At 50.1% G+C, this 57,671-nt stretch carries 60 protein-coding genes and 1 riboswitch (2 of these 61 only partly in view); of the genes, 10 read left to right on the top strand and 50 right to left on the bottom strand.

Translation table 11 applies throughout. From position 1 onward, the window contains the following. The 3 genes in view from ACE419_RS00320 to mnmA are tightly spaced (at most 20 nt apart) and all read right to left on the bottom strand, a layout consistent with a single transcriptional unit that may run on beyond the window. Positions 1-389 carry the 5' portion of a DUF3783 domain-containing protein gene (locus tag ACE419_RS00320; RefSeq protein WP_432646585.1) on the bottom strand. It extends 106 nt beyond the left edge of the window, so the window shows 389 of its 495 coding nt (coding positions 1-389); it begins with the start codon at positions 387-389; its stop codon lies off the left edge, out of view. Between the two features lie 20 nt (positions 390-409). Continuing rightward, the gene (locus tag ACE419_RS00325) at positions 410-1,423 is read right to left on the bottom strand and encodes an NYN domain-containing protein (RefSeq protein ID WP_432646584.1); all 1,014 of its coding nucleotides are present in this window, start codon (positions 1,421-1,423) and stop codon (positions 410-412) included. After that, entirely contained in the window at positions 1,420-2,535 is a 1,116-nt protein-coding gene (mnmA, locus tag ACE419_RS00330; RefSeq protein ID WP_432646583.1) for a tRNA 2-thiouridine(34) synthase MnmA, read from the bottom strand. The genes ACE419_RS00325 and mnmA overlap by 4 nt, the downstream gene beginning before the upstream one ends. Positions 2,536-3,288: 753 nt before the next feature. Between mnmA and ACE419_RS00335 the strand changes: the two genes are divergently transcribed. Together ACE419_RS00335 and ACE419_RS00340 are read left to right on the top strand one after the other, a co-directional pair. Next, on the top strand, positions 3,289-4,566 hold the full coding sequence (locus ACE419_RS00335) for a tRNA(Met) cytidine acetate ligase (RefSeq protein ID WP_432646582.1): 1,278 nt from the start codon (positions 3,289-3,291) through the stop codon (positions 4,564-4,566). A gap of 71 nt (positions 4,567-4,637) precedes the next feature. Further along, entirely contained in the window at positions 4,638-5,885 is a 1,248-nt protein-coding gene (locus ACE419_RS00340; RefSeq protein ID WP_435720639.1) for an ATP-binding protein, read from the top strand. 444 nt (positions 5,886-6,329) lie between these two features. Here ACE419_RS00340 and ACE419_RS00345 read toward each other — a convergent pair whose 3' ends face one another. From ACE419_RS00345 to ACE419_RS00490, 30 genes are all read right to left on the bottom strand, one after another. Next, entirely contained in the window at positions 6,330-7,208 is an 879-nt protein-coding gene (locus ACE419_RS00345) for a diacylglycerol/lipid kinase family protein (RefSeq protein ID WP_432646580.1), read from the bottom strand. 66 nt (positions 7,209-7,274) lie between these two features. Continuing rightward, positions 7,275-8,870, bottom strand: a complete 1,596-nt coding sequence (locus ACE419_RS00350; RefSeq protein ID WP_435720962.1) for a putative polysaccharide biosynthesis protein — start codon at positions 8,868-8,870, stop codon at positions 7,275-7,277. Between the two features lie 350 nt (positions 8,871-9,220). Then, positions 9,221-10,846 carry a peptide chain release factor 3 gene (locus ACE419_RS00355; RefSeq protein WP_435720640.1) on the bottom strand — a complete coding sequence of 542 codons (1,626 nt, stop codon included), beginning with the start codon at positions 10,844-10,846 and terminating at the stop codon, positions 9,221-9,223. Between the two features lie 124 nt (positions 10,847-10,970). After that, a complete protein-coding gene (crcB, locus tag ACE419_RS00360; protein ID WP_432646578.1) occupies positions 10,971-11,369 on the bottom strand; it encodes a fluoride efflux transporter CrcB in 399 nt (132 codons plus the stop codon). 73 nt (positions 11,370-11,442) lie between these two features. After that, positions 11,443-11,516: riboswitch (Fluoride riboswitch) on the bottom strand. Positions 11,517-11,523: 7 nt separating this feature from the next. Then, positions 11,524-12,027 carry an NUDIX hydrolase gene (locus ACE419_RS00365; protein WP_435720641.1) on the bottom strand — a complete coding sequence of 168 codons (504 nt, stop codon included), beginning with the start codon at positions 12,025-12,027 and terminating at the stop codon, positions 11,524-11,526. Next, on the bottom strand, positions 12,024-12,779 hold the full coding sequence (locus ACE419_RS00370) for an exodeoxyribonuclease III (RefSeq protein WP_435720642.1): 756 nt from the start codon (positions 12,777-12,779) through the stop codon (positions 12,024-12,026). Before ACE419_RS00370 ends, ACE419_RS00365 begins: the two co-directional genes overlap by 4 nt. A 15-nt stretch (positions 12,780-12,794) precedes the next feature. Next, complete coding sequence (gene lepB / locus ACE419_RS00375) at positions 12,795-13,316, bottom strand: signal peptidase I (protein WP_432646575.1); 522 nt, start codon at positions 13,314-13,316, stop codon at positions 12,795-12,797. 85 nt (positions 13,317-13,401) lie between these two features. Continuing rightward, entirely contained in the window at positions 13,402-13,743 is a 342-nt protein-coding gene (rplS, locus tag ACE419_RS00380; protein WP_295712137.1) for a 50S ribosomal protein L19, read from the bottom strand. A 148-nt stretch (positions 13,744-13,891) separates the two neighbouring features. Next, positions 13,892-14,980 (bottom strand): 3-dehydroquinate synthase, encoded by a 1,089-nt coding sequence (gene aroB, locus ACE419_RS00385; protein ID WP_432646574.1) that lies wholly within the window; start codon positions 14,978-14,980, stop codon positions 13,892-13,894. Then, positions 14,973-15,503, bottom strand: a complete 531-nt coding sequence (locus ACE419_RS00390) for a shikimate kinase (protein WP_432646573.1) — start codon at positions 15,501-15,503, stop codon at positions 14,973-14,975. The genes aroB and ACE419_RS00390 overlap by 8 nt, the downstream gene beginning before the upstream one ends. A gap of 4 nt (positions 15,504-15,507) precedes the next feature. Continuing rightward, positions 15,508-16,677 carry a chorismate synthase gene (gene aroC, locus ACE419_RS00395; RefSeq protein ID WP_435720643.1) on the bottom strand — a complete coding sequence of 390 codons (1,170 nt, stop codon included), beginning with the start codon at positions 16,675-16,677 and terminating at the stop codon, positions 15,508-15,510. A gap of 140 nt (positions 16,678-16,817) precedes the next feature. After that, entirely contained in the window at positions 16,818-17,636 is an 819-nt protein-coding gene (locus ACE419_RS00400) for a hypothetical protein (RefSeq protein WP_435720644.1), read from the bottom strand. A gap of 56 nt (positions 17,637-17,692) precedes the next feature. After that, on the bottom strand, positions 17,693-19,054 hold the full coding sequence (locus tag ACE419_RS00405; RefSeq protein WP_435720645.1) for a PilN domain-containing protein: 1,362 nt from the start codon (positions 19,052-19,054) through the stop codon (positions 17,693-17,695). Continuing rightward, positions 19,029-19,457, bottom strand: coding sequence for a TadE/TadG family type IV pilus assembly protein (locus tag ACE419_RS00410; RefSeq protein ID WP_435720646.1), 429 nt, complete (start codon positions 19,455-19,457; stop codon positions 19,029-19,031). Before ACE419_RS00410 ends, ACE419_RS00405 begins: the two co-directional genes overlap by 26 nt. Positions 19,458-19,503: 46 nt before the next feature. Beyond that, on the bottom strand, positions 19,504-20,061 hold the full coding sequence (locus tag ACE419_RS00415; RefSeq protein WP_435720647.1) for a hypothetical protein: 558 nt from the start codon (positions 20,059-20,061) through the stop codon (positions 19,504-19,506). Beyond that, the gene (locus ACE419_RS00420) at positions 20,058-20,549 is read right to left on the bottom strand and encodes a hypothetical protein (RefSeq protein WP_435720648.1); all 492 of its coding nucleotides are present in this window, start codon (positions 20,547-20,549) and stop codon (positions 20,058-20,060) included. Before ACE419_RS00420 ends, ACE419_RS00415 begins: the two co-directional genes overlap by 4 nt. After that, the gene (locus ACE419_RS00425) at positions 20,543-21,079 is read right to left on the bottom strand and encodes a pilus assembly FimT family protein (RefSeq protein ID WP_435720649.1); all 537 of its coding nucleotides are present in this window, start codon (positions 21,077-21,079) and stop codon (positions 20,543-20,545) included. Before ACE419_RS00425 ends, ACE419_RS00420 begins: the two co-directional genes overlap by 7 nt. Positions 21,080-21,171: 92 nt before the next feature. Further along, positions 21,172-21,693, bottom strand: a complete 522-nt coding sequence (locus tag ACE419_RS00430) for a prepilin peptidase (RefSeq protein WP_435720650.1) — start codon at positions 21,691-21,693, stop codon at positions 21,172-21,174. Beyond that, entirely contained in the window at positions 21,690-22,166 is a 477-nt protein-coding gene (locus tag ACE419_RS00435) for a competence type IV pilus major pilin ComGC (RefSeq protein ID WP_435720651.1), read from the bottom strand. The genes ACE419_RS00430 and ACE419_RS00435 overlap by 4 nt, the downstream gene beginning before the upstream one ends. A 270-nt stretch (positions 22,167-22,436) precedes the next feature. Next, the gene (locus tag ACE419_RS00440; RefSeq protein WP_435720652.1) at positions 22,437-23,267 is read right to left on the bottom strand and encodes an acyloxyacyl hydrolase; all 831 of its coding nucleotides are present in this window, start codon (positions 23,265-23,267) and stop codon (positions 22,437-22,439) included. 154 nt (positions 23,268-23,421) lie between these two features. Continuing rightward, positions 23,422-24,585: an ABC transporter permease gene (locus ACE419_RS00445; RefSeq protein ID WP_435720653.1), complete on the bottom strand. Its 1,164-nt coding sequence runs from the start codon at positions 24,583-24,585 to the stop codon at positions 23,422-23,424. Further along, positions 24,557-25,810, bottom strand: coding sequence for an ABC transporter permease (locus tag ACE419_RS00450; protein ID WP_435720654.1), 1,254 nt, complete (start codon positions 25,808-25,810; stop codon positions 24,557-24,559). The genes ACE419_RS00445 and ACE419_RS00450 overlap by 29 nt, the downstream gene beginning before the upstream one ends. Then, a complete protein-coding gene (locus ACE419_RS00455) occupies positions 25,807-26,865 on the bottom strand; it encodes an HlyD family secretion protein (protein WP_302488770.1) in 1,059 nt (352 codons plus the stop codon). The genes ACE419_RS00450 and ACE419_RS00455 overlap by 4 nt, the downstream gene beginning before the upstream one ends. 95 nt (positions 26,866-26,960) lie before the next feature. Next, positions 26,961-27,605 (bottom strand): TetR/AcrR family transcriptional regulator, encoded by a 645-nt coding sequence (locus tag ACE419_RS00460; protein WP_302609991.1) that lies wholly within the window; start codon positions 27,603-27,605, stop codon positions 26,961-26,963. Positions 27,606-27,805: 200 nt separating this feature from the next. Beyond that, the gene (locus ACE419_RS00465) at positions 27,806-28,114 is read right to left on the bottom strand and encodes a cell division protein ZapA (RefSeq protein ID WP_435720655.1); all 309 of its coding nucleotides are present in this window, start codon (positions 28,112-28,114) and stop codon (positions 27,806-27,808) included. A 33-nt stretch (positions 28,115-28,147) separates the two neighbouring features. Next, positions 28,148-30,583, bottom strand: coding sequence for a phenylalanine--tRNA ligase subunit beta (pheT, locus tag ACE419_RS00470; protein ID WP_435720656.1), 2,436 nt, complete (start codon positions 30,581-30,583; stop codon positions 28,148-28,150). 15 nt (positions 30,584-30,598) lie between these two features. Beyond that, on the bottom strand, positions 30,599-31,627 hold the full coding sequence (gene pheS / locus ACE419_RS00475; protein ID WP_435720657.1) for a phenylalanine--tRNA ligase subunit alpha: 1,029 nt from the start codon (positions 31,625-31,627) through the stop codon (positions 30,599-30,601). A 286-nt stretch (positions 31,628-31,913) separates the two neighbouring features. Continuing rightward, positions 31,914-32,846 (bottom strand): NAD-dependent epimerase/dehydratase family protein, encoded by a 933-nt coding sequence (locus ACE419_RS00480; RefSeq protein WP_435720658.1) that lies wholly within the window; start codon positions 32,844-32,846, stop codon positions 31,914-31,916. Positions 32,847-33,126: 280 nt separating this feature from the next. After that, complete coding sequence (locus ACE419_RS00485) at positions 33,127-33,813, bottom strand: hypothetical protein (protein WP_435720659.1); 687 nt, start codon at positions 33,811-33,813, stop codon at positions 33,127-33,129. After that, positions 33,810-34,958, bottom strand: coding sequence for an AAA family ATPase (locus ACE419_RS00490; RefSeq protein WP_435720660.1), 1,149 nt, complete (start codon positions 34,956-34,958; stop codon positions 33,810-33,812). Before ACE419_RS00490 ends, ACE419_RS00485 begins: the two co-directional genes overlap by 4 nt. A 303-nt stretch (positions 34,959-35,261) precedes the next feature. Here ACE419_RS00490 and ACE419_RS00495 point away from each other — a divergent pair, with 303 nt between their 5' ends. Continuing rightward, positions 35,262-36,269, top strand: a complete 1,008-nt coding sequence (locus ACE419_RS00495) for a hypothetical protein (RefSeq protein WP_435720661.1) — start codon at positions 35,262-35,264, stop codon at positions 36,267-36,269. Next, positions 36,190-37,200, top strand: a complete 1,011-nt coding sequence (locus ACE419_RS00500; protein ID WP_435720662.1) for a hypothetical protein — start codon at positions 36,190-36,192, stop codon at positions 37,198-37,200. Before ACE419_RS00495 ends, ACE419_RS00500 begins: the two co-directional genes overlap by 80 nt. Before the next feature lie 154 nt (positions 37,201-37,354). On the opposite strand, the gene ACE419_RS00505 is transcribed toward ACE419_RS00500, so the two are convergent. The 4 genes from ACE419_RS00505 to ACE419_RS00520 form a co-directional block, all read right to left on the bottom strand. Further along, entirely contained in the window at positions 37,355-38,398 is a 1,044-nt protein-coding gene (locus ACE419_RS00505) for an AbiH family protein (RefSeq protein WP_435720963.1), read from the bottom strand. Further along, positions 38,352-38,618: a zinc-ribbon domain containing protein gene (locus ACE419_RS00510; protein ID WP_435720663.1), complete on the bottom strand. Its 267-nt coding sequence runs from the start codon at positions 38,616-38,618 to the stop codon at positions 38,352-38,354. Before ACE419_RS00510 ends, ACE419_RS00505 begins: the two co-directional genes overlap by 47 nt. A gap of 115 nt (positions 38,619-38,733) precedes the next feature. Next, positions 38,734-39,747, bottom strand: a complete 1,014-nt coding sequence (locus tag ACE419_RS00515) for a type II toxin-antitoxin system antitoxin SocA domain-containing protein (RefSeq protein WP_435720664.1) — start codon at positions 39,745-39,747, stop codon at positions 38,734-38,736. Between the two features lie 29 nt (positions 39,748-39,776). Next, on the bottom strand, positions 39,777-40,196 hold the full coding sequence (locus ACE419_RS00520) for a hypothetical protein (RefSeq protein WP_435720665.1): 420 nt from the start codon (positions 40,194-40,196) through the stop codon (positions 39,777-39,779). 444 nt (positions 40,197-40,640) lie between these two features. Here ACE419_RS00520 and ACE419_RS00525 point away from each other — a divergent pair, with 444 nt between their 5' ends. From ACE419_RS00525 to ACE419_RS00535, 3 genes are all read left to right on the top strand, one after another. Then, positions 40,641-40,865 (top strand): DUF1659 domain-containing protein, encoded by a 225-nt coding sequence (locus tag ACE419_RS00525; protein ID WP_432647794.1) that lies wholly within the window; start codon positions 40,641-40,643, stop codon positions 40,863-40,865. A gap of 76 nt (positions 40,866-40,941) precedes the next feature. Next, positions 40,942-41,154: a DUF2922 domain-containing protein gene (locus ACE419_RS00530; protein ID WP_432647406.1), complete on the top strand. Its 213-nt coding sequence runs from the start codon at positions 40,942-40,944 to the stop codon at positions 41,152-41,154. Positions 41,155-41,177: 23 nt separating this feature from the next. After that, complete coding sequence (locus ACE419_RS00535; protein ID WP_435720666.1) at positions 41,178-41,333, top strand: YvrJ family protein; 156 nt, start codon at positions 41,178-41,180, stop codon at positions 41,331-41,333. A 235-nt stretch (positions 41,334-41,568) separates the two neighbouring features. Here the strand turns inward: ACE419_RS00535 and ACE419_RS00540 are convergent, their stop codons facing one another. The 3 genes from ACE419_RS00540 to ACE419_RS00550 all read right to left on the bottom strand — a co-directional run bounded on the left by ACE419_RS00540 (position 41,569) and on the right by ACE419_RS00550 (position 45,556). Further along, positions 41,569-42,177, bottom strand: a complete 609-nt coding sequence (locus ACE419_RS00540) for a 3'-5' exonuclease (protein WP_435720667.1) — start codon at positions 42,175-42,177, stop codon at positions 41,569-41,571. Between the two features lie 218 nt (positions 42,178-42,395). Further along, a complete protein-coding gene (locus ACE419_RS00545; RefSeq protein WP_435720668.1) occupies positions 42,396-43,451 on the bottom strand; it encodes a UvrD-helicase domain-containing protein in 1,056 nt (351 codons plus the stop codon). 23 nt (positions 43,452-43,474) lie between these two features. Further along, on the bottom strand, positions 43,475-45,556 hold the full coding sequence (locus ACE419_RS00550; protein ID WP_435720669.1) for an ATP-dependent nuclease: 2,082 nt from the start codon (positions 45,554-45,556) through the stop codon (positions 43,475-43,477). A gap of 1,142 nt (positions 45,557-46,698) precedes the next feature. Between ACE419_RS00550 and ACE419_RS00555 the strand changes: the two genes are divergently transcribed. The 3 genes from ACE419_RS00555 to ACE419_RS00565 all read left to right on the top strand — a co-directional run bounded on the left by ACE419_RS00555 (position 46,699) and on the right by ACE419_RS00565 (position 48,066). Continuing rightward, positions 46,699-47,067 (top strand): hypothetical protein, encoded by a 369-nt coding sequence (locus ACE419_RS00555; protein WP_435720670.1) that lies wholly within the window; start codon positions 46,699-46,701, stop codon positions 47,065-47,067. A 63-nt stretch (positions 47,068-47,130) separates the two neighbouring features. After that, positions 47,131-47,367, top strand: coding sequence for a hypothetical protein (locus ACE419_RS00560; RefSeq protein ID WP_435720671.1), 237 nt, complete (start codon positions 47,131-47,133; stop codon positions 47,365-47,367). A 45-nt stretch (positions 47,368-47,412) separates the two neighbouring features. Then, a complete protein-coding gene (locus ACE419_RS00565) occupies positions 47,413-48,066 on the top strand; it encodes an N-acetylmuramoyl-L-alanine amidase family protein (protein WP_435720672.1) in 654 nt (217 codons plus the stop codon). Between the two features lie 113 nt (positions 48,067-48,179). On the opposite strand, the gene ACE419_RS00570 is transcribed toward ACE419_RS00565, so the two are convergent. The 10 genes from ACE419_RS00570 to ACE419_RS00615 all read right to left on the bottom strand — a co-directional run. Beyond that, on the bottom strand, positions 48,180-48,626 hold the full coding sequence (locus ACE419_RS00570; protein ID WP_435720673.1) for a VanZ family protein: 447 nt from the start codon (positions 48,624-48,626) through the stop codon (positions 48,180-48,182). A gap of 193 nt (positions 48,627-48,819) precedes the next feature. Then, on the bottom strand, positions 48,820-50,079 hold the full coding sequence (locus ACE419_RS00575; RefSeq protein WP_435720674.1) for an acyltransferase family protein: 1,260 nt from the start codon (positions 50,077-50,079) through the stop codon (positions 48,820-48,822). A 14-nt stretch (positions 50,080-50,093) separates the two neighbouring features. Then, positions 50,094-51,497 (bottom strand): lipopolysaccharide biosynthesis protein, encoded by a 1,404-nt coding sequence (locus ACE419_RS00580; protein WP_435720675.1) that lies wholly within the window; start codon positions 51,495-51,497, stop codon positions 50,094-50,096. Positions 51,498-51,536: 39 nt separating this feature from the next. After that, positions 51,537-52,604, bottom strand: coding sequence for an NAD-dependent epimerase/dehydratase family protein (locus tag ACE419_RS00585; protein WP_435720676.1), 1,068 nt, complete (start codon positions 52,602-52,604; stop codon positions 51,537-51,539). A gap of 12 nt (positions 52,605-52,616) precedes the next feature. After that, entirely contained in the window at positions 52,617-53,339 is a 723-nt protein-coding gene (ispD, locus tag ACE419_RS00590) for a 2-C-methyl-D-erythritol 4-phosphate cytidylyltransferase (RefSeq protein ID WP_435720677.1), read from the bottom strand. Between the two features lie 71 nt (positions 53,340-53,410). Further along, a complete protein-coding gene (locus tag ACE419_RS00595) occupies positions 53,411-54,220 on the bottom strand; it encodes a LicD family protein (RefSeq protein ID WP_435720678.1) in 810 nt (269 codons plus the stop codon). Beyond that, positions 54,217-55,107 carry a glycosyltransferase gene (locus ACE419_RS00600; RefSeq protein ID WP_435720679.1) on the bottom strand — a complete coding sequence of 297 codons (891 nt, stop codon included), beginning with the start codon at positions 55,105-55,107 and terminating at the stop codon, positions 54,217-54,219. The genes ACE419_RS00595 and ACE419_RS00600 overlap by 4 nt, the downstream gene beginning before the upstream one ends. Before the next feature lie 17 nt (positions 55,108-55,124). Beyond that, complete coding sequence (locus ACE419_RS00605; protein ID WP_435720680.1) at positions 55,125-56,444, bottom strand: hypothetical protein; 1,320 nt, start codon at positions 56,442-56,444, stop codon at positions 55,125-55,127. Positions 56,445-56,479: 35 nt separating this feature from the next. Next, positions 56,480-57,424: a glycosyltransferase family 2 protein gene (locus tag ACE419_RS00610; protein WP_435720681.1), complete on the bottom strand. Its 945-nt coding sequence runs from the start codon at positions 57,422-57,424 to the stop codon at positions 56,480-56,482. A 20-nt stretch (positions 57,425-57,444) separates the two neighbouring features. Beyond that, positions 57,445-57,671, bottom strand: partial view of a beta-1,6-N-acetylglucosaminyltransferase gene (locus tag ACE419_RS00615; RefSeq protein WP_435720682.1) — the end only. It continues 682 nt past the right edge of the window; 227 of the gene's 909 nt are visible here — the last part of the coding sequence; its start codon lies beyond the right edge, outside the window — the gene reads right to left on this strand; it ends in the stop codon at positions 57,445-57,447.

Genomic DNA, 57,671 nt, shown 5'->3' on the forward strand with positions numbered 1-57,671 from the left:
ATCTCAATCATGGCCGCATGCTCCTTCTGCATCGTCTCGCAAAGGCGGCGCAGCGTCCAGAGCGTATTGAACGGCGTGACAATGGATTTATAGTGCACGGGCGGCACATTGGCATCTTTCAGGGCCTTCAGTACAGCGTCAAGGCGCTTGTTGCGGATGTTCTGCATGACCATGACCTCATGTGGGAACACGAAATCATCGTCTTCATAATCTTCGGGATTGGCCGCCCGAAAGCCCTTGATGCCCAATAGATAGCCGACTTTTTCGCGCCATGCTTCTTCCGGCAGCACCTTCGTATGGATGCCAAGGCGGTGCAGCGTCTTCTGCGCCAGCGCGAGTTTCTCGTCATCGCGGAATTGATAAAATAAAACCAGTTCTTCTCGTTTCATGGATTTTCCCTCATTTAAAATCATCGTGAAAGGCCACGCATCAAAAGGTACGTGACCAGCTCGTCCATCGTGACTTCTTCCTCACGCATGCGCTCCTCAAGCTGACGGCGCAGCGTCTTGGGCAGGCGCACGGCCAGAGTGCCCTCCGGCAGAGCGCTTTCCGGCACCTTGACAGCCGCGGCCGGCTGCTCGGCCGCTTTTGCCTGTTCCATCTGCGGTTTATTCGCCTTTTCGGCCTTTCCCTGCTTAGGAGCAGCCTTGGCAGCTCGTTTTGCCGGCTTTTCGGCTTTGACCGGCTGCTCTGGTTCCGCCTGCACGGCTTTTTCGGGCTTCGCGTTTTTCGCCGTCTTGGCCTTTTCGTTCTTGCCCTTTTTGTTCTTGACCGCCTTGACTTCTTTCGGCTCCTTCGCCTCTTTCAGCTCTTTCGCAGCTTTCACCATTTCTTTTGCTTCTTTGCGCTCTTTATGCTCTTTTTCCTGCTTGGCCTGCTTCAGCTGCTTGGCCTGTTTTTTCGCCTCGGCCTTTTCGGCTTTCTCGGCTTTTTCGACCTGCTTCTCCTGCTTGCTTGTATGTTTCTTTCTCACGTTTTCTCTTTCCTCCGGCGGGTAGACGATGAATTCGTCGTAAGCGTTGCGCAGCGTTTCGCTGGCCTGCTTCGTGCCCACACCAATGATATAAGATTTTTCCTTCGAATTGAGCATCTGGGCGATGCGCACAAAGTCCGAATCCGTCGTGATGATGAAAAAGCGGCGCACGCCCTCCTGATACAAGAGCTTCGCCGAATCGTAAAGGGCCGAGTCGAGCGAATTCTTGCCGAGGAAGGTGCGGCTGATCTGGCGGAACGTAAACCCGGGGCGCCGCATGAGCTTATCCCAGCGCTTCTGCTCGGGGCGCTCATCCCAGTCCGAAATCACGATCGTGCGGCACGGCTGAAAGCGGCGTGCCTTGCCGAGCGTGTAGTTGAGCATCTCAAACGGCGCGTTCTCGATATCGTAGAGGATGCCGACCGTCGTGTTGCTGGATTCAAGTGTCACTTCGCCATCCCCTCCTCATTTCCGAGATGCTTGAAGGCTTTCTCGATGATGCCGCCGCCGACGACGGTATCCCCATCGTAAAAGACGACCGACTGCCCCGGCGTCACGGCGCGCTGCGGCTCCGCGAACGTCACCTTGACCTTGCCATTTTCCATCGGCTCAATGCGGGCCTCGCCCTCGCGGCGGCCGTAGCGGACTTTTGCCGAGACCGTCATGGGCTCCGTAAGCTCGTCAATGGCAATCCAGTTGAGGTCACCGGCAATCAGGCCGTCCGAGAAAACGTCCTTAGCCCCGCCGACAATCACGCGGTTGTGCGCCATGTCGAGGTCGACGACGTACAGAGGCTCCGGATACGCGATGCCAAGGCCTTTTCTCTGACCAATCGTGTAAAGGGGCACGCCCTCATGATGGCCGAGCACTTTGCCGTGCACATCGACGATGTCGCCGGGATGCAGGCACGCAGGATTCTTTTCGCGCAGATACGCCTTGTAATCATCGTGCGGCACAAAGCAGATTTCCTGACTGTCGGGCTTGTGCGCGACCGGCAGATTGTACTTTTCCGCGAGTTTGCGCGTCTCGACCTTCGTGTATTCGCCAAGAGGCATGAGAAAATGCGCAAGGCTCTGCTGATTGAGGTGATACAGCGCGTACGACTGGTCCTTGTGCGTGTCGATGCCTTTTTTGAGGACATAGCGGCCCGTCTCATCCTGCCCGATGCGCGCATAATGGCCCGTGGCCACATATTCCGCGCCGAGTTCGAGCGCTTTCTGCAAGAGGCCTTCAAACTTCACATAGCGGTTGCACGCAATGCAGGGATTCGGCGTCCAGCCCTTCGCATAATCCGCGAGGAAATAGTCGATGACTTTTTTCTGAAACATGTCCTTGAAGTTCATGACGTAATGCGGGATGCCGACAACCTCGGCCACGCGACGCGCATCGTCGACACTGCTGAGACTGCAGCAGCCGCGGTCATTCTCATCAAAATCACGGCTCTCCTCAGAAAGGCGCATTGTCACGCCGATGGCATCATAGCCCTGCTCCACGAGCAACGCCGCCGTAAGGGAGCTGTCCACGCCGCCGCTCATCGCGACGACCACTTTTTTCTTTTCCATATAAATAAAAAATCCTTTCTCTATTCCATAAAAAGACAGTCCAAGGACTGCCTATCGTTTTAAGTATACCATATCCGTGCAAAAAGCCCAAATCCATTGGACGCGGGAAGATGAGTCTGTTAGACTAAAGGTACAGAGTTTTAGTTACATTTATCTTTGTTTACATCGCAAAAGGCGGGGAGGGCATTATTTCGGGTTCGTCACTCCGTTAAATGGGCCATATGATTTTTTTGCAGGCTAAGGAGTTTCGCCGCCGACCGCGGCGTTTTGACATTCTGTGCTTTGCCGGGCTTTCCTTATGGCCCAGCCCTGCGGGCAATCACTTCGTTCCTGCACGCGGAATAATGCCCTCCCCGCTAGTCACTGCCTGCCATACCTCTAAAGCTGAGGACTGCGCTGCAGCCCTCAGCCTGATGACGCGAGGTTCTGGCAGTATCAAGATGAGTTTCTGCCTGCACAGCAATCTGCAGCTAACGGGGCGCGAAGACGACAATGCTCGCAGTAACTGGGAGCGGGGGAATATTTTCGCCTGCAGAGCGCAAAGCGACTGCCCGCAGGGCTGGCTCCCAAGAAAATTTGGACTAAGATTGCCATGTGAGAACGCCGCGGCAGGCGGCGAATTTCCCTCGAAGCATCTTTCTGCGTTGGGAGCCATTTAGCGGCGTGCCGAAGCCGAAAATATTTCCCCGCTCCCCTTGCAAAAATCACCTCATCCGCACGAATCCATCGCGGTAATTATAAAAGGAGTATCTCATGCGCGTTGTTGGCATCATTGCCGAATATAATCCGTTTCATCAGGGCCACGCCTATCAGCTCCGCGCTGTGCGCGAAAAGATGCTGCAGCTCTATGGTGAAAAAGATGCTGCCGTCGTCGCGGTCATCAGCGGCAGTTTTACGCAGCGCGGCGGGGCGGCGGTGCTTGACAAGTGGCAGCGCGCGCAGATGGCTGTTTTGGGCGGCTGCAGCCTTGTCCTGGAGCTCCCGTTTCTCTTTGCCTGCCGCAGTGCGCAGGATTTTGCGCGCGGCGGGGTGCGCCTTTTGTCCTTGCTCGGCATTGTCGATACGCTGGCCTTTGGCGCGGAATCTTCGGAACTTCTGCCGCTTGCCGCGGCTGCCAGAACCATCGATGCGGAAGCAACGCAGGCGGAGCTTCACGAGCGACTGCAGCAGGGCGAGTCGTATGCGAAGGCCCTGACGGCCATTTTGCAGCAGAATGGTCTTGATGAAAATGTACTGCGGCAGCCCAACAACATCCTTGCCATCGAGTATCTGCGCGCTCTCGGGGCCTATGCTCCAGACATCACGCCTCTTCTGATTGCACGGCGCGGTGCCGGCTACCATGAAACAGCCCTCGGCCCTCTGGCTTCGGCCTCAGCCGTCCGGCAGGAGCTCAAAAAAGACGAGCCCGACTGGCCGGCCCTGCGTTCTTCGCTGCCCGAAACGTCTTTTGCCCTGCTGCAGCGCGCTTTTCCCGCTGACCTTGCCAATGCGGAGCATCTTTTCCGCCCCCTGCTCACGAAGATTTTAACGATGGATTCTGAAAATCTCCGGCAGATTTTTGGGCTGCAGGAAGGTCTTGAGAACCGCCTGCTCGCCAAGGCCTGCGAAAGTGCGTCCCTTGAGGGGCTCACCCAGGCAATGGTCACGAGCCGCTATCCCGCGAGCCGCATCGCGAGGATTTTCCCGCATCTGCTGCTCGGGAGCCGCATCGAAGATGTAAAACGCGCAGACGAGACGGGGCCCCTTTACGCGCGCGTGCTCGCCTTTGACGAGACGGGGCGCAGACTGCTGCACGCGGTCAAAAAAACATCTGCCGTTCCTCTTATCACCAAGGTCAGTCAGTTCCTTGATTCCAAGCAGCGTCTGCAGGACAAAGGACTCAGTCCCCTGCAAAAGATGCTGGCCTTTGACACGAGGGCCACGGAGCTGCGCTTGCTCTCTTTGCCTGAACCTTTCCCACTTCAGCAGCAGCCCAATGATTTTATTGCTTCGCCGCTCTTTTGCCGCCGGCCGCTGCCCGCGGAGCACTAAAAGTTACAAGTTTACATCTCTTTTGTTTTCCATTATAATGATAGGAATATGAAAAGAAAGAAGGATGAACCATGTCCGATTATCCAAATTGCCATAAACTCCTGATCTGCCGCAGTCTGCTGCAGGATCCCGCAATTGTCGCCCTCGGCGAGGTGCTTGACGGCGACAAGAGCCAGACGGGCATCTGCGCCGCGAAGCTCATCGAGACCGCCGAAGACGTCGGGCTGCACGGCAATCTCCTGCGCAGCTACATCATTTACCTGCTCGTGCACGACGCGAATCTCGCGGCGCAGACAATTGAGGTCAGCAACGGGCCGGTCGGCGCGAGCCTCAAAAAGGCATTCACGCACGATTTGACGCTGCTGCTGCCGTTTTTGACGAATCCTGCAAGCCTTTACCTCGACCTGCCGCTGCTCGATGACTATGAGCCGACGGTCCGCCAGAGCGATGAGGCTTCGGCGGCGCTTGAAGCGCTTTTGAAGGATGCGAAGACGGCCGAAGATTACGCGGGGGCCCTGCTCTCTTATTATGGAGGCTTTGGCTACGGCGATATCGCGTCTTTCAAGGCGTTCCGCTGGGATACGAAGCAGCAGCGCCTGATCGGCATCCGCCATTTCGAGGCAATGCAGATGGACGATATCATCGGCTACGCGCATCAGAAGGAGCAGCTCATCGACAACACGGAGGCTTTTGTGCAGCGGAAGCCGGCCAACAATGCGCTGCTCGTCGGCGCGCGCGGCACGGGCAAGTCGTCGGGCGTCAAGGCACTCGCGAATCTCTACTACAGCCGCGGACTGCGCCTCTTGCAGCTGACAAAGCCGCAGCTTTCGCACCTGCCGGATATTATGGACGCGCTGCGCTATTTTGCAAGCAAGCGTTTCATTATTTTCCTCGACGACCTTTCGTTTGAGGAGTCGGATGCGGAGTACAAGTATCTAAAGTCGGCTATCGAGGGCGGCGTAGAGTCGCGGCCGGAAAATGTGCTGATTTACGCGACGTCGAACCGCCGTCATCTGATCCGCGAGAGCTGGCGCGACCGCGACTCGGGCAAGGATGAGGTATATCGCGATGACAGCGTCAATGAGACGATTTCGCTGTCGGACCGCTTCGGGCTCATCATCCAGTATTATGCACCGGACCAGAAAGAATATTTGGCAATTATCGACCATATGCTGCGGAAGGCGGGGGTCAAGCTCACGCCGGAAGAGCTGCGGATTGCGGGCGTACGTTGGGAGCTCACGCACAGCGGGCGCAGCGGCAGGACGGCACAGCAGTTTGTGGCGCATTATTTGGGGCAGATTGACAACGGAGCAGAATAAAATTAACATCGTGGCGTGGGCGGAGGGAACTATTTCGGCTTCGGCTGCGTCTCGGCGGGGACCGGGGAAACTATTTCGGCTTCGGCTTGCCGCTAAATGGGCCCCATGCCAGATTTCTTCGTTTTAGCCTGTTCGCCGCCTGCCGCGGCGTTCCTACATCGCAGGACTTGGCTGAGTATACTCGGGGCCCAGCCCTGTGGGCAGTCGCGGCCTGCTTGCAGGCGAAATAGTTTCCCCGGTCCTAGCTGCGGTTGTGTTACATCGATATTGACAAGATGGAGCTTACAGGCGAAATAGTTCCCTCCGCCCCAGTTACGTTTTGCTTCTTAGTTCAGAAAGGGGCTCGCCTGCTTTGCAGGCATTGCCGTTACCGATATTTCTTCTTTATTTGCAGTTTAAAAGAGAGGTCCTGCGGGCCTCTCTTTTTTGTTCAGTCATATGAAATTAGCAGTAGATGGCTACGGCTTTGGGGATGGTGTCGATTTCCAGCGGGAGCATTGGGCCGCATTCGCCGTCGATGTCGCTTTCGACGGGGATGCCGCTTTCGATGCGGAAGTGGCTGGCCTGAATGTGCAGGACGCCTTCGCGCCCGGAGACGGTTTTGCCGCTGACGAGGTCGCGGGAGATGCTCATGAGTTTGGGCAGGCTCGTGCGGCCGATGGTCAGGAGGTCGAGTTTGCCGTCGTCGACTTCGACGCCGGTGGCGACGTTTTTCATGCTGCCGACGACGGGGCTGTTGATGACGACGAAGAGGAAGGTTTCGACGTCATAGGTTTTGCCATCGGCTTCGATTTTGAGCGGGAAGTAGCGGAATTTTGGGAGTTCGCCGATGCCTTTTAGATAATAGGCCATTTTGCCGAGGGCGTTTTTGAAGCGGGCGTCGACTTCGTGGGCGATGCAGGCCATCATGCCACCGCTGGCAACGTTGATGAAGTAGGTGCTGCCTACGAGGCCAAGGTCGACGCGGCGGCTGCGGCCGCTGGCGATGATGTCGAGGTATTCTTCGAGGTTTTCGTTGACGCCGAGGTAGGTGGCAAAGTCGTTGGAGGTGCCGCTGCCGATGATGCCGAGCGGCAGGTCTAATTTTCCTTTCATCATGAGGTTGACGATTTCGTGCACGGTGCCGTCGCCGCCCGCTACGAGCAGGCCGTCAGGCGCGATTTCCTGCACAAACGGGATGAAGGCTTCATTGCCCTCTTTGCGCGTGCGGTAGAAGACAACGCAGATGCCGCGGCGCTGAAAGGCTTCCACTACCCAGTCGAGCTTGTTTTTAAACGCAGCATGCCCCGAGACCGGATTATAGAAGAGCACGAGTTTTTTCAAGATGCTTTCCCCCTAGCACAAAATAGCACAAAATAGCACAAAATTTCTCAAACCACGAACCGACCTTTAGTCCTTGAACACGCCGATGCGGCGCAGGATGCGGATGCCGATGCGGCCAATCATCGGGATGCGGACGAGGTCTTCCTCGAGCAGGCCGCCGATGAGCAGCATGACAGCGATGTAGACGAAGCAGCCGAAGAAGACGGCGCCGAACGTCGAGATGACGCCGAGGTGCCACCAGGCCATCGTCCAGTCATAGAAGAAGTAGACGGCCACGGCCATGACGGCAGCCGCGAATAGCGTCTTTAAGAGCTGCGGGATTTCCATGCGGTAGCCGATGAATTTGTAAATGAAAATGAGGTTGATGATGGCCGCGACGCCCATGTCGGCGGCCGTTGCCCATGCGGCACCCATGATGCCGAGCCAGGGCAGGGCTGTGAGTTCCCAGTTCAGGATGACTTTGGCCGCAGCCGCAAGGATCATGTTGACCATCGGGATGTTCGGATGGCCGAGGCCCTGCAGGATGCCCGTCGAGACCTGATGCAGGCCTAAGAGCACGATGCTGAACGACGAAATCATGACGGCCGGACCGGCGCCCGGGGCGTTGTAAATGAGGGTCGAAATCGGCGTAGCAAGCACGAAGACGATGACAAAGGCCGGGAAGCAGACGAAGTTCGAGATGCGCACGGAAGCTGCCGTCTGACTGTAGACGCGCTTCATGTCGCGCAGGGCCCTCGCTTCCGAAATGGCCGGCACGATGCTCATGGCCATCGAGGCCGTGATGATGCACGAGAGATTGACAAGAGGCACGGCCATGCCTGTGAGGTACCCGAAGAGCTCCGTCGCTTCGTTGACGCTGTAGCCCGCGACTTCGAGGCGCTGCGGCACGATCATGAGGTCGAGGTTCGAGACGACCGGCAGCATAATGCTCGCAGCCGAGACCGGCAGCGAGAGCATGAAAATGCGGCGGATGATCTTGCTGACCGGCTCGTGTTCCGTCCCCGGCAAGGGCTTAATATCATGCCCATAGTCGCGCTCGATATCGCGGTCGAGCTTCCAATGATAGTAAACGAGCACAATGAGGCCCATCACGGCGCCGACAAGAGCACCGAGCGAGGCACCGGCCGATGCGTACTCAAGTCCCCAGGGCAGGAAGAGATACGCGAGCAGAATCATCGTGATGACGCGGAAAATCTGCTCGACAATCTGCGACACGGCCGTCGGCGTCATGCGCTGCCAGCCCTGCAGGTAGCCGCGCGAAGCCGCGAGGAACGTGACGAAAAAGACCGTCGGCGCAAGCACGACCATCGAGAGGTACGCGCGCGGGTCGCGGATGAAATGCCACTCAATGAGCCAGTCGGCCGCGAAATACGTCAATATGGAGAAAAACAGGCCCGTGACGAACATGAGCCGCATGGCAATCTTGAACACGCGCTTCGCGCCGAAGATATCCTTCAGGGCCACGCGCTCCGCCGTGATGATGGAAATCGCGACCGGCACGCCGGCCTGCGAAACCGTCATCGCAAAGAAGTAAATCGGAAAGGCCATCTGGTAAAGACCGATACCTTCACCGCCTAAGATACGCGAGACAAAAATCCAGTTCAAAGAGCCGATGACCTTGACGACAAAGCCGGCAATCGTCAGGATGAACGTGCCCTTCAGGAACGACTCACCCTTGCTCGACTTCTTCTCTTTGTCATTGCCGCCATTTTCCGGCTGTCCGCCCTGCGGCGCGGACTCCGCCTGCACTGCCGTCTCTACTTTTTCCTCTATACCTTGCTTATTAATTGAAAACACCGCCTACGTGCATGGATATGCCAAAGTGAAAAAATAAAAGCAGGTCTCCCCGCCTCATTCTCTTCTTCAAAAGACAGACTACCACCTATAAAATGGTACTCAACATTGTGATTATATCATCATTGGGCGAATCATTCCAGTACTTCTTATAGAAAAAAAGAGACTTGCCCCTCGGCAAAGCCTCTTTTTGCATCAATGCTTCTATTATACTTCTATTATGCCTCTTTGCGGTCAAACGGCACATGGTTGAGAATGAGGTCCGGATTGTTGTCCATGATCCAGCCCAGCGCCCATTCGTTGCTGACGAGCAGCACCGGATTGCCCTTGCGGTCGTAGACGAACATGCCGCGGTCCGCGCCCTTCAGCGATGCCGGCGTGACCTCGCGTCCGTCTTTATACGCAAGCCAGCGCGCGACTTCGTACGGCTGCATATTCATCTCGATGTCGACATTGTACTCGTTCTTCAAACGGTACTCGAGCACCTCGAACTGCAGGGTGCCGACCGTGCCGACGATGTACGATTCCATGCCCGCACCGGCCTGCTGGAAGAGCTGAATCGCGCCTTCCTGCGTGAGCTGCTCGATGCCCTTGACGAACTGCTTGCGCTTCATCGTGTCCTTGGCCTGCACGCGTGCGAATTTCTCGGGCGGGAAGACCGGGAAGTCGGCGTATTTGAACTTGTGGCTCTCGTCGCAGATTGTGTCGCCGATGCCGAAAATGCCCGGGTCAAACAGGCCGACGATATCGCCCGGATAAGCCGTATCGATGATCTGGCGGTCCTGCGCGAGGAACTGCTGCGGCTGCGCGAGCTTGATCATCTTGCCCGAACGCTCATGCCAGACGCTCATATTGCGCTCGAATTTGCCCGAGCAGATGCGGATGAACGCGAGGCGGTCGCGGTGCGCGGGGTTCATGTTGGCCTGAATCTTGAAGACAAAGCCCGAGAATTTCTCGTCGTCCGGCGCAATGAGGCCATCGCTCGACATGCGCGGCTGCGGCGTCGGCGCCATGCGGATATAGCCCTCGAGGAAATCCTGCACGCCGAAGTTCGTCATGGCCGAGCCGAAGAACATCGGCGTGAGCTCGCCGGCGTTGACCTTGTCCATATCGAATTCCTCGCCTGCCTCGTCAAGAAGCTCGATATCATCCTTCAGTGCCTGCCACGTGTCCTCGCCGACGCGCTCGATGACTTCAGGGTCATCCGGCTCGTAGACATCGGCGATGCGCGCCTGCTGACCGTGCGTCGTATCGGCGGCAAAGAGCAGGACCTTCTTGTTGCGGCGGTCGTACACGCCCATGTACTGGCCGTCCTGACCGATTGGCCAGTTCATCGGATACGAGCGGATGCCGAGCACGTTCTCGATTTCGTCCATGATATCGATTGGCAGCTTGCCGTAATGGTCGAGTTTGTTGATGAACGTGAAAATAGGAATGCCGCGCTGCTTGCAGACCTTGAAGAGCTTTTTCGTCTGGGCCTCGACGCCCTTCGCAACGTCGATGACCATGACGGCGCTGTCGACGGCCATGAGCGTGCGGTACGTATCTTCCGAGAAGTCCTGATGGCCCGGCGTATCGAGGATGTTGATGCGGCAGCCCGCATAGTCAAACTGCAGCACGGACGACGTGACCGAGATACCGCGCTGTTTCTCGATTTCCATCCAGTCGGACACAGCGTGGCGCTGTGTTTTGCGCGACTTGATGGAGCCGGCGAGATGGATGGCACCGCCGTAGAGCAGCAGCTTCTCCGTCAGCGTCGTCTTACCGGCATCCGGGTGCGAGATGATCGCAAACGTACGGCGCTTCTTGATTTCTTTATCGAGTTCTTCGCTTAAAGCTGACAAAATGTTTCTTCCTCCCAAATTACTTCCAATTTATATGAATGGCAATTGTCAAGTTACACTGCTTTTCATTTTATCATAGCGGCCGCGCTTTCTGCAATCCCGCCGGCGCAAAAACGCCTGAAAATCAGGCACTCAGGCGCGCGGCGAGCACGAAGCCGAGAAAAGCGGCCAAAAGTCCGAGCACGATATTGCTGCCGATGTTGCAGGCCGCGTAGAAATAACTGCCGCCGCGCAGCAGCGTCAGCGTCTCCATGCTGAAGGACGAAAACGTCGTGAGGCCGCCGAGGAAGCCGACCGTCAGGAGAAGCCTTGCGTACTCCGAAATGCCGCTGCCCATGCGTTCGACGAGCAGCAGCAGCAGGCCCATGATAAGCCCCATGAGAAACGAACCAACGGTATTCACGACGAGCGTGCCCCACGGAAAAAATGTGCCAAAGCGCGCGCCGACGTGCGTCGTCACGAGATAGCGGCAGACGGCCCCGAGACCGCCGCCCACAAAAACAAGACCAAGATTTTCTGCCATATATACCCTTCCTTTCTTTCCTAATAAATAACAAAATAACGTCCCTGACAGCAAAAAAGCCGATGACCTGCACAAGAGCACAGAAGTCATCAGCTGTAAAGCAGTTTTGGCCCAAGGCCACGGGAGAACCTCATTCCCTTTTTTATCCACGTTTTTAAAGCGGCCTGCCGTCAAGGACTTTCTCGACGAGCTCATCGTCGATGTAGCGCAGTTTGAGTGAAAAGACACGCTCACGTTCTTCCATTAAATGAAAGAAAATCTTGTCGCCTTCCCAAATCGGCAGGTCATAGACCGCTTTTTTCGGCACCCACTCGAACGTGCCCTCGCGGCAGCCGTCGCGGCCGACGAATGTGCCGTGGAATTTGTCCGCTGTATAAAGGAACATATACTCCGTCTGCCATTTGTCCGACATAAACGTGATGATGCCGCGCAGGCGGAAATCGTCGAGCACCAGGCCCGTCTCCTCTTTGACTTCGCGCAGCAGGCATTCTTCGGGCGTCTCGTCGGGCTCGAAGTGGCCGCCGACGCCAACCCATTTGTCGTGGTTGATGTCGTGTTCCTTTTTAACGCGGTGCATCATGAGGTACGCATTATCCTGCTCAATATAGCAGAGCGTCGTGAGATTTGTCTTTTTATGGCCCTTCGCAGCAGCCGTCATAAGTTCAGCTCCAATCCGACCGGGCAGTGGTCGCTGCCGAAAATCTCGTTGTGAATCGTCGCATCGGCAATCTTGTCCTGCAGGCGCTTTGACGTGACGAAGTAGTCGATGCGCCAGCCCGCGTTCGTGTCGCGCGCCTTGCGCAGATACGACCACCACGTGTAGATGCCCGTGCGTTCCGGATACAGCGTGCGGAACGTATCGATAAAGCCCGCGTCAAGAAGCTCCGTGAACTTGCCGCGTTCCTCATCCGTGAAGCCCGCGTTATGATGATTCGTCTTTGGGTTCTTCAGGTCGATTTCCTCGTGCGCGACATTGAGGTCGCCGCAGACGATGACGGGCTTTTTCGCGTCAAGGCCCTGAAGGTACGCGCGGAACGCGTCCTCCCACTCCATGCGGTAAGCAAGGCGTTCAAGGCCGCGCTTGGAGTTTGGCGTATAGACCGTCACAAAATAGCAGTCTGGAAATTCAAGCGTAATGACGCGGCCCTCGTGGTCGTGTTCCTCGATGCCGAGGCCGTATGTCACCTGCAGAGGCTCAAGGCGCGAAAAGACCGCCGTGCCCGAATAGCCTTTTTTCTCCGCGCTGTTCCAGTACTGCTTATAGCCCGGCAGGTCGAGGATGGCCTGCTCTGGCTGCATCTTCGTCTCCTGCAGCGCAAAGACATCGGCATCGAGCTTGCAGAAGGATTCCATAAAGCCCTTTTTGAGGCAGGCCCTGAGGCCGTTGACGTTCCAGGAAATGCATTTCATGCTGATTCCCTCCCATTAAGGCAGCGTCTTAAACGCGCTGAGCGGCCAGAAGACGAGGACGGCCTTGCCCTTGATGAGCTTGTACGGCACGAAGCCGACATCGGCGAAGCGGCTGTCCTCCGAATTGTTGCGGTTATCGCCCATGACGAAGACCGTGCCTTCCGGGACCGTGGCCTTCGGGTATTCGCTGCGCGTCTTCTCGAGGATGTAGTCTTCCTTCAAAAGCTGGTCGTTGACGTAGACATTGCCGCCCTTGATCTCGATCGTGTCGCCCGGCGTCGCGATGACGCGCTTGATGAAATCGCGGCTCGGATCGCGCGGATACTGGAAGACGAGGACCTCGCCCTTCTGCGGCGCGCGGAAGTCGTAGATGAACTTATTGACGACCAGGCGTTCCTGCGACTGCAGCGTCGGACGCATGGACGGACCGTCGACGATGTAGAGCTCGACGACAAACTGACGGATGACAAAGGCCAGGGCAATCGCGATGATAATGGATATGACCCAGTCTTTTGCCTCTTCTCCTAATGAACTCATGGAAGTTCCTCCTGTCTTACTTCACTTGCCTAAAAAACTGCATAAACAAATAGGGACTGCCAAAGCAGTCCCTACCGTACGCAGATTAGCGTTTTTCTTTGATACGAGCAGCTTTACCCGTAAGGTTACGCAGATAATAGAGTTTTGCACGACGAACGATACCCTTGCGGAGAACGTCGATCTTCTCAATGCGCGGGGAATGTACCGGGAACGTACGCTCAACGCCGATACCATAGGAGATGCGGCGAACCGTGAACGTCTCGCGGACACCGGAACCCTGACGGGCGATGACGACACCCTCGAACATCTGGATACGCTCGCGGGAACCCTCGACGATCTTAGCGTGAACGCGGACCGTGTCACCAGGTGCGAACTCCGGGATATCCGAACGGAGCTGTTCTTTTTCTAACGTTTCGATGATATTCATTTTTTTCCTCCTTATGTCAGACGTTCATGGCAAGCCTTATGCTCACTCAGAGGACCGCCCATATACTTAATTAGTCTACCATAAAAAAAGGACGGTTTCAACCGTCCTTTAAAAATTTTCTTTTGGCCTACAGAAATTCCTGCTGCGCTTATTTGCCGATGCGTGCGGCCATGGCAGCGCGCACGATGTCTTCCGGCACATCGTTGCGGCAGGTCACTTTGCCGATGCCCTCCATGAGCACCCAGTTGACCTTGCCGTTGATGGTCTTCTTGTCGTGGAAGATGTCGCGGTACATCGCGTCGACCGTGCAGCCCTCGGCGTAAATCGGCAGGTGCAGCGCCTCGATGAGCTTCGTGACGCGCGCAACATCCGCTTCCGGAATCATGCCGAGGCGCGCGCTGATGTCAGCCGCACCGACCATGCCGATGGCGACGGCCTCGCCGTGATTGTAGCGGATGTAGCCCGTCTCCTTCTCGATGGCATGGGCCATCGTGTGGCCGAAATTCAGGATACGGCGAAGTCCCGCTTCCTTCTCGTCCTGGCTGACGACGGCGGCCTTGATTTCGCATGAACGCGCGATCATGTGGACTGTGGCCTCGCGCTCGAGCTTCAGCACGTCATCGACATGGCTTTCGAGAAACGCGAAGAAGTCCGCATCGTAAATGATGCCGTACTTGATGATTTCGCCAAGGCCCGTGTAAATCTCGCGCTTCGGCAGGGATTTCATGAGATTGAGGTCCATGAAGACGCCCTTCGGCTGATAGAACGCGCCGATGAGGTTCTTGCCGAGCGCGTGGTTGACGGCGACCTTGCCGCCGACGCTCGAATCGACCTGAGCGAGCAGGCTCGTCGGCAGCTGCACGAAAGGCACGCCGCGCATGTACGTCGCCGCGATGAAGCCCGCGAGGTCGCCGACCACGCCGCCGCCCAAGGCAAAAATCGGGGACTTGCGGTCGAGGCCAAGCTCGATGGCCTTCGTGTAGAGGGATTCTGCGACCTTCAGGCTCTTCGAGCTCTCGCCGGCCGGTATGGTCACGAGCGTGGCCTTCAGGCCCCCCTCTTCGAGCAGGCGGCGGATCTTTTCGCCGTAGAGCGGGCCGACATTGCTGTCCGTCACGAGCATGGCCTGTTTCGAAAAGCCGGCCTGCCGCACAAAGGCGATGAGCTCACTGCTCAAATCATAACCAATCCTGATATCATAGCTCTCTTTGCCGAGAGCAACGTGTACCTCACGCATGCAACACACCTCGTAATTTCAGATAATGAAGGATCTCGTCGACGACCTGCAGCGGCGAGAGTCTGCTCGTGTCAACCGAGAAATCCGCCTGCTTGTAGAGCGCACGGCGCTCTGCGATGAGCTTCTCGATGGCACGGCGGCGGTCGCCCCGGTCCTCCTTGTCGAGCACCGGACGCTCGCCCTTGCTCGCCGTGCGCGCGAGAATCGTATCAACATCGGCCTGCAGGCAGACGACGACACCGCTTCTGCGCAGGGCTTCCATATTCTTCGGGTCCTTGACCGTGCCGCCGCCCGTCGAAATCACGGTGTTTTGGCGCTTTGCGGCCTTCTCGACCATCGCGTGCTCGCAGCTGCGGAAGTACGCCTCGCCCTTTTTTGCAAACATATCAGGGATGGCCATGCCGTATTCCTTCTCGATTTCCTGGTCGAGGTCGAGAAACGATATGCCGAGCTTCTGCGCAAGCACGCGTCCCGTGCTCGTCTTGCCCGTGCCCATGAAGCCTATGAGTACAACATTCTTCATCGGCTCACCATTCCTTCCCGATGCGCTCTTTGTACGCCTCGATGGCGGCCTTGAGGTCGACCATGGCATCGGCTCCGAATTTGTCGCAGATGGCCTGTGCGATGACGAAGGCCGTCATGGCCTCGCCGACGACCGAAGCAGCCGGCACGGCACAGGTGTCGCTGCGCTCCTTGCAGGCGAGCACTTCTTCGTGGCTCTCGATGTCGACGGAATGCAGCGGCGTCATGAGCGTCGGAATCGGCTTCATCACGGCCTTGACGATGAGCTCTTCGCCGTTCGTCATGCCGCCCTCGAGACCGCCGGCGCGGTTCGTCTTGCGGTAGACGTGGCCGTTTTCATCGAGGAACATTTCATCGTGAATCTGGCTGCCCGGCAGAATCGCGCAGTCAAAGCCCGCGCCGATTTCGACGCCCTTGATAGCCTGAATGGACATAAGAGCGCCTGCGAGTTTGCCGTCGAGGCGGCGGTCCCACTGGATGTGGCTGCCGAGGCCCGCGGGCAGGCCGCGCACGGTGATTTCAAAAATGCCGCCGAGCGTGTCGCCGTCTTTTCTGGCCTGCTTGATTTTGGCAATCATCTGCTCTTCGGCCTCTTTGTCGTAGCAGTTGAGCTGTGAATCGCCAAGTCCTTCTTCTGTGCCGAGCTTCGTGCGGTCGACCTTCGCGGGGTCGACTTTCACACCGCCGAGGCAGACGACCTGTGAGACGACCGTAATGCCAAGGGCCCTTAAAAATTCCTTGCAGACGGCGCCGACGGCCACGCGCATCGTCGTCTCGCGCGCACTCGAGCGCTCGAGGATATCGCGCACATCCTTGCGGTTGTACTTGCGGATGCCCGTAAAATCGGCATGACCCGGACGCGCGGCCGTGACTTTCTCGCCCTCAGGCTCGCCAAAAGCAGCCATGCGGCCGCCCCAGTTCTGGAAGTCGCGGTTGACGACCCGCAGCGTAATCGGGCCGCCCAAAGTCTCATGGAAGCGCACGCCCGACAGCACGTCGACGTGGTCCTTCTCAATCTTCATGCGTCCGCCGCGGCCGTAGCCCTGCTGGCGGCGCGCCAGTTCCTTGTTGAGCGCCTCTTCATGGAGCACCAGACCTGCCGGCAGACCCTCAAGGATGGCAGTCAGGCACGGGCCGTGCGATTCGCCGGCCGTCATAAAACGTAATTCACTCATATCTTACACCTCGCGTATTCAAAAATCATATTGCTTATAGTTTAAGATATACGCGAGTATAAATCAAGTCTCTTTCTAAACAGCAAATATCCTTATCTGAAAGACGAGCCTTCCAAACAGTAAGTAATGCCTGCGTAAGGCTATTCTGCTTCTTTTGCTTCTTTGACTTCTTTTGCTTCTTGGGCCGGCCAGGCGTACGCCGTAAGGCGCAGATGGCACTGCAGAGATTCTCCGCCCGTCCCTTTGTCCGCAGCGGGCGGCCCGATTCGGCTTTCCTCGAGACAGAGCACGCGCTCCGACTGCTGCAGCCTGCGCAGAAAATCGAGCAGCGCAAAATACGAGCCCTCGCATTCGACAATCACGGCCATTTCCTGCAGACCAGCTGCATCTGCGTCATGATTGGCATCTGCGCCCCGCAAATTCTGTTCAGGCGAAACCTTCGCAGCTGTTTTCTCCTGCCCCTGCATGGGCTGCAGCTCAGACGGCACGACTTTATGCAGCTGCACCTGACTTTTCAAGGCCTTCTGCTGAAGTTCGTGCAGGAATTCCCCCTGCACGAGTTTTTCCGGCAGGGCCTTTCCGCTGCGCGCATCGTGCTCCGCGAGTTCTTTTTCATAGGCCTCCATATCGCGGTGCACATTCTTGAAATTCATGACCGCCGCCGTGTCGCCGCGCGCCTGCTCCGCCCTGGCCGCATACGCCTGCGCGGCCCGCTGCAGCGGCAGGTGCAGCGCGAAAAAATAAATGGGCACGAGCGCGAGGCAGACAAAAAACGACAGCAGGAAAAAGCGGCCGTCGCGCGTCTCCGCTATATCCCTGAACCTACGCCCTATTGCTCCGGCACCTTTGCTTTTCTTTGTACCTGCCAGTCCTTCTAAACGTTCTAAGCCCGCCGAATCGCTCAAACCCTGCAGGCCATCGCCGTCACTGCCCTTTCTTCCTTTGCGAATACCAAACATTTTTCGTTTCGCCTCCCTCGCCCGCCTTTTTCTATCCTATTATTTTTCTATCCTAATTATAGAGAAACGCTCATGCGGAAACGGATGTCTTTGCCCTCGGCCGAGGATTCTTCGAGCACGGGCCCCTGCGTGAAAAAATCACGGTCCTGCTCGAAGGACTGCAGGAAAACCGACAGGGCCGCATAGCTCATGGCAAGGCCGCTGATCTCGATTTTCTTATCGCGCCGCAGCAAAATATCCTGCAGCCAGACCCCGTCCGTCTGCAGCTCCGGCCGGCCGAGGTGCACCATGACGCTGTACCACGGCAGGGATTTTTCCATCAGCATCGCAATGCGCCGGTCGCGCTGACTGACCTTGGCCTGCAGGGCTTTCGTCATCTGCATGACCTTCTGGTCATGGTGCAGCAGGGCCGTCTCCTGCTTCTGCTGACGGAAATCCGCCCGCGCCTGAAAATAAGCCCGCGCATCGAAAAAGCTCCAGACCGAAAGCGCGGTCAGCGTGACGAGCAAAGTCAGCACGGCGAGGCGTTTATAGCGGCAGCGGCGCACCGAGAGCTGCCTGCCGGCCAGCAGAAAACCGAGTGCGTCTTCGCCATGAATAAGGGACAGCGCTGCACAGAGGGCCGGCAGATAAAGAGCCGGCACGGACTCGTGCTGACCTGCATGCCCTGACATCTGAAGCTGCCCAGTCAGTCCAGACTGTGCGGCCCAGCCGCCCTGCCCGTTTTGCACGGCTGGTCCCAGCGGAGCCAGCACGGCAAAACCGCGCAGCGAAAGCTCCTGCTCAGCAAAATCCTCCTGCATGGCCTTGAGCTTAGCACTGGGGGCCGCTGCGAGCCAGTAACTGTGCCCGACCGTCTCATCATAAGGACCAGTCCCAGCGGACCCGCTCCCTGCCGCTGCCGGATTTGGATTTGAATTTGGATTTTCTGCGGCGCGCCTAACGGCCATGGCGTAGGCATCGGCGTCAAGCCCGGCTTCCGTCAGCCGCGCGTCGAGTTCCCAATGGGCCGCTTCCCGCTCCTCGCGTGAAGTCAGATTCGGCGGCAGCTCCGTCTTATAGAGAAGGAGTTCTTCGCCGGTCAGGCACAGGGCAAACGGCAGCTCCTGCCAGCCCTCGCGCACGGCGCGCATGCGCACCTGCTCGCCAAGGCTCAGTTCCGCCTCGCGCGGTTCGGACACCATGCGCAGAACGTCCCAGCTCCCGCCCTGTTCCTTCTTTTCGGCCTGCAGCCGCAGATAAAGGACCGTATCGGCGCGCACGGCCAGGCCGACGACAGACTGCGCGGATTCCCAGAAAAAATCGTCCCATCGGCCGAGACTTGGCTTCGCTGACCTTCCCCAAGACAGCCCCGCCGCCTTCTGCCGCAGACAGGCCACTGCTTCTTTGAATTTACCGGCTCCTTCCTTTCCAGACATAGACAAAGCCACCTTCCTTTTCTCTCTTCTCAAGGCAGCCCCGCACGAGCTTATGGCGCTGCCAGATATCTCCGTCCTTTTCCTCGGCTGCTGCAATCAGCCACGCCTGCTGCTCCTGTTCCACGGCAACGACCCGCACGGTGATGATTCCGTACCCGCCCTTGATTTCCCGCTTCGGCATAATGTCTTTGGCGAGCTTTGCCGCCGGCGGCTGCTGCTCCACCTGCCGCGCAGCCTGCTCAAGGGCGCCTTCAGCTGCAAGGCGCAGCGCGGCCTCGCGCCCGTACGACACGGCCATGCGCTTTGTGTTCCATGAGGTATAGCAGACGGCCGAGCCGAGCAGCAGGACAAAAACTGTCAGCAGCGCCGTCCAGATGACCGCGGAGCCGCGTTCATTCTTCATATTTTTCTCCTCTATCTACTATCTGCCTATCTGTCTATCTGCCTATCTACGGCATATCGGGGCCATAGACCACGGTCTTCAGCGTATAGCGGTGCTTTGTCACGAGGCTCCGACCTGTCAGGCGGATTTCCACGAGGCGCGGCGCGAGCTTCCGGCACGAAAATTCCGTGATGTCGACGCCCGCCAGCGCGTGATTGCCCGTCAGAGGCCGGCTCGCATCCTTCCAGACGAGCTTATGGATTTTGTCCTGCGTCACATTGACCCAGTACGAGACCTGATACGTGCTCTGCCCCTTGTCATCGACGCCGCGGTACTGCCTGAACACGCAGCCCTCTCCGCGCCACCGCACCTCATAAGAAGAGCGCGCCTCGTCCGCGACCTGACGCACGGCCATCTGGATTTCCTGCTCGAGCTCGCTGTCCGCCATGAGGAAAAAAGCGGAGCGAAAGGCCAGTGCGGCCACGGCAGCTGCGCCGGCCAGCAGCAGGACGAGCATGGGCAAAGAGACCATCATATCGAGGAGCAGCGCGCCGCGTTCTCGGCTGCGGGTACCAGTGGCACACTTCCCGCGCTTCATGAGATTTAAATAAATCATAGATATCATGGACAAATCACCCTCTGCAAGGTCACACTCTGCTCCCTTTCGCGCCGGTCCTGCCAGCTGACGCGCACTTTGGCAAGATACACAGCCTGTGCCCCGCTGCCGGCAGCGTCCGTTCCCCTCTCAAGATTGCCGGACTGCCGCGGCACATCGGATTCCTTAAGCCGCCCGATTTCCCGCTGCACGCGGAAATCCGCGCCACCCTCACTGGGACGTGTCGAAAACGGCACATACATAGGCTGCTCCGACGAACCAGCCGCAAAAGTCTCCGGCTTTTCCCTGGCATCATATTCCAGATACGCAAGCTCCGATTCGGCAAGGCTCACGGCCGCCGCTTCAAAACGGGTCTGTTCATTCAGATGCAGGCCCTGACGGTAAAGCAGCAGTCCGCCCGTCATCACGGCGAGCATGGCAGCCAGCACGATGGTTTCGAGCAGGAAAAAGCCACGCTCCCCTCGTTTTTTCCATTTTTGCTGCTTCTGTTTTACCATGGGGACCCCCTTTCCACGCGGCAGCGGCCGCCCGCGCTCAGGATAAAGCGCCTGCCATTGCTCTGCTGCCCTGCAAAAAAGAGATACATCGTGCAGGGATTCACCAACACGCCATTGTCACCGAACACCAGCGGCCTTTTCGTCCCGACATCGCTCAAAAGAGGCCCGCTCATCTGGATGCCCTCAGCATATCGATGCTCGCGAAACCTGTGACCGCCGGTCATGATCACATAGCCATTGCGATGAAGATACATCCCGGCACGAATTTCCGGCCGTCCGTCGTAGTCCCATTCCAGAGCCTTTGGCCGCGGTTCCGTGCTGCGCGAAAGCTCGCGCATATAGCGGATATCGCTCAAAAGGCACTGCGTCTCGTATTCGAGCACGGCCTCGCGGTAAAGCGCCATGCCGCGCGGCACGGCCACAGACGCGAGGATCATGACCACGAAACAGGCCAAGACCGCTTCAACGAGCAGAAAGCCCCGCTCCGAAGACCTCCCTGCCGTCAATCGTCTCTTTTTCCCTATCAACACATATTGCCGCCTCCTAAGTCCCGCCGCACCGCCCTCTGCTCCGCCACACAGTTTCTCCTATTAAATAGTAGACTAAATAGTAAACAGCAAACCTACCAGAGCAAGCCGAGATAACTGAGGTAGGCCCCTGCCGACAGAAACGGCCCGAAGGCCAGCTCGCTGTCTCTCTGCAGCCGCCCGCAGGCCAGCAGCAGAAGGGCCAGCACCGCGCCAATGGCAAAAGACAGCAGCAGCGCAAGCAGTGTCCCCTGCCCGCCGAGCCAGATGCCAAACGCCGCGGCGTACTTAACATCGCCGAGCCCGAGCCCGCCATGCGAGAGCCGGCGCAGCAAAAGCAGCACACCGGCCCCGACCGCGGCGCCAAAAAGGGCCTCAGGCAGGCTGCAAGTCGTTCCCGTCAGCACAAACAGGAGCCCGAACCCTGCCAAAAAAAGATTTCCGCGGTCCGGCAGCAGGCCCGTACAGCAGTCGATGGCCGCCATCGTCACCAAAAGCAGGCAGAACACACTGCCCGAGAGGATGGCGGGGCTTTCCAGCTCAGCAAAGACAAGGCCGGCCAGCATGACCGAGAAGACCAGGACCAGCAGCCCCCGGCTGTACAGCCCCATCATCATTTCTGCCCCTCTGTGTTGGAGCCACCGCCAGCGTCATCCTTCTTTGAATCATCCGCACCTGCAGTTTTTGCTTTTTTGAAGAATGCCGCCGTCGTATTTCCTGTACCGCAGACGGCTCTGCCCTGCTCTATTTTGTATTCCTTATCCGGAACGGTTTTCTTTTCGCCCTGCAAATAGCAGTCACCCGTCGGCGGTTTGACATTCTTGTCCTGCAGATACTCTTCAAGCTCCGCGATTTGCTTTGGCGTTTCCCCGTTCTCAATCGTGTAAACCGCAATGGCCGTATCAAGCGTAGAAAGGTCCGACTGGATTTTGGCCGTATTCGCCGAAGCAATGGCCGAAGTGAATTTTGGTACCGCAATCATCGCGAGGATGGCCACGATGCCCACGGCAATCAGCATGCCAATCAGGGTGAAACCAGCTTCTTTGCTCTGCCTGTTGTTTCGCATTCTGCTTGTCATTTTTGTCTTCATGAAAACGACTCCTTTCTTACCAATACTAAATTTCGCTGCACTAATTTGAATATCTTTCACTACAAAAGTACAAGAGGCCTCATTGTCCTTCTATAGCGGATACTACCTTCTTCTCCACGCCTCTTAAAACTCCTGCCGAAATTTAAAATATTTTTAATTTTTGTAATAACAGTTATAAAGAAAGAGCGTTCCCTCGGGAATGTCCATTCCCAGAGGAAACGCTCTGCTAAGTGTTCACTGTGACAAGAGCAAAATGCTCTTTGCCGACAATCAATACCAATGTGTAAAGCCCAGCGAGAAGCCGACGCCGTTGTAGCCCGGATTGTGCGTGCTGAAGCCATTCGACGAATGATGGAAGAGGTAGGCAAGGCTCAGGGCATCGCGGTCCGTGTAGTTGTACGTCAGGCGCGGGCCGATGCGCCAGAGGAAGCCGAAGGCGCGGCCGTTGCCCGGATGCGCGTGGTTGTAGGCGAGCACGCTGCCCGTGGCATCGAGCGAGGCATCGAGCTTGCCCGAAACGTGTTTCGTCCAGCGCAGCATGTACGACGGACCAAAGCCCACGGCCTCGGCATCGCGATAAATATCATCCTCGGTCGTGTAGCCGAGCGCGCGCTCAAATGTCAGGCCGTAATGCAGCGACAGGGCGCCGAGTTCCCTGTACTGCTTGTAGACATGCACATTGTAGAGGTCGACATTGCGCTTTTTGAAGAAACGGCCGTCAAGGTACTCGAGCTGCACTTCGATATTGCCGTCTGCATGCCTTTTTTCGGCCTGACTTGCCTTTGCTGCGTCAAGAGCCTGTACACGCTTCATTATGGGAACCGGTTTAGCCTTTTCAGTCTGTCCGCCCGCATTCCCTGCCTCAGCACCTGCCGCAGAATCTGCCGTTTTTGCCTGCTGCTCCGTTTTCAGAGCTGCAGCTGACTGCGTCTGATTCTGCACAGCCTCAACGTGCACATTTTGCGCCTGCTCCGCCGAAGTCACGGAAGCCGCTGAAACAAGCGGTGCCTGCCATGCCATCAGCCCGAGTGCCGCTGCCGGCAGCAGGAACAGCCCCTTTTTATACTTATTATACTTACTGTACGAATCCTGTTTTTTCATACCAATACGCCATCCTTCATCCATTACTATGCCGATTGCCAGCACACTTGTGATTCTTTTTCTTGATTTCTATCTATTCTATCGATTCTATCGATAGAACTCCTTATTCCCCAATGTTTCTATCATAGCATAAATGCAGCCGACTCTCAAACGCTCAGTTCTTTGCCCCCAATCTGCAGTAATGCCGCATCTTCAGGCAGAAAATCACCGCGCCAAGGCCCATAAAGACGACGGCGAGAATCGTCAGGGCCTGACAGTCAGCCGCGAGGCGCGGCGAATGGCCAGCAAGGAAGAGCTCGCGCACGGTGTTCGAGAACCATGAGAGCGGAAAAAGGCCGGCAATCTGCTGCAGCCATACAGGCATGGACTCCTGCGGCCACGTGTAGCCCGAGAAAATGAAGGCCGGTACCGGATACATGATGATGGCCCGCACGAATTCCATCTCGCGGTTAAAAAGCGACGAGAAGAACACGGCAAAGGCAATGGCCGCCGTGATGAAAATGGCCGCGAGCGTCAAAAGCGTGCCCAAGGGAGCCTTTAAGGGAATCTCAAAAACCTCCTGCACGAGGAAGACTACCAATAAATAGGAAAGCATCGCGAGGCACCAGTATAGGACGAATTTGGCCGCGAGCAGCAGCAGCGAGGAATTCTGCCAGTCGTGTGCGCCCGCCTGCGCCTGTTCATATTCGCCGTCAACGGCCGCGCCCACGGCAAAGAATATGCCCTGCTGGAACGCGACCATCGCGAGGCCGAGCAGGAAGAAGAACATATAGCCCTGTGTCGTGTTGTAGAGCACGCGCAGGTGCACGTGCACGGGCGCGATCATGTGCTGCAGCAGCTGTTCATCGCCGCCCGTGCGCAGGGCCGTGCGTTCCGCGGCCGCGCGGTCCGAGAATGCCGCGAGGATGTCCTGCATGGCCGAGCTCGTAATATTCGTCAGGATGATGTTCGCGCCGTTCGCCATGTAGAGCACGTCTGCTCCCTGCCCTGTCTTGACTTTTTTTGAAAAGTCCGGGGGAATCTCGATGGCCGCATACGCCTGCTTTGTGTTGAGTGCGTTCTGCATCTCTTCCTCGCTCGTCACAAAGACCGCGGCCTTCATGCTGTCGCTGCTCTCGATGTCGCGCACGAGTTCGCGCGAGAAATGCGAGTTTTCCGCATCGTAGACGACGCACGGCACATCCTTGACGAGATTCGGCACGTACAAGAGGCCAAAGACAATCAGATAGGCTACGGCCGCGCCGAACAGGAACACGAGACGCCGCGGGTCACGTACAGCAAGCAGCAGTTCACGCTTCATTGCCTGCAGAAGTTTCATCGTGCTCCCCCTTTCCCTCATTTCCATGAGATGTACCGGATTCGTCCGTCCAGATATGGAAACGCCGCCGCAGATAAAAAATCCCTGCGGCCACGAGCTGGCAGCCAATACCGCCGAGCAGCATAATCTTACAGTTGGTATAGAGTGTCGGTGCCGTGCCGTTCAGCAGAATGTCGCGCAGCGTGTCGCCGCCGTACGTCATCGGCATCAGCATGCCGAGCACGGACGCGATGCTGCTCATATCAAAATTTGGCCACGACAGGCCGCTGTACAGAAGGCCCGGCATGATGTAGACCATCGGGGCCTGCAGCGACAGCACGCGGCTCGGGCAGCAGCTCGAGAAAATGTGCAGCACACTGCTGACAAAGAAGATGAACGAAGCCCCTAAGAGCATCGCCTCTCCCCAGCTGCCGCGCATCGGCACGGCAAACACATGGATAATCAGGTAAAGCGACAGAAGATACGCCGCAAATGAAAGCAGCCAGTACGGGATACTTTTGCCCACGAGAATCAGAAACGGATGTTTCTTCCGCCAGCGCGGCTGCAGAAGCTCCGTCACGAGGGCCGGTGCAAGCGACAGCATGACGCCAATCTGCAGGCCGTTCATCATGAGGCCCGACAGCATGAACGAGCTGTAGCCGTTGGCCGGATTGCCGAGGATGCGCACGCCCATGCGCACGGGATAAACCGAATTGATGGCATCGTCCGGCAAAAGCCCCTGACTCTCAAGCAGCTGCTGTCCTGCCGCGACCGAGAACGAGCGGCTGACTTCCTGCGAAGCACTGATGGCCGCATTGCCGAACATATTATTCGACGAATCGACCATGAGCATAAAATCCGCGCCGCGCCCCGATTTGAGGTCTTTATCGAAATTCCGCGGGATGGCCAGAGCCACGCGGGCCTCGCCATCGTGAATGGCCTCCCGCATCGACGCTTCGTCCGAAACCTGCGCCACAAACGTGAAGCGGTCTGCATCGGTGTACGCCTCGATGAGTGAACGGCTCGTCGCCGACTGGTCCTCATCCCAGACCACCATTGGGATATGATTGACAACGTTCTCCTGATAAATCAGGCCAAACAGCACAGCAAAGCCCAGCGGCACGATGAACGGCACGAGCGCAACCGGCGGCCTGCCCTTGATGAGATAGAGAAATTCCTCTTTGGCAATCGCATAGAGTGAGGCAAAAATACGCCCGATACTGCTGATACTGCCTAAGCCCTTCATGATGCACCACCGGACGACCCTGCCTGATCGTCGTCCAGCCCTTCAAGACGGAAGCGCATGCCCGGGCGCAGCACATCGGAGTTGACCTGCACCTTGACATTGAAGCTCACGATATCCGTCTCATCGCCGCGTTCACTCGTCGCACGCTGCGTGGCAAACTCAGCCTTCTTGCTGATATCCGTAATCGTGCCCGTGACTTTTGTCGCGTTGTCGCGGCCAATCATCGTGACTTCCTGACCGACATAATACTTCGAGAGCTTCGTCTCCGGCACCTTGATGTCAATCCAGTTGTCCTCAGGGTCCTGCACGGCAACAAGCGGCGTGCCATTTGAAATCATCGAGCCCTCTTCGATGTACTTCTGCGTGATGACGCCGTCAAACGGCGCGCGGATTTCCGTCTCATCGAGCGATACCTCGATGTTCTGCAGCGTGGCCTCGGCCTGCTCAATCTTCATGGCCAGAGCCTCTTCGTTCGCGCGCGATGCATCCGTCTGCAGCGTGCCGGCCTGTGCCTGACGCACGGCGGCCTTTGACTGCTCATAAGCGGCCTGCGCCGTCTTGTACTTCGTGTCAAACTGCTCAAACGTCTGTTTCGAGACAGCCCCCTCAGACAGGAGCTCTGCATAGCGGTCATGGTCGGCCTGCGCGAGAGCGAGGTCCGCCCGTGCCTGATCCGTCGCTGCCTGTGCTTCCGAAACCGCCGAAGCCGTCGTGCCCGACTGCATGTTCGTCGTCACGGCCGCCTGCGCCTGCTGAGCCCGCAGTGCCCGGATGCTCGCCTCAGCCTCGGCCTTTTGCGCCTCAAGGCTGCGTTTATCGATGCGCGCGATGACCTGACCTTCCTTGACCGTATCGCCTTCCTTGACAAGCAGTTCCACAACACGGCCCGCAATCTTTGAGTTCACGTCGATTTCCTTCGCGTCCGCACGGCCCCACGTCGTCTGGTCCGCATTGGCCGTCCTGCCGCAGCCCGCGCAGAGCATCATCATCAGCAGCACAAACGCCAGCAGCAGCCCCAGAGACCGCTGCCCTGCCTTGCTCATCTTTCCTTGCATATCTACCATCTCCCTATTTTGAACGCGTTCAAATTCAGTGCAAAAAAACCTTAGGCCATCACAGCCTAGAAAAAATATAGAGAAGCTCGCCAGGCTCAGATTGCCAGCGGCATCTCAACGAGCTCCTGCGCAATCTTCTGCCAGATTTCTTCGCGCTCGGCCATATGCTGCAGCGTAGCCTCAATCTCTGCCTCCGAAATGCCGAAGAGCTTCAGTGCGGCGCGGATGACCTCGCGGCGGGCTTTTTCCGTATTCATCGCCGTCTCAAAATTCATGGCCGTGATGCAGGCCCCCATCGCGCCCTTAATCAGCAGATTCTTCTGGCGGTATTCTTCTTTCGTGAAACGCTCCCCAAAAAGCTGCTCCGCATAAGCGGCGAACAAATCGACCATGCGCTCAAAGATAATCGGCGAATGGTAGCACTCGTAGTAAATCTCGCGAATGCGCGGATCGTCCTGCATCTTCTTGAGCTCGACCTCGCAAATCACCGCGTACTTGAACGCCGGCGATTCCCCCTCGCTGCAGGCATCGATTTTCTCAATGCACTGATGCACGATGGTCGCGATCATATCGGCAAAAATCATTTCTTTATTCTTGAAGAAATAATAGATGCTGCCCGTCAGTACCCCCGAGCGGTTCACGATGCTGCGGATTGTCGTCTTCTTGTAGCCCTGCTCGATCAGCAGCTCTTTCGCCGTTTCCAGCACCTTCTGCCGGATTTCCTTTGTGTGTTCCTTCATCAAAAATCCCCCTGTCCTTTCCCAAACAGAATTTGTTGAACGTGTTCAACTTGATTTTTACATTTATATTATAAAAAAATCAGACAAATTCGTCAAGCACTTTGCTCAAAAACAAGGACAAAACAAAAAGAAAAACACGGCTTCACTAAAGAATCCGTGTCTTTCCTTCCTATTATAATAGGCGCATATTCTGCTTTATTTTATTTTTCGTCAAGCAGCTCGACGAGCTCGTCGTAGTCGGACTTGAGCTTGTCGTATTCGTCGGCAATCTGCAGTGCCGTGAGCACGGCGATTTTTGTGCTGTCGAAGCTGCGGACGCCGCGGGCCATCTGCTTCATCAGATGGTCGACGCCCTTTGCGAGTTTCTTCAGGCGCTCGGGGTCGTCCGTTGTCTTCAGCGGATACGTCTCGCCAAAAATCTCGACGGCCACGCGCTGCGCGGGCTTTTTCGCCTGCTCAGCACCTTTTTGCGTGTTCTGCGTATTTCCTACTGCCTTTGCTTCAGCCATGGAAATCCCTCCGCTTCCCTGTATCGGCAAAAATCAGGCGCGCAGCTCGGCTGCGAACTGCTTCTCGACGGCCTGCAGGATGTTCTTGAAGGCTGCATCAGCCTCTTCATCCGTCAGCGTCTTGTCCTTCGACTGGAACTGCAGGTTGAAGGCCATGCTCTTCTTGCCCTTCGCGACATGCTCGCCCGTATAAACGTCAAACAGCGTAACATCCTTGAAGTGCTTGCCGCCGTTCTTCGCGATGACGCGCTCGATGTCTGCTGCAGCAACATCCGTGTCGACGACGATGGCGAGGTCGCGCGCGATGGCCGGATACTTCGGCAGCGACTCGAAGTGGAAGTTCTTGCCCGTGTACTTCATGAGGACTTCGACATCCATCTCGAAGAGGTAGACCTTCTGCTTGATGCCGAAATTCTCGGCAGCCTGCGGATGGAGCTCGCCGACAGCGGCGATTGTCTCGCGTCCCTTCTTAAACAGGGCCGTCTTGCCCGGATGCATCGCAAAGTGTTCGCCGGCCTCGACCGTGTACTTCGAAATGCCGAGTACGCGGAAGAGCTCTTCGACAATGCCCTTCATATCGAAGAAGTCGACCATCTCGTTCGACTGGTTCCAGCCGACTTCGTTGCGGCGGCCCGTAATGAGGCCCGCAACCTTCAGGCGCTCTTCCGGCAGTTCCGTAAGAGGCAGTGCCTTCGGCAGGAAGACCGGCGCGACATCAAAGAGCTTGAGGTCGTTGTTCTTGCGCGAGAAATTGCGCACGGCGTTTTCCATGATGGACGTTAAGAGGCACGTGCGGACGAGCGGGGCTTCATCCGTCAGCGGGTTCATGATTGGGATGGCGCGGCGCAGCTCCGAATCAGCCGGCACGAGCAGCTTATCGAAGAGGTCCTCGCTCGTGAACGAGAACGAAAGCTCCTCCGTCATGCCGAGGCTGGCGAGCGTGTGCTTAATTTTATCGACAAAATTCTGCTTTGCACTCTGTTTGCCCTGTACCATGCGGCCAAACGGCGTCGTGCTCGCAATTTTGTCAAAGCCGTAAATGCGCGCGACTTCTTCCGAGAGGTCTTCCATGTACGTGCAGTCATTGCGCCACGACGGCACCGTGACATGGTAGTGTTCCTCGCCCTTCGCTTCGACTTCAAAGCCAAGCGACGTCAGGATCTTGACCATCTCCGTGCCCTCGATGTTCGTGCCGAGGCGGCGGTTGATCTCGTCTGTCGTGTAGTCGATCGTGACCGGCTGCTTTTTCTCCGGATAGCAGTCGACGATGCCCTGCGTGACCGTGCAGGCACCCATGTCCTGCAGCAGCTGTGCAGCGCGCTCAAGCGCACGCGGCGTATTCGTCACATCAACGCCGCGCTCGAAGCGTCCCGAAGCCTCGGAGTGCAGGCCGCAGGCGCGGGCCGTGCGGCGGATGCTCGGGCCGTTAAAAGAAGCTGCCTCGAGTACGACCGTCGTCGTCTTGTCCGTGACTTCCGTCTCGAGGCCGCCCATAATGCCCGCGAGTCCTGCCGGATGCTCGGCATCGGCAATGACGAGCTCCGTGCCCTTCGCGAGGCGCGAGCTGTCGTCGAGCGTATGGAGGTTTTCGCCCTCTTTGGCGAGGCGGGCCGTCAGGCTGTGGCCCGTGATTTCATCGTAGTCATAAGCGTGCATCGGCTGGCCGAGCTCGATCATGACGAAGTTCGTCACATCGACGACATTGTTGATGGCGCGGATGCCGGCACCTTCAAGGCGCTGCTGCATCCATTCCGGCGACGGGCCGATTTTGACATTCTTGATGACGCGCGCGCTGAAGCGGTCGCAGAGGTCGCGTGCCTCGATGCCGACCGAAATCATATCCGCAGCTTTGGCTGTATCGTCTTCCTTGCAGGCAATGACCGGCCATTTCGGCTTATTGCCCGTGAGGACCGCAATCTCGCGCACGAGGCCGAGCACGCTGAAGCAGTCGCCGCGGTTGGCCGTGAGCTCGAACTCGAGCACGACATCGTCGAGGCCGAGCACGTCCTTGGCCGGCACACCGACCGGCGTATCCGCCGGCAGGATATAAATGCCGTCTTTTTCTTCTTCCGTGAGCTTCGTGAGGTCGAGGTGGAGCTCACCTGCCGAGCAGAGCATGCCGTTCGACGGCAGGCCGCGCAGCTTGCCCTTCTTGATGTGCATGCCGTTCGGCAGATGCGCGCCGACCATGGCGACCGGTACGACCTGACCCTCAGCGACATTCTGTGCGCCCGTGATAATCTGAATGAGATCCTTTTCACCGACATTCATTTGGCAAATCTGCAGATGGTCGGAATCCGGATGCTTCGTAAGCTTTTCGATGCGGCCCGTGACAACGTGGTCGAGGCCCTCATCCGCGCGGATGACGTTCTCGACCGGCACGCCGGCCATCGTGAAACGGTCTGCAAGCTCTTCTGCCGACCAGTCAAAATCAATATAATCCTTTAACCATTTGATGGAAACCTGCATTGTTTATCCCCTTTCTCAGAACTGGCGCAGGAAGCGCATGTCATTGTCGTAGAACAGGCGCAGATCGTCGACGCCGTACGAAAGCATCGCGATGCGCTCCACGCCCATGCCGAAAGCGAAGCCCGAGACCTTTTTCGGGTCGTAGCCGCTCATTTCCAGCACATGCGGATGCACCATGCCGGCACCGAGAATCTCGAGCCAGCCCGTGCCCTTGCAGACCTTGCAGCCCTTGCCGTGGCACATGACGCACGAAATATCGACCTCAGTCGAAGGCTCCGTGAAGGGGAAGAAGCTCGGACGCAGGCGGACCTTGACGTCCTCGCTGAAAATCTGGCGCAGGAAGAGCTCAAGCGTGCCCTTGAGGTCCGCGAACGTGATGCCCTCATCGATGACAAGGCCTTCGACCTGCGTGAACATCGGGGAATGCGTGGCATCGTACTCATCGCGGCGGTAAACGCGGCCCGGCGCAATCATGCGGATCGGCGCATTCGGCTCATTCTTCTGCATCGTGCGGGCCTGCACAGGCGACGTCTGCGAACGCATGAGAATGTCCTCTGTAATATAGAAGGAATCCTGCATATCGCGGGCCGGATGGTCCTTCGGCAGATTCAGGGCCTCGAAGTTGTAATAATCCTTTTCGATTTCCGGACCTTCCTCGACGGAAAAGCCCATGCGGAAGAAAATATCCTTGATGCGCTCAAGCGTCAGCGTCAGCGGATGAAGATGGCCTAAAGGCTGCTGACGGCCCGGCAGCGTCACATCGATTTTCTCGCTGGCGAGCTTCTCCTGCATCGCGCGGGCCTTGAGCTCCTCATTCTTCTGCTGAATGAGCTCGGCAATCTCGGCCTTGGCCTCGTTGACAATCTTGCCGACCTTCGGACGGTCTTCCTTGGCCAGTGCGCCCATGCCCCTGAGGATTGTCGTAAACTCGCCCTTCTTGCCGAGGAAGCGGACGCGGATATCGTCGAGCTCCGAAAGATTTCCTGCGGCATTCTTGATGGCCTCGGCAGCTTGTGCCTTCAGCTTTTCAATCTTCTCCTCCATTAAAAAACCTCCTAAAAATAAAAAACCTCCGTCCCTCATACGAGGGGCGAAGGTATAATTCGCGGTACCACCCTGATTTGTAGCTTCATTACGGCTCTAACGCAGCCCTGCGTCCGCCCTTGCCTGCGGAAACTCCGAAGCGAACGTTCACCTGCCCTCATCATCCCGCTCCCAGTCGCGGCGGGACTCCCTGAAGACGAAAGACAGGCTACTCTTCTTCATCATCGTCATGATGTACTAATATACCACATCGCGGCAAAAATTGCAACTGAGCGAAAGGAAGGGGTTACGCCTCTGCGCTCCGGAAATACGCGACCGTACGGCGCAGTCCCTCCGTAAGCGAAACTTCCGGCTCCCAGCCGAGCCCCGTCTTAGCCTTTTCATTCGCGAGCATCGAGCGGTAAATGTCGCCCTCGCGCGCCTCTTTGTAGGCCGGCACGAGCGCCCTGCCCTCGACCTGCCCGAAGATTTCCACGAGCTCCTTGAGGCTTGTCTCCGTCTGCGTGCTGAGGTTGTACGCCGTATTGACTTTTTCCGTCACCAGCGCCCTGCAGATGCCGCGCGCGATATCCCCGGCGTAGATGAAATCGCGCGTCTGCCCGCCGTCGCCGAAAATCGTCAGGCCCTCGCCGCGCGCAACGCGCTTCGCAAAAATGCTGATGACGCCGCCCTCGCCCTTGTCGCCCTGACGCTCGCCGTAAACATTGGCAAAGCGCAGCACGACGTAGTCAAGGCCGTAAAGCTCATGATAAAGGTCAAGATAATGCTCGACCGTGACCTTCGTCAGTCCGTAAAAAGACAGCGGCGCCAGCCTGAGCTCCTCGCGAAGCGGCAGCAAATCCTCCGTCACATCGCCATACGCCGCGGCCGTCGAAGCAAAAATCACGCGTGAAACGCCGCTTTCCCGCGCGGCTTCAAGCACATTGACCGTGCCCATGACATTTTCGGCCGCATCAAAATGCGGGTCCCGGATCGAGGCATCGACCATCGTCTGCCCCGCCAGATGCACAATGGCATCAAAATGACCCGCCGCGATTTTCTCACGCGCCGCCGCCTCGCGGTCATCCATCTGCCAGAACGTAAATCCCCCCGCCGGCAAATGCTCCCGCGCACCCGTGCTCAGATTATCGAGCACCACGACCTCATGCCCGAGCTCCATCAGCTGCCGCACAAGATGCGACCCAATAAAACCCGCTCCCCCTGTAACCAAAATCTTCATGAACCTTCCCCGATCTCCCTTAAACTGCTGTTTTAAATCGTATTATTTTATTATAAGACAGTTTTCATCTTTACACAACCCAAAAAGCCCTGCAGCGCATAAATCCACAGGGCATTTCATATACAATCAGATTCATTCTATCAAAGAGCCAAACCATTATCCCGCGCCAGCTTCTGCACCTCTTCCAGAGAAAGCTGCGTAGTTTCCGCAATAAGATTCACCGACAAACCCTTTCGCAGCATGGAGCAATTAATGGTGTTTGAGGTTAGCTAAAACAGCATCACAGCAGCCGCATCCGTATTTCCCTCATGACCTTTAAAAAGCTTTGAAATGATTTTATGTCATCCATCGCCATAACGCGAGAGCGTATGTCTGATAGATATGATTCATTGGCCACGTATCCCGGACTTCGTTTGCTATAGTTCTTTCGTACGCTGCAGCGAAGCATTTTCTGCAAATAGCGAAAATGATACATCGAATTCGATTCCTGAAAATCAGCGGCTCTCTCCATATCTTCTGGGTCCTTTTGATTGACCGGGTAATGATTCGCAAACGGAGCAAAATCATCTGAGATGACGGCCGGCCATGCCGCCCGATTGCCTAACAGCCAAGTTTCAAAACAGCGTTTCATTGGCAGGACATGAAATGAATACGATACATCTGCCTGTTGAAAATACGAGGCAAACATAGCCCGATCAGACTCAATCTGCTCCTCGTCAGCATCATCTGTATCATAACAAACAATGAAATAATCTGGCGGCGGCACGTCCTGTTGAAAGGTCTTGATTGTATCCTGCAATTGTTTCTTGATGCGCGGATACCCACCGCCCGTCTCTACCAAGAAAGAATTGTCATGAAAATCGGCCATGCCATCAGCCTCGTGAAATTCCGGCAGCATATATCTGAGCCAATGCGGCAGGACATAAAAGAATGACTTCGAATCCTCAGTCAGAAAATATATCTTCATCGTTTCTGCCTCAGCATGTAATTCAACAAGTCCACAAATTGTTCACGGCTGGTCTTGCCAATACCGACGTCTGCTGCTTTTTTTCCTGTGATCACACCTTTTTTCTGTGAAATTAGCAGCCAGTCGTTCACGGGGATCTGATTGATGATATACGGGTGATGGCTGGTCAAGATGAACTGCGTTCCCTCTTCAGCCGCTTTCAGGCGAATCCTTTCTACCACACTGTCAAGGCAGTTTATGCCTAAACTATTCTCCAGCTCATCAAACAAAATGGTCGTATGACGGCAACGGAAATGCAGCAAAGCAAAGATCCAGATGGTCCGCAGCATACCGCTTGATACGTTCTGCTGCTCAATATCGCGGCCATCAATCTTTACGCCGAGCACATATTTTCCTGTAAAAACGGTGGAACTGACTAACTCAATCCCTTCAATCTCGGGAAACACATCCTGCACATCCAGCAAAAAATCATCATACAAATCCGGCATATGCAGTTTGGCTATATGGATATCTGCACCAATGGGCAGGATTGATTCTGCCAGCATATGTATATGAGAACGTCTCGCCGGCTCTTCCTTCGTCGGAAACAAATCCGCAAGATCGTTCATCCACTTCACAGGGATGGGCTCAAAGGCATTTCCCTGCTTATAAAACGACGATACCAGACGCATATCCTGCGTGATCCGGTCAAACGGCCGATTCCCTTGAAATACATATAAGATGCTCTTGTCTTTCGCAATGGCAGGAATCCGGTCATAATCCTTGATTCTGATTTCCTGTTCATGACGCGAAAAAAAAGTTTCTTCTCCCGAAGTCAATTGCTCTTTGACAATCTGATGGGCTGGCTTATCATTCTCTCCCTGCAGCGAGTAACGGCTGCCCGTTTCGATTTCCCATACAAACGACTTCGTTGAATCCTCCGCAGCATAAGGATTGTCCGACATTTGAAAGCCTATCTGGAAATGACAGGCAGTCGGTATGGCCTGACCGTATACTGCCACCTGCAGGAAATCCGACAGCACCTTTAAAATCTGCGTCTTGCCTGCAGCAGACGGTCCTACCAATAAATTCATCCGTTCAAAATTCAAACGTTCGATTTTCTGCCCTGTCGTCTTATTTTCATAAGCCATCCAATTGATGAACATCTCGCCCCTCACCTCTATCCAAAAAGCTATGCCCACGACCTTTCATTGTCACAGGCATAGCTTTTACATATTACACATATCTTACTTGGCATAGAACGGCCCCTGCGACAAAGCCTTACATGCTACCATCAGTATATCATGGGCAGGAACAGGATAGCAAATGACAGCCCAAAAATCCGAAGATACCCGCAAAGCGCTGGCGGGCAGGGGCTTTTGTTGTACGAGAGCGCACACATCCTCATGGTTGCCGGCCCCCAAAAAATCAGGTAAAATATAGGTAAGAACAGCAAAGGGAGTGATGACATGCCATCCAGCGAAGACCAACAGACCGACGAGCTAAAGAAAGCCTATGATGCCGTCTGCAAGAAAGTCCTTGCGGAAAAAGGCATCATTGCCAACATCCTGAAGAGCTGCGTCAAGGAATTCGAGGATTCTTCCATCGATGAAATCGTGCACCACTGTATTCAGGGCACGCCCGAAGTCGGCACGGTCCTTGTCGAACCGGATGCCGGCATCACGCGCATCCAGAACGTACAAACCGAAGACAAAAGCTCGACCGAAGGCACTGTCTTCTACGACATCCGCTTTACGGCTCTCGCCCCGGCAGACGGCCAGCCCATCGAGCTCATCATCAACATCGAAGCGCAGAACGACTTCAACCCGGGCTATCCGCTGCTGAAACGTGCCATTTACTACTGCAGCCGCCTGATTTCCAGCCAGTACGGCACGGTTTTTACGAAGTCACACTACGAAAAAATCCAGAAGGTCTATTCCATCTGGATCTGCACCGCTCCGACAAAAGCCTGGTCCTACACGATCACACGCTACAGCATGAAGGAAGAAAACCTCATCGGACAGGCCGAAGCCCCAAACAGCGACTATGACCTGTTGACGCCGATTCTCGTCTGCCTCGGCAAGAAGCATTACACCGAGCTCACAGGCCTGCTCAAAATGCTCAACCTCGTCCTGCTCGACAACATCAGCTCCGACAGCAAAGTAAAGACATTGTCCGAAGAATTCAAAGTAACAACCACGCCTCATTTAGAAAAGGGGGTCGCAAAAATGTGCAATCTCAGTGAAGGAATCGAAAAACGCGGCATCAGCATTGGTAAAGCAGAAGGTATCAGTATTGGTAAAGCAGAAGGTATCAGTATCGGTGAGACTCGCGGCGAAACTCGCGGAATTGTGCGAAGCATTAAAGCCTTAATGCGTAAAAGCGGCCTGACGATTGATGCTGCCATGGACATCCTCGACGTCCCTGAAGCCGACCGGCCGCGCTACGCCGAGATTATCGAAAAAGGCATACATTGATAAATATGATATCTGCCTCGCAGCCATGCGAGGCTTTTTGCTCATCATTGCCAATATCCTGAAAAGCTGCGTCAGCGAATTTCAGGATCTCTCCATTGACGAAATTGCCCGTCACTGCATTCAGGGAACGCCTGAAGTCAGTACGATCCCAGTCGAGCCGGATATCAGCACGACACGCATTCAAAGTCAGCAAACCGAGGACAAGACGCTGACCGAAGGCACAGTTTTCTACGACATCCGCTTTACGGCTCTTGCCCCGGCAGATGGCATGCCCATTGCGCTCATCATCAACTTCGAAGCGCAGAATGACTTCGAGCCGGGCTATCCGCTCTTAAAACGTGCCCTCTATTACTGCAGCCGCATGATTTCCAGCCAGTACGGCACCGTCTTTACGAAGTCGCACTACGAAAAAATCCAGAAGGTCTATTCTATCTGGATCTGCACCGCGCCGACAAAAGCCTGGGCCTACACGATCACTCGCTACAGCATGAAGGAAGAAAACCTCATTGGACAGGCAGCAGCGCCACGCAGAGATTATGACCTGTTAACGCCCATCCTCGTCTGCCTTGGCAAAAAACGTTACACCGAGCTCACAGGCCTGCTCAAAATGCTCAACCTCGTCCTGCTCGACAACATCAGCTCGGACAGCAAGGTAAACACACTGGCTGAAGAATTCAATGTCGAAACCACACCACATCTAGAAAAGGGGGTCGCAAAAATGTGCAATCTTAGCGAAGGAATCGAAAAACGCGGCATCAATATTGGTAAAGCGGAAGAACGCGACAACATCACGGTCAAATATGTGCAGGCCTTAATGCGAAAAAGCGGTCTGACGATTGATGCCGCCATGGATATCCTTGAGGTCTCTGAAGCCGACCGTTCGCGCTATGCCGAGATCATCGAAAAGGCATACACTGACAAAATATGCTAGCTGGTCAAAGAGCTGCATGAACAACGGCGAGCCTGCCACTGACACGGCTAAACACAACAGCATACCGAATCCAACCAAGCCAATCATCCAGAGCCCTCGCAGCGAAACCGAACGCTGCGAAGGCTTTTTATTATGCCCTTATGCATCCTTGTCATCAATAAAACTCATTCTTATAAATCCTCTTGAATTTTTCGGTTATATCCTTGCCAGAGAAAACATGCTCCGGCGCCTTCTGCATCCCTTTGTTAAGTACCAAAGTGCCATCGTTCAGGTCATACTTTCTCACTCTGCTCTGATAGACAAAAATCAATTGATCTCCGTCACGCAAGATTCTATGTAGTCGCTTGTTGATCAATCCCTGATTCGGAATCTCTTCCAACTCAAGTTCATAATGCCAATGACCGTTACTATATCGCAAAAGGAATACTCCGGCGTTCATTCCCCGCGCCACAAGCAAACAGATGGAATCATCAATGAATACTGCACCGTTCATAGCTGTATTGAAGATCCTTACAAGCTCCACAGTTTCCTTGTGGGTATCTTTAATCTCAACAATTCTACCACGTCCAACAGCTTCCCATCGTCCGCTGTCAGAGTATCCAAGACTTTTTTCTTTGTCCGCCTGTTTTACAGGCTGCTTGTTGTTTACATCCTCAATCGGCTTCGTCCTGATTACATCCGTCCGAAAGATATGTACTTTGCCATGTGGAATTCCAAAATGCTCTGTAAATGTGTCGATTCTTTCCAAGTCTCCTCGTCCAAAACAGCCGAAATACCATTCTATGTCATCCGGGTTTTGATTCTGACGAATGACTTCTTTAAAATACGCCCAGTCGGCCGGATATAACGAGTGCCCGATCGTGATGACCTTGTTGATGTCCAACAGTTTCTTGAAGAAATTCTTGTGTTTCTCGATGTTCTTACCACAGTACTTCGTAAACTCCTCATCCGCATCTGTCACATAACGAAGTGCAGTCTCCTTCGCGTCATAAATCATCTGAGCCCGGTTTCCCGACAGATTCAAGCCTGACCAGTTTTCCTTAAAATCATATTGCTCATCACTGGCTCCAGGCCTATGGCCGATAATCAGTCGTTCTCTTGGCTTCTCTTTTTTCTTGCGCCGATTTCCGTGAATGTAGCATACATCATCTTCATGGATGCCATATAGGGTCTCGATGAATTCCGTGTAATTCCTGATCGAAAGTTATGGCATCAGCTTTTTTGCGTTCCTTCCATAGCCTATCACTCTGAATCTGCTGTTCTTTATCCCTCAGTTTCTTGCGCTTCTTCCGGCATAAAGGACAATGCGTGGGCAATGGGAATTTTCGCTGCCTATAGTACTCCTGCTCCGATCTCCGAATCACAAATGCCCGGCCGCAGTCCTTACATTTTACTTCAATATCTTTCAATGATATCACCTCTGGTTAAAAGTATTTTCTCTTATTATGTTCTTCTCACAAGGCAAACCGCATAAAATAAAATCCCTTATACTATAATGCTTACAGTATAAGGGATTTATCTATAGCAAAATCCTTATTTTAACGATATGTTTAATTTATCAGAAATATATTTTTTTACTCCTTCATCCGTTTGAAAATCATACTTTTCAGCTAACGAATCAAAAAAGATGCGTATACTTTTTTTATCAATCACAGCATCTGATCCCATATCATCAGGCAATCCATGTCTAGCTCTAATCCATGGCTTTTCCGTATGCGTAATTCGTTCCAACGTTTTTCCACCATAAGATCCAAACGTATTTGCGATTCTTTCAATGATCTTTTTTTCTGTAGAATCCAATCTATTTGCTAAATTTTCGAATAAACAAAATCTCAAATCATCAATGGGATTATAATGGAAATCACGAAATAAATCGTAAACAGAACGATACACCGGTCCATGCACCCATGCTTCGCAGTCCTCATAGAATAACTCACGGTGTGTTGTAGCCATGCAGATTCCCTGCGCGTAATACAATAATTTTTGCAACATAAGCGGTGTGATTTCATCCAGTAACATGAACAGTGTATAAATAACAGCCAACAGTTTAGGAGACACCTTTTTAAAGCTATTACGGATATTTTCTATTTCATTTTTTGCTTTTTGATAAGCAACATCAGTAAGAAGATCTTTATGTTCATCCAACATCTTTTCCATATAGTCTGTCGAATGAAGTGCCTGTCGAATTCGATCTGAGTACTCTTTTGATGGTACCTGCCCATTTAAATACCGCTTAATCGTAATTTCACCAAATCCAAGCGCCAATGAAAGCGACGACTTATTTAAGTTATACAGCTTCATTAATTTATCAATTTCTTCAATGGTAACAATATTTTCTTTCTGACGGTACTGCTGATCAATCATGGCAACATTTTTATCCATCAATCCCCGCGGACACATATTAGCTCCACATACAGTACACACTGCATTCATCACACGAAATTTATATTTTTTCCCACGAATCGTTTTTTCAACACAAACAGGTTTCAGTATATACTCCGTTTCCCTTCTGCATTCAGTGCAGAAATCTTTCACCTTTCCTTTCATAATAAATTCCTCCTAATCACAATGAATCCTTATTTATGATAATTTTTATTTATATCAGCATACAACTTCAGCGGATGTTCTTCTTCATGAAATGAAATAATGATCAAGTACTTGTCATTAGTACGACGGATACAATTAAATTTTATATATATCCCCACCATATCTTCTTGATTCCCAAATCGTTCTTGTAATAACAACTCTTTCCGAAAAATATACAGAATTTCATGCTTATATCTAGGATGTACATTTCGAACCCGCTGGCAAAAGTCTTCTGGAGTAAGTTCTGTACATATTCGTGCAACATCACGTTCTGACAATAGATATTTCTCCAAGAGCTCCTCATTTTTATCGCGATTGCTCGCAAAAGAAAAGCATTCTCTCTTAATTAAATTTGCAACCTCATCTAAATAGGATACAATTTCATCATAAGATACATCCGGTAACTCCACCCAACATGCACCTCCTTTTTTCTTTATTATAGCATGTATGATACGATTTTGTAAATATCATATCATATACATTCTCTCTTATATAGCATCCGGAGCTTTGCCGCGACGGTATTCTCAACCTCACGCACGAAAAGCGCAAGCCTATCTACCGTCTGCTCGTCGATCTCGATGACAACTAACTCAAAAGCTGACGACGTACTCGCGAGCCGCATCATCAAGAATCAGGGCGCGGACACCTTCTCCCCGCCGCTTTATGCCTGACCGCCTGATTTGGGCTGGGATTTGACCGTCAAATTTCGTGCTTGCACTTGACACTCACTTCCCCCATAATGAAATCAAGGCAAGGGCAGAAGCCCAAAGCCAAGGCCCAGGCAGCCGGCCTCAAAGCCTGGGCCCGAGGCCAAATCCCACCTCTACTAACTGCTACCGAAAGGAGAATGCTTTATGGCAGCACATCGCATCAACGTCACCACGGCACTCAAAATCAAGGTCGAAAACGGCACGACGGACACGGGTCTCGTCAAGTACGCAACGCGCTCGTACAACTCCATCAACCCGGAGATCACGGACGACGACCTCTACACGATCGGCCAGGGCCTTGCAGCCATGCAGACGCACGAAGTCGGCGACATCCAGCGCACCGAAACGGCGACGCTCTCCGCTGACTGACCCTTCCCTCCTCTCCCGAGGCGCAAACGCGCCTCACTCCCTTTTTGCCTCTATATAATGAAAGGAGCTATGCACTATGAAACGCACGCTGCAGATCACCTTCGTTCTCGACAACGCCAAGACGAAGACTCTCTCCCTCACGGACCCCAAAGAAGACCTCGCCAAAGACACGGTCGAAGCCTGGGCCCAGAACGTCATCGCCAAGAAGGCCATGACGATTGACGGCGCCCTGCCAGTTGCCTTCAAGGAAGCATCCTTCCGCAAAGTCGACGTCGAGCTGCTTGTCTGAGCCTAAACCAAAGGCAAGTGACCATGGAACAGAACCTGCTCACGGCCATCTCCAGTGTAGGCTTCCCCATCGTCGTCACGCTCTACCTCCTGACCAGCTTCCAGCGCTCCATGGACCGCTTCACGGGCGAACTCAGTCAGCTGGTCAAAGAGCTGCATGAACAACGGCGGGCCTGCTAAGAGTCGGCCAGACACAACAGCATATCGAATCCAACCAAGCCAATCACCCAGAGCCCTCGCAGCGCAACTGAACGCTGCGGGGGCTTTTTTGTGTGCACGTCTTATATAAAACACAACATTCCAACTATTGTCAGAAAAAGAAAAACCGCCATCTTGTGATGACGGTTTATTTTTGTAAAATTGGCACGACAAGAAAGCAGCGCAACTCCGTGATATGGGCAGAAGCTGTAAGCAGCTATTGGTGCTTAGGACTATCTACTGTACTCAGCAATTTCTCGCTACTGAAATTTATATACTCAATCCCCCGACATTGCATTAAAAGATCAAAAAATTCGCGTATTTTTCGTCTAGAACGGGTAAGGTCTCTCATATTATGTCGTAACAAGCAAGAAGTAAATACGACTTCTTCTTTAGCTCTTGATAATGCTACAAAAAACGCACATCGATCTTCTTGTTTATGTTTAGAAAAATTCCAGAAAGTTTCATCTTCCAATCCGACAAAATATACAATTCGATATTCTAATCCTTTGCTTTTATGTATCGTCATAATTGGTATCGTATTTTCCCCTCGAAAATTTTGCAAAGCCCTCAATACATTATCTTGTTTTTGTAACTCATCTATAAATAGTTTAATAAACTTATCTTTTATTTCAGTCAAATAATTTCCGTGATTATATTCTGGATAATTTGATCTAATGTTACCCTCTCCAACAAAACCAATAATTGAATCAGATAATTTTTTTATATCCACTTTTGCTAATATTTTTTGTCTCAACTCTATAAGGTATTGATTCATATCTCTTTGAATCTGAAAATAACTTTTTTCATCTTCAATCTTTTGCAAAATACATAATTGCTCCAATAACTTATCCCAGAGTTCTGCATTCCTTCCATAAGCGGCTAATTCTAAAAAATTAGTAATTATTTCGACGATAGGTTCTTTTAATAAATCTTGATAAATATTTTCGACTCTGGCTTCTACATTATACTTTTTTAAAGATTTAATAATTTCATCTGCAAATTTATCCGCTGTCTGCTTACATAAAATACAAATATCCTTTTCTACAACACCATTTTTATTTTTTCAACTATGTTTTTAGCTAAATGATATGCTTCATCTTTTTCGTCGTTAAAAATCCATAAAGATACCTTTCCATCATTTGCTTTCCATTTAGATGATGTTTCTATATTTCGTTCTCCATCATCACATAAGGATTGATACATAGATTTTTGAAGAGCCACTAACTTAGGTGCAGATCTATGATTCATTAATAGATACAATGTTCGAGCAGAAAAATCACGTTCAAAGTCCTGAAAAACTGTTTCTCTAGCACCTGCCCATAGCATAATTCTTTGCTTATTATCTCCCACAGCAGTAACTTGTGTTGAAGAATTACAGAAAGATTTTTTTACCAAATTATACTGTAGATCTGTTGTATCTTGAAATTCGTCTAAAAACACATATTTATATGTATGGCGTAAAGCACGTAAGATATATGTATTATGGTGTAATATGTATATTACGAGCAATGTGATTAGTGAAAAAGTTAAATTCGTATAAGGCTTAATCTCACGATGAAATATCTGTTTATATATTTTTTCTGGTAGAATAATTCTCTCTTTTTTTATGGCTTTTATGATATTATTCAAAAGAGTTTTCTCTGCTTGATGTAAATCCGTATTCCAAAACTTCAAATACTCAGTTTCCTGAAGCATCTGTTTTATCTGATTTGTATTAGTAAGTATAACATAGTCCTGATCCGGTCGAATTGACTTCGGCAAAACTTCTCTAAATTGATCTAATAATTGCTTAGCAAAGGCATCATAAGTAAGGGAATCAATACGGATAGCCAAATCTTTTCCAGATCGATTAACTATTCTTTCTTTCAGATTCTTAGCTGCATCCTTCTTAAAACTAATTGCTAAGATTTTTTTTGGTGGAGGACATAAATTAGTTCTCAAAAGGTAGTCGGCCTTCTGTGCCAACAACTCTGTTTTTCCGCTTCCTGGTCCAGCAACCACCAACACATTGCCCTCAGTTCTTATAGCTCGACTTGCATCTGACTCTAATTCTATACCAGCCAAAGGACACCAGTTATCTGGTTCGATGATCTGCATCCTTCATCACCTTAATTCATTTATTAATTTTCACTTAATAAAACTTCTGCGTCATCAAATAATCTACGAAAAACACCTGGCATATTATTAATTAATTCGTCATCGGATACATGTGTCATTGCTTCTATATGCGTTGTTGGTTTTCCTCTATTTAAAAAGAAATATGTATACCAAATTAAAAGACGTTTTTCATCTTTTGTGTATATATCACGTTCCTTTCCATTCTTTTTTAAGGCATGTTGTACATCTTTTTTTATTCTTGATTCATATGCTTTTGTAAAAATCCCTTTATCTGTTTCTCCTTCTATATCGCGAATATATTTTGTTTCCTTGTTTTTACTAGATCCTACAGTAATAGAAGGACCTTCAGCGAAACTCAACATACTTTTATAAATAGCTCCATAGGATTCCAACATCAAAAAGTCAATATCTAACGGGGCAGAAAAGTAAACATGTTGTTTTTCCAATAAATTTATCCATTGCTTTAATTTTTTCTTGTTGTTAGCTGTATAAGATCGTTGATGCATCTGTTCTAATAAATTATCATCCAATTTATCAAAACCGTTATCAAAAAGCTCTTTCTTTTTTTCCTCGTCATTCAAAATCAATTGTTGAATTATATATTTTATGCGTCCCCATCCAGCACCTTCTCGTCCAAGGTCCAGATCTAATAAAGTTATATGTGGAATATGTAAATCACTTAATAAACGCCAAAAATGATTTACGTACCGTCCGCCTAATGGCACTACTGAGATACCATTTAAGTCTGGCTTTTGGTTTAATCTTTCCCAAAACTTTGATAAAATAATTTCTTCACTATCGCCTTCACCCAAAATCACTAATTGAGCAAAATAAATCTCAGGATATGCTTGAATTGCTTCTTTTAAGAACTTATATTTTTCTGAAATCTTTTTATCACATGAAAAACTAATTCGTGAAACATAAGTGGACTGATCATTTTTATTTAGACGTAGATAACGTAAATGAATAGGATCCACTCGCTTCACCATAGATGGAGAATGCGTTGTAATTATAACTTGGGAATTTTTATTTTGAGCAATAGATTGTAGGTTATATAGCACTCTTCCTAACAAATGTGGAGATATATGATTTTCAGGCTCTTCTAAAGCCACAATTGTTAATATTGGACATTGAGATACCCTTCTTTTTTCAAATGATGATTCATTGTATTCTTCTTCAATCCGTAACAAACTATTCACTAAAGAAATGTAAAACAAAGATTTAAACCCATCTCCCATTTCATCCACTGTGTAATCGCGTTCCGTTTCAGTTGGTGAAAATACAATATCGGAGCGTTTGAAAATGGCATCAAAATCGGGAGTAGAAAAATTTAACTTGGCATTTGAGTAACGTTTATCCTCATCATATTGCTGCCATTCCGAGCTAATCGAATTCGATATATCTGCAATATCATGCTTTTGAATAAATGTTTTATTCAATTCATCTATTTGATGATTTATCTCGCTTTTCTCTGATTCACTCCATTCTATGTTACTAAGCATCTGATAAATCATACTTCCTGACACATTGTGCAATTGATGTGTTGGATTACGCGTCGCAGGAACATATAAGACTCTGATATTCGCTGATAAATCAAAACGATTTATCGGTTTTTTATTCTCATCTTTGATATCATCATTTTCGCTGCAAGTAACATAATATATATGGCTATCAACATCGCCATCTATACTATTATTACGTTGCCAAGAAGCTTCTAAACGTATTCGAAGATAAGGCTTTGGATCGTTTTCATCTACAACAAGATAATGAAAGAATGCAGGAACAGCTTGATCATTGTCTTCATCTTTTTCTTCATCTAATTCATCGAACGTAAAATCTGCTTCGACAGATAAATCTAGATGATTCACCTGATCCGGCTTCTTTCCTGCAGGTAGGTGAAAATCACTACGTACCAAGATTCGATCTGATGGATTTGAAGAAAACATTTTATTCAATGCTATCATAGCAGCTGTTTTCCCTACACTATTCTTTCCGATTAAAACAGATAAATTGTCCATCTCTATAATCTTTTCTGTTTCGCCAAAGCTACGAAAGTTACGAATTTTTAATTTCGATATTTTCAAGGCTGTTCTCCTTATACATATAGCAAGCAATTCTATATTCTTCATGTAGGAATACAATCACTCAGTTAAGCCACGAATTAATCTTAAATACAGTTTGTTCCTATATCAAATTATAATATTCGCTAAGATATTCAAATTTCCTTCTTATAAAATTTCAACAACTACTTATTGACTTCATACGCATTAGGACTATGCTATCCTTTCACCATGCATGCTTGCCTACTGCTGGAATATCCTGCAGACGATGTCGAGCAGGTCTTCGGTACCGTTCTTTATGAGCTGGAATTCATTAGTGTAAAGATAGTGATTGACGGTCTGATGCCACTTTCAGTTGTCCCATATGACATCTTTCTTTTTCGCGTTAATCTGCATCGAACTGTCCTCATAAAATGTACACCAAGGCAAAAACGTTTCATTTCTGTTATTGTGGTGTTATCTTTATTCTCATAGTATTATCAGTGCATAATTTTGTGGATAAAATGTTGATAACTCATGTAAGATGTTGATAACTTTTCAAACCGCCTACGTCACGGCCAGTATACCGACGGCGTCACAGACGGTGTCACGGGCAATATTTGCCCTGTGGATAGCCGCTGGGCGTTGTGACGTCAGGGCTGCGGGGTTCGCTAACCTAACACGTAACCTAAAGAAAAGAAAAATAATAGTTACCGCGCGCGCGAGAACCGCTGCTCCGAAATCCTCTCTTCCTCATCTTTGCTTCTGTGAGTGTTACAAGTTTACAAATACATTAACTTTTATGCCAAATAACTGAATTTCTTGTAAAAAAGTTTTAATTTTATGCTTGACATTGACACTCACCACCTGTAAAATGTGTACACATAGGGTGGATCCCATAGAAAGACTTAAGCACGATAGTACGACAAACAGAACTCCAGAAAGCCTGCTTGTTCCTGTAAGATCTGATCTGAGCAGCTTTTCTTGAGACAGCTGGCTCGATCTCTCTGCAGAGACATGGCAGGCTTTTATCATCTCTGTTTGCCCCAGAGTTTTCCTGTACGTTATTATACAACATTTTGTTCTCGTCTGTTGTCAAACATGCGAACAAAATTATCATACTCTTTCAGCAAAACTAAGAATCACTAGGTAACAAGCTGCTTTTCAGGTAAAAAGGAGGAATTTCTATGTCTAAAGTCCCCGGTTGGATCAGCGAAGAACGCCACTTCTTTATGCGCCTCACGCGCCATCCGCTCAATGCTTCCGCTCAGGCTCTCTGGCACGTGCTCATGAACAAGGCCAATTCGTCTTACTGGCATTTCCCGCTCAAGATCCACACCTGTGAGCTCGCCGGCATCCTGAACGTCTCGGTCTCAACTGTCAAAGCAGCACGCAAGGACCTGCTGCAGGGCGGTTACCTGATCTTTGCCAACGGCAAGGGCGGACGCCAGCCGGCAAGCTATTATCTCCTCAGCATGGTCTATGAAGGCCAGCTCCTGTTCGGTCTGCCGAATACCGAGACATTCGCAAAAGATAAGCATAAGACAGAGGAATAACCCCACGTCTCCTGCTTTCTGCCATAAATCCCCCACTAATTTTTCTTCAGAAAGGAGCTCTCTATGAAAGAAATCATGATGTCTCAGCATGCCAAGGAACTCTGCTATGCCATCAAGAAGCTCGGCGAAGGCAAGCTCACGGAATGGTCACTGCACCGCATCACCGGTCATTCGCACGGCACATTCACGGCCGCACGCCAGGAACTTTGCCGCGACGGCATCCTCGAACTCGGGCACGAAGGCCGCAAGCCCGTCTACCGCCTGCTCGTCGAGCTCGATGACGAATGGCTCAAGAACTGATTTCCCTGACACGCATATTTTCACAAGAAAGAAAGGAGCAGCATTATGAAGATCTTTATCAATCCCGGTCACTCCCCGAACGGCGATCCGGATCCCGGCGCACTCGATATGCACTACGGCCAGCGCGAATGTGATGTCGCCGCCGGCATCGCGGCCAACTGTGCCTTCGTGCTCGAAAGCCTCGGCTACGACCAGGTCCAGATCCTGCAGAGCAACAACCTGCGCGGCGAAGCGCCGGGACAGCCAAACGTCACGGCACGCGCGAACAGCTGGGATGCCGACATCTTCGTCTCCATCCATGCCAATGCCTGCAGCGGCCATACCGCACGTGGCTGCGAAACCTACTATTGTACAGGCTCGGATTGGGGTTTCCTGATTGCCCAGTACGTGCAGGCTGAGCTCTACAAGTCGGTAAACAACGTCTCCCCGAACTTCCCGAACCGCGGCGTCAAGCCGGCATCCAGCCTCGCCGTGCTGCGCTGGACGCGCATGCCGGCCATCCTCGTCGAGACGGCTTTCATCGACGAAGAGAACGATGCCCTGCTCCTGCAGGACTACCAAGGCGTCTTCGGCTACGGCATCGCCAACGGCCTGCACCGTTTCCTGACTGACTACAAACGGCCGGAAGACGACGTCCTCGCCAATCACATCATCGAGGACCAAGGACGCGACACCTTCTTCCCGCCCTTGTACGCCTGATTCCCTAAAGCTTTTGCCGTCTCTATAGCTCAAAGCCCTCACAGCGACCGAACGCTATGAGGGCTTTTTCTGTGCATCCATATCAAAATCATAAACTCGTTACCAAGAACACCTTAATGCTTACATCTTCGATATAACATGCTCAATACGGCAACTGCCATGATGCCGATACTGCAGCCCACCGTATCAAATACGACATCATGCCAGGTCGATGTCCGTCCACCAGAAAACTGCTGAATGTATTCGTCAATGGCCGCAATACAAATGCCAGCCAGCAGGACCCATATCTTTCTCTGTCTTCCCGACAGAATCAAAGAAGCACAACTCATGGACAAGCCTAAAGATGCATATTCCGTCAAATGGGCGAGCCGTCGAATGCGGCCATCACTCAAATATGGTGCCAGCCATGTGCCATCTGCATAAGATAACATGATGCTCAACACGTAGCGGCTCTCTGCATGGGACGCTGTACCTGGCTGCAGGGAGTGCCACCAAATGAAGACCACTAGCAAAATAACGATAAACAGCGTGATGATGAAAATTACATTTCGTTTACTCATTTCTTCCCTTCGACATTTCAAGCTTCCTTCTGCAACGAAGATCTTGTATATGTATCGTCAATCGATTCCCATTTTAAAGACGCTGTACGACGGATTTTCGCATTACCTATATACAGGGTACCTTTCTATCACCAAGGGTCTCTACAGGCTGTACAGAGCGCATACAACAGTGGTATAGATAAACGGTATGTAGTTATTGGCATTTAAGATTAGCTGCCATAGCTTTTAGTCTGCTATACCATATACCAACAAAAACAGGAATACTAACTCCTACAGCCGTATATGCCAGCCACCAATAGCCTCCAGGATAGAGTGTTGGAAATGCTGCTACTGTAAATACTGGATCATGATAAAGCATGACACCAACATAACTGACAATCTTAAAACACAGAAAATGAAATATAATAATGGCCATGGTATGTCGTCCGACTATAATAAATATAGATTTTATCCTTGACAGGGCCTTATCGACAAAATACGAAATTTCATATATGAATTGCCAGCCGGCAAGGGATACGATTATAAAATATACTGGGTTCGTATAATCATTAGAACCAAGCTCAACGTGTCCCCATTGATTAAAAATCAACAATATCATAAAGCAGCTGCTAAAGATCAAAATATGCTTTATAATTGAACGCTCTGCACTGGATATCTTATATTTGCTAGCTATGATGCCAAACCAGAAAAGCCAATAGAATGAGGCTACGAGCTGAAAATAATGGAAATGAATATTTTGTAAACTACAAGCATATCCGATCCCAAGCATTACAATTGATACTCCACATTGTAACTGCAGAACAGAATATTTTACCCTTGCTACTACCACTCTCTTAATTATATAATCCATAACACAATAAGTAATTGCCAACTCAAATAGGCAAACCAAGAACCAACAGGCCCCAAGCAATTGTTCATTACCAATCATAAAAATTGCTTTAGCAATTCTCTTAACAATCTCTAGGTTCGAGTAGCAGTCTATTAAACGAATATACTTTCCATGAACATATTCTAAAAATAATGGATTATTCGTATAGATATTTATTTTTAGGAATGCATTATGTAATAGCGTAAATAAACTTGCAGCTGCAAAAAAAGGCCACCATAATGATTTTATTTTTCTTATGACAAATTTCTTTACTGCATTAAAGTTATCCGATTTATAACTTTTAAAGAAATAACCCGATGCGATAAAAAATATTGCCATGTGAAATAAATATATAAAATGCGTGAACGGAGCACCACTGTGTCCGCAAACCATTAAGGTAATACCAATAGCCTTTAATATGTCGATGACATTATCTCTTTTTCCGGCATTACGCAGCAGTTCCTCTTGCTTGCTTGCTTGCTTGCTTGCTTGCTTGCTTGCTTGCTTGCTTGCTTGCTTGCTTGCTTGCTTGCTTGCTTGCTGAGTATAAGCTTCTTCTGTTATTTCGTCAAGTTTATTTACCAAAATATCATACCCCTTTACCCTCTTCGCAAAATTGTCCTTATCTCTTTTACCTGCTTACGATGAGCAAACAAATATATTACGTACGCAAAACCATACACAAAAAGACAGAACCAATTATCCAGGCATACACTGGATATGATAAATACAGCTACCATAAGCAACTCTATCCCAATATCCCGTTTTAATTTAAGTCCCAGAATCTGCCCCATGTAGTGTTCCGCCAGCTCACAACGGAAGGCGTAAAGTAGAATAATAGAAAATACAGCAGCGTTTAAGTCATGCAGAATTTCTATTGTGAACAACGTAACGATCAGGGCTACGCCAACACTCATCAAGTTGATTTTCAGCATCAATGCCTCTTTACGCAGGCTCTTCAAATATGTATTGATCAACAGGCTGACCTTGCTCTCAAAGAGGCAGATAGGAAACAGCACCGACATGTAAATCAAGCTGTCTGCATACTTTGGCAGCCACCAGGAAAGAATCTCCTTGATCGGATAGTAAAAGACCAGCATGAAAAACAGGACACAGGCCAGAATGGTCCGGATCTGCCGATACATCTCTGGCAAACGCTGCTGGTCCATGCGCTTCAATATCGGGAAAAAGACGACACTGACCGAGTTGATGAAGACCATAAGGAAATTCGATATGCCTAAAGTCAGGGATACCTTGCCAAATGTCGAGACGTCCCAGCCAATGGATATTCCGTAACGCACGATGCCGATGATCAGCATACTGGCAATATTGGCAAACATCAGCTTGATGCCGACTTCCAGATTCAATCCAGCTTCATGAGCAATCTCCTGAACGCTGCCAATATGTACCGTCCATAAGTGACGGCACAAGTAAAAGCATACTCCAGAAACAATCAGCAACGAGCCCAGCTTTGAAAGATACATGTATTGAAACTGATTGAAGCCCAACAGCAAAAAGGAAAATACCAGAATCAGCAGTATGATTCGTTCCGACAAAATGATACGGGCATAGTCCTTGATCCGGTTCGTAATCTGCATAACAAGATTACAGCCTGTATTAAAATTAACAAAAACTGCTAAACTTATTGCACAAATGAATACGGTCTGCTTAATCGGATCCGTAATAAAAAATTGAGAAAAACATATCGCAATTCCTGCCAGTATTAATTGCAGAATGATGATTCCCCAAAACTGTCCAGAAAGCACCCGTGGTTTTAGATCATTAAAATCTTTTCCTGCATAACGTAAATACATTCCGTCTTCCCAGCCGAAATGTAGAAATCCCAAATATGAAAAATAGAACAAAAATAATTGCCATTTACCATAATCTTCAACAGGCATCAGCTTCGGTACAAACATAACCATCAGAACTGAAACACCTAATGATACAATATTTGCCCCAAAAGAATATATGATATTTTTAGCAATTTGTCCAAAGTTCATAATATAACTTTCCTCAGCATTATAAAATACAAGAATACGTTATTCTGCCGCTAATATCATTCGTGTAAACATATCCTTTAAATTCTTTGTAGCCTTCCAACCAAGCTGCTGGATCTTTTTAGTATCTAAATTCATATACAATTCTGGTGGATATAATTTTCCATTATTCTTTGACTCATCAATTACTACAGATACAGGCTCGTTGTACTTTTCTTTAATAACGTCCAGATTGGCTACAGTTTCAGCCATTTCCTTAATTGAGCAGTAAGCCTGCTCATTGGCAGCATTATACGCTTCTCCGATTCTTCCTTTTAATAATACTGTCAAGATAGCGCTTACTGCATCAGCTGTATATAGATAAGAATGCTCCGTTCCGCCTTTCGTGAACATTACAATGTTTTCATGGCGCATAGCAGATCTTGCAAATTGAGCAAATACTCTATTCTCACTCTTCCGAATCCCCGCGCCGAAAGTCTGCGTCAAACGGATTGATTTTGCTGGTACTCCATATTCGTCGGCATAACATGCACATAGAGATTCAACCATGCGTTTTACCTCTGGATAGCTGTTACGTGGTATCATGGTATCGACAAAGCTGGCATGTTTTTCATCTACTTTTTCTCTGCAATGAATACCACCATATACTTCCATGCTTGACAAAAATAAAAAACCTTCAGAACGATTTTCTCTGGCAAGTTCTAAAAGATGCGTTGCACCTTTTAAATTCATCATGATTGTTTCGACTGGATGTTCGGCAAAATACCGGCTTGCAGTCGGGCTGCCACCATGAACGATATAATCAATATGTTCATGCACAGGTGGTATATGCTCCAAGTCTCCTACCATAAATTTCAACGGAGCCCCTGTTGATAAAATTTCATGGAAACGTTCCTTTGCCTGATCTTCATCACGTACTAAGGCAATTATTTTTACCGGAATCTCCTTGTAAAGTGATGCATACGCTAAAGCGGAAATCAAATTAAAACCAATAAGTCCAGTAGCACCTGTGATAAAAATGGTTTTATTCGACAGTTTTTCCCAAGGAATATAATTTGCCTGTGTAACTGCTTCCATATCTTCATGAAAGATCTCATTTTCAATCCACATAACAGACTCTCCTTAAAATCCTACAATCTGTAAATTTTCTTTTGCATCCAATAAAGCTCGAAATAGATAGAAGTCTGTTGGTGTCGTAATTTTGATATTTTCTACAGGCCCATCTACCATATAAAGCTTTGCCCCATAATGCTGCATCAACATAGCTGAATCAATAAAATCACCACGATGTTCAGCCTGCGCCTTGAGATGAGCTGCATAAATATCTTCCAAATAAAAGCATTGTGGCGCCCGTGCCATTGCACACTGGGAACGATTAAAGATTTCTCCAACACGCCCAGCTTCACCATTGACAAAGATTGTTTCAATTGCCGGAGTAGTCGTAATTGCATTACCGTGCTCTCGTACACAGGCAAGACATTGACCGATAGTCTCCTGATCAATCATAGGACGGACCCCATCATGAATCAGGACAATATCTTTTTCATCCCCCATATGGTGATATGCAGCATCTAATCCATGGAAAATAGATTCTTGTCCAGTTGCCCCACCTGGAACAACGGATACCACTTTTGCTATTTGAAACTTCAATAAAAGTTTTTTGGCATAATCGATCCAAGATTCCAAACAAACTAATATAATTTGGTCAATCTCTGGATGTCTCTCAAATTCTTCCAAAGTATAGATGATAACAGGTTTTCCATGAACCTCTAAAAACTGCTTAGGCAGTGATTTCGTGTTCATCCTTTTACCTGTACCACCTGCAAAAATTACAGCTGTATTCATATCAGTCACCTTTGATTTCAAATAAATATGCCTTAAACGCGACGAATGGACAGCACTGATGCCAAAGCCATCTATCTATCTAAACAATATGCTTCCATTTCATGAGTCTTTCTTTTTTCAACAGGGGGCAATTCCATATAATCACCATATAAATTTGATAAGTAACTTTGCCAACACGAAAAAGCAGGATATCGATTTCCCTCAAAGATTACTTCTACGGATTTCTCAAATTCACGTTTTAACATTTTTTCACGTACGCCATATATGCCCCATGTTATGGCTCCTACATTTTTACTGTTTTCATAATCATAACTACGTGCAATGCTTTCAATATTTTTTATGAGACGATCTTCTCCATATAACCGTGCTAATGGTTGTAAAAAATATTTACTCATACGCCGTAAGAGGGTCTTTCCAGTTCCAAGTTTGCATCTAGTTAAATTTAAAATATTTCTATATCTCTCGCATGACTGATAAATTTTCTTTATTTTATCTTCATCATCCGGCAATCCATCAACAGGCATCACATCAATCCATAAATGTTGTTCATCGTCACTAGTTTTTGCTACCACTTTGGTAGATAAATCTAAGATTTTTGCATACGGACGATAGCTATTACCTACATCGTATGAAGATAGAGAATACCTTTTGTCAGCATTATCTTTAAATGTTTTTATAAGTCTTTCATAATCAGGACGTGGCATACAGACATCGATATCATCATCCCATGGTATAAAACCTTTATGACGAATCGCTCCTAATAAAGTTCCACCTACTAAATAATATCTCATTTTATATCTCTTACAATATTCATCAAAATATTGTAGAATATGTAATATCGATAGCTGAATCTCTCTTTGGCTTAATTTTCTTTCTATCATAATTCTTCCTTGCCTTTTACTTTACTCATGAGCACTCGAATTGGTATTTTTAATCTTTCTTCAAAAACAGATACGGAAAAACATAATTTAGCAAAAATCAGCTGAAATTTATTAACCTTTAGATAGTCTTGCAAATAGATTAATCGACTTTTATATATCATTTGAACACGATTTACTATGCTAGGAACACTTTTCTTTATACTTGTCGACTCATAATGATCGTATTTTTCGTCTACAAGCAAATATGTCTTATAGCCTTTTTTCTTTAACCGATATCCTAAAGTTGACTCTTCACAATAAAGAAAAATCTTCTCATCATAGGCGCCAGCTGCCAGAAACTCGTCTATTTTTACTGCTAAAAATGCTCCTGTAACACAATCCACTTGTTGATTATATGACAGATTATACCTTTTTGATGGTAAAAAGTGCCTTAAAATATATAGCGATCCAATAACATAACCGTTGTAGGTTGGCAATGACCATGCTGTATTATCTAGTCTCTGCTTGCTGTAGCCATTATATTGAACGGGCGCAACTGCTGCATAATCATCATTTTGTTTAAGAAACTCTATCATATGCTGTATGCAGGCTTTTGTATATGCTACATCCGGATTTGATACAAACGCTATCGCACATCCAAGTTTTTTTGCCAGCTTGATCCCATAGTTGTTCCCTGCCCCGTATCCCCCATTATGTGATGTTTTACAAACAATAACGTTTTTTTCTTGAAACTTTAGCAGCCTTTCGTAGGAATCATCTGGAGAACAATTATCCACCACTATGATATAATCATATACTGCAATTTTTTTGGCAAAGTTTATATAATCCGCTGTCGTCTTTGAATCTTTATAATTTAAAACAATACATGCTATTTTCCATTTTAACATATTATTTCCTCATTTAGTTATAGACTAAGTTTATAAGAAACTATTCCTGATATTGCTACTAAAATTAAGACAAATGTCCCCGAAGCCAACATATTTAATGCAAGCATCAAGACAAAAAAAGTAGCCACGATTTCTAATAAAAACACTATATTCCCATAGACAATGTTCATGATATACGAGAAAAATATAATCATGCCTATGATTCCAGTTGATACTAAAACCTCCGCAATAGCTCCCATATATGCACTGCCAAAAGAAGGATCATATGGTGTCGTAATGCCGTACGTGATTAATATATTTGATATATTTCCAAAGCCTGTACCTATGAACTGCATGATTATCGGTAAGTTATACCATACTGCAAATCCACGTACAATTCGTTGGTTTCCTGAAGTCGAATCCGCTCCAGCAGATGTATCAACTTCACTTAATCTTAGGATGAGTGTTTGCCCCCAATCGCTTGTTTGTATATAATAAAAAACTCCTAATATAATCAAACAAAAAAAGATACCGAATACTATTGCATAAACAATATTAGTTCTCCATAGTTGTTTCATTGCCGTAATCAGGTATATGAGCATTAATATAGTTACTCCTGTTGCAGACGTTGATATAAAAATCGCTATACTACAAATAACTATTGCGATATGAATTTTTCTTTTCGATATACCAAGCTTCCATTTTTTTATATCCACAAAGTTCATAATCAATAATATTGCTATTAAAGGCAATATATATGCTGCAAAACTTGTAGGCTCTGTAAAACCACCTGTGGCTCTCAAGCTATCACCATAATGATAATACTTAGGGATATAACGAGCATAATAAGTAGCCTGGTCCACGATTGTATAATTCAGTGGCAAACCTGGAAATAACCAGGGGATCGTTATATTAAAAAAAAGGAATGCTATGTTTTGAAGTATTAAAAATATAGATGCAGTCATACCACCTAATATATAGTATTTCAGAAAGAATCGAAGATTAAACAACTGTGTTCCTAAAATAGCTATTAACAAAAACTGCACTATATTCCTTAAAGGTCTATTTATTGGCCGCATATCTCCCATATCAGGCAGTGTTGTAAATATTAATAATGAAATAACTGTCGAATAAACAATGAAGATTAAATATAGAATATGATAATTTTGCATACTTACCTTCATACGATATGAAAGTAAATATGCAATAATTATCAGCATACCTAACAGCTCATTAAGACCTAAAAAGGTGATTCCTGGAACAGCATATGTTCCGATAAACGGGTACAGTGCTATCAAAAAATTAAATGCCAAGATAATTTTTTGATGCGATTTATCTCTAACAGTTATATCATCCATCTTAAAGAATCACCTCATTCATTAGCATATATATCTTATAAAAAGCAGTCCCATAACAATAGTATTTTCCTGCTGACAGGCATTTTCCATTTCATTAACTTAAATAGATTACTACGAACTATCTTTTTCAATGAAGAATATGAATTTTTTACCTCTGTATCATTTTTATCGTATCCGTACAATTTCATTTTCGATAATATTGTAAATTGAGATCGCAAGACATTCATCTCTGCATAATACGAAAATTCCGGTATATTTTCTTTTATAAACTTATATATCCTTTGAAATGCTTTTATATACTCAAAATCCCGCTTTGTAACCTTGCTCTTTGTCACACCGGAGTTATTTTGAAAATAAATATACATAGGTTCATGGATCACTATTGTTTTCGGACTATGTACACACATAAAAAAAGCTGCCGAAACATCTTCAGATATGGTTCCTTCTATGAATCTAAAATTTTGTAAAATTTTCTTATCGATTAAGCGCCCGCATGTGCTAATAATGCTGGAATCTTCTCCATTCACCCGAAAAAAACGTTTCAGCATTCCTTTCGTATCCTTAATGGTATACTGAACTTCCGTTATGTCCAAACTCACCGGTTCTTCATAATGAGTTTTACTAATCATACCTGTCATTGCGATAGGAGCGGAAGTCCTTCGAATTAATTTATATAATATTTCATACATCTGTGGGGCAATCCAATCATCACTATCAACAAAGTTAATATAATGTCCCCTTGCAATAGCCAGTCCAGCATTCCGCGCAGCCCCCGCTCCTGCATTCTCCTGATGAATCACTCTAACACGGTTATCTTCCTTCGCCCATCGGTCACAAAGCTCACCTGATTTGTCTGGAGAACCGTCATCTACCAGAATTAGTTCAATGTCTGAAAAGGTCTGTCCCAATATAGATTTCACACATCGATCTAAATATTTTTCCGCATTATATACTGGAACAATCACGCTAATTTCTGGCATCTAAACTGGCCTCCCATTGTTTACCGAGAAGATGAGCATACCTTCGCTAATTTTTCTATAATCTCTTTATCTACGTTCAAATCAAATTTACGTGCCATCAGAAACTTTGACTTTACCAGATTATCAAAATCATTCACTGTTAAGACATTCGGAGAATTTACAGGTCTGCCATCTCGACTTGACCAATCAACATAATGAAGGTAATCATACCTATTCTCTTTATAAGGAGACATCATAAACAATGTTT

The organism is Mitsuokella apri, assembly GCF_047974105.1.
GTDB lineage: Bacteria > Bacillota > Negativicutes > Selenomonadales > Selenomonadaceae > Mitsuokella.

What these genes read in the sequence shown, in the direction of transcription:
- mnmA (WP_432646583.1), bottom strand. Translation starts at nt 2,535, where the DNA reads ATGGAAAAGAAAAAAGTGGTCGTCGCGATGAGCGGCGGCGTGGACAGC.
- ACE419_RS00335 (WP_432646582.1), top strand. Translation starts at nt 3,289, where the DNA reads ATGCGCGTTGTTGGCATCATTGCCGAATATAATCCGTTTCATCAGGGC.
- ACE419_RS00340 (WP_435720639.1), top strand. Translation starts at nt 4,638, where the DNA reads ATGTCCGATTATCCAAATTGCCATAAACTCCTGATCTGCCGCAGTCTG.
- crcB (WP_432646578.1), bottom strand. Translation starts at nt 11,369, where the DNA reads ATGGCAGAAAATCTTGGTCTTGTTTTTGTGGGCGGCGGTCTCGGGGCC.
- ACE419_RS00365 (WP_435720641.1), bottom strand. Translation starts at nt 12,027, where the DNA reads ATGACGGCTGCTGCGAAGGGCCATAAAAAGACAAATCTCACGACGCTC.
- ACE419_RS00370 (WP_435720642.1), bottom strand. Translation starts at nt 12,779, where the DNA reads ATGAAATGCATTTCCTGGAACGTCAACGGCCTCAGGGCCTGCCTCAAA.
- lepB (WP_432646575.1), bottom strand. Translation starts at nt 13,316, where the DNA reads ATGAGTTCATTAGGAGAAGAGGCAAAAGACTGGGTCATATCCATTATC.
- rplS (WP_295712137.1), bottom strand. Translation starts at nt 13,743, where the DNA reads ATGAATATCATCGAAACGTTAGAAAAAGAACAGCTCCGTTCGGATATC.
- aroB (WP_432646574.1), bottom strand. Translation starts at nt 14,980, where the DNA reads ATGCGTGAGGTACACGTTGCTCTCGGCAAAGAGAGCTATGATATCAGG.
- ACE419_RS00390 (WP_432646573.1), bottom strand. Translation starts at nt 15,503, where the DNA reads ATGAAGAATGTTGTACTCATAGGCTTCATGGGCACGGGCAAGACGAGC.
- aroC (WP_435720643.1), bottom strand. Translation starts at nt 16,677, where the DNA reads ATGAGTGAATTACGTTTTATGACGGCCGGCGAATCGCACGGCCCGTGC.
- ACE419_RS00400 (WP_435720644.1), bottom strand. Translation starts at nt 17,636, where the DNA reads ATGTTTGGTATTCGCAAAGGAAGAAAGGGCAGTGACGGCGATGGCCTG.
- ACE419_RS00405 (WP_435720645.1), bottom strand. Translation starts at nt 19,054, where the DNA reads ATGTCTGGAAAGGAAGGAGCCGGTAAATTCAAAGAAGCAGTGGCCTGT.
- ACE419_RS00410 (WP_435720646.1), bottom strand. Translation starts at nt 19,457, where the DNA reads ATGAAGAATGAACGCGGCTCCGCGGTCATCTGGACGGCGCTGCTGACA.
- ACE419_RS00415 (WP_435720647.1), bottom strand. Translation starts at nt 20,061, where the DNA reads ATGATATCTATGATTTATTTAAATCTCATGAAGCGCGGGAAGTGTGCC.
- ACE419_RS00420 (WP_435720648.1), bottom strand. Translation starts at nt 20,549, where the DNA reads ATGGTAAAACAGAAGCAGCAAAAATGGAAAAAACGAGGGGAGCGTGGC.
- ACE419_RS00430 (WP_435720650.1), bottom strand. Translation starts at nt 21,693, where the DNA reads ATGATGATGGGGCTGTACAGCCGGGGGCTGCTGGTCCTGGTCTTCTCG.
- ACE419_RS00435 (WP_435720651.1), bottom strand. Translation starts at nt 22,166, where the DNA reads ATGAAGACAAAAATGACAAGCAGAATGCGAAACAACAGGCAGAGCAAA.
- ACE419_RS00440 (WP_435720652.1), bottom strand. Translation starts at nt 23,267, where the DNA reads ATGAAAAAACAGGATTCGTACAGTAAGTATAATAAGTATAAAAAGGGG.
- ACE419_RS00445 (WP_435720653.1), bottom strand. Translation starts at nt 24,585, where the DNA reads ATGAAACTTCTGCAGGCAATGAAGCGTGAACTGCTGCTTGCTGTACGT.
- ACE419_RS00450 (WP_435720654.1), bottom strand. Translation starts at nt 25,810, where the DNA reads ATGAAGGGCTTAGGCAGTATCAGCAGTATCGGGCGTATTTTTGCCTCA.
- ACE419_RS00455 (WP_302488770.1), bottom strand. Translation starts at nt 26,865, where the DNA reads ATGCAAGGAAAGATGAGCAAGGCAGGGCAGCGGTCTCTGGGGCTGCTG.
- ACE419_RS00460 (WP_302609991.1), bottom strand. Translation starts at nt 27,605, where the DNA reads ATGAAGGAACACACAAAGGAAATCCGGCAGAAGGTGCTGGAAACGGCG.
- ACE419_RS00465 (WP_435720655.1), bottom strand. Translation starts at nt 28,114, where the DNA reads ATGGCTGAAGCAAAGGCAGTAGGAAATACGCAGAACACGCAAAAAGGT.
- pheT (WP_435720656.1), bottom strand. Translation starts at nt 30,583, where the DNA reads ATGCAGGTTTCCATCAAATGGTTAAAGGATTATATTGATTTTGACTGG.
- pheS (WP_435720657.1), bottom strand. Translation starts at nt 31,627, where the DNA reads ATGGAGGAGAAGATTGAAAAGCTGAAGGCACAAGCTGCCGAGGCCATC.
- ACE419_RS00480 (WP_435720658.1), bottom strand. Translation starts at nt 32,846, where the DNA reads ATGAAGATTTTGGTTACAGGGGGAGCGGGTTTTATTGGGTCGCATCTT.
- ACE419_RS00485 (WP_435720659.1), bottom strand. Translation starts at nt 33,813, where the DNA reads ATGAAGATATATTTTCTGACTGAGGATTCGAAGTCATTCTTTTATGTC.
- ACE419_RS00490 (WP_435720660.1), bottom strand. Translation starts at nt 34,958, where the DNA reads ATGTTCATCAATTGGATGGCTTATGAAAATAAGACGACAGGGCAGAAA.
- ACE419_RS00495 (WP_435720661.1), top strand. Translation starts at nt 35,262, where the DNA reads ATGCCATCCAGCGAAGACCAACAGACCGACGAGCTAAAGAAAGCCTAT.
- ACE419_RS00500 (WP_435720662.1), top strand. Translation starts at nt 36,190, where the DNA reads ATGCTGCCATGGACATCCTCGACGTCCCTGAAGCCGACCGGCCGCGCT.
- ACE419_RS00515 (WP_435720664.1), bottom strand. Translation starts at nt 39,747, where the DNA reads ATGAAAGGAAAGGTGAAAGATTTCTGCACTGAATGCAGAAGGGAAACG.
- ACE419_RS00525 (WP_432647794.1), top strand. Translation starts at nt 40,641, where the DNA reads ATGGCAGCACATCGCATCAACGTCACCACGGCACTCAAAATCAAGGTC.
- ACE419_RS00530 (WP_432647406.1), top strand. Translation starts at nt 40,942, where the DNA reads ATGAAACGCACGCTGCAGATCACCTTCGTTCTCGACAACGCCAAGACG.
- ACE419_RS00535 (WP_435720666.1), top strand. Translation starts at nt 41,178, where the DNA reads ATGGAACAGAACCTGCTCACGGCCATCTCCAGTGTAGGCTTCCCCATC.
- ACE419_RS00545 (WP_435720668.1), bottom strand. Translation starts at nt 43,451, where the DNA reads ATGCAGATCATCGAACCAGATAACTGGTGTCCTTTGGCTGGTATAGAA.
- ACE419_RS00555 (WP_435720670.1), top strand. Translation starts at nt 46,699, where the DNA reads ATGTCTAAAGTCCCCGGTTGGATCAGCGAAGAACGCCACTTCTTTATG.
- ACE419_RS00560 (WP_435720671.1), top strand. Translation starts at nt 47,131, where the DNA reads ATGAAAGAAATCATGATGTCTCAGCATGCCAAGGAACTCTGCTATGCC.
- ACE419_RS00565 (WP_435720672.1), top strand. Translation starts at nt 47,413, where the DNA reads ATGAAGATCTTTATCAATCCCGGTCACTCCCCGAACGGCGATCCGGAT.
- ACE419_RS00570 (WP_435720673.1), bottom strand. Translation starts at nt 48,626, where the DNA reads ATGAGTAAACGAAATGTAATTTTCATCATCACGCTGTTTATCGTTATT.
- ACE419_RS00580 (WP_435720675.1), bottom strand. Translation starts at nt 51,497, where the DNA reads ATGAACTTTGGACAAATTGCTAAAAATATCATATATTCTTTTGGGGCA.
- ACE419_RS00585 (WP_435720676.1), bottom strand. Translation starts at nt 52,604, where the DNA reads ATGTGGATTGAAAATGAGATCTTTCATGAAGATATGGAAGCAGTTACA.
- ispD (WP_435720677.1), bottom strand. Translation starts at nt 53,339, where the DNA reads ATGAATACAGCTGTAATTTTTGCAGGTGGTACAGGTAAAAGGATGAAC.
- ACE419_RS00595 (WP_435720678.1), bottom strand. Translation starts at nt 54,220, where the DNA reads ATGATAGAAAGAAAATTAAGCCAAAGAGAGATTCAGCTATCGATATTA.
- ACE419_RS00600 (WP_435720679.1), bottom strand. Translation starts at nt 55,107, where the DNA reads ATGTTAAAATGGAAAATAGCATGTATTGTTTTAAATTATAAAGATTCA.
- ACE419_RS00605 (WP_435720680.1), bottom strand. Translation starts at nt 56,444, where the DNA reads ATGGATGATATAACTGTTAGAGATAAATCGCATCAAAAAATTATCTTG.
- ACE419_RS00610 (WP_435720681.1), bottom strand. Translation starts at nt 57,424, where the DNA reads ATGCCAGAAATTAGCGTGATTGTTCCAGTATATAATGCGGAAAAATAT.